At 66.1% G+C, this 53,494-nt stretch carries 46 protein-coding genes and 1 tRNA gene; 28 read left to right on the forward strand and 19 right to left on the reverse strand.

Annotated features, from left to right (window positions below; genetic code table 11):
• The first annotated feature begins 13 nt into the window (after positions 1–13).
• From DES52_RS07090 to DES52_RS07100, 3 genes are all read left to right on the forward strand, one after another.
• Positions 14–1,312 (forward strand): polysaccharide deacetylase family protein, encoded by a 1,299-nt coding sequence (locus DES52_RS07090; protein ID WP_110886090.1) that lies wholly within the window; start codon positions 14–16, stop codon positions 1,310–1,312.
• A 118-nt stretch (positions 1,313–1,430) separates the two neighbouring features.
• The gene (locus DES52_RS07095; RefSeq protein ID WP_245900778.1) at positions 1,431–2,816 is read left to right on the forward strand and encodes a class-III pyridoxal-phosphate-dependent aminotransferase; all 1,386 of its coding nucleotides are present in this window, start codon (positions 1,431–1,433) and stop codon (positions 2,814–2,816) included.
• 229 nt (positions 2,817–3,045) lie between these two features.
• Positions 3,046–4,179 (forward strand): citrate/2-methylcitrate synthase, encoded by a 1,134-nt coding sequence (locus tag DES52_RS07100; protein ID WP_110886092.1) that lies wholly within the window; start codon positions 3,046–3,048, stop codon positions 4,177–4,179.
• A gap of 68 nt (positions 4,180–4,247) precedes the next feature.
• Here the strand turns inward: DES52_RS07100 and DES52_RS07105 are convergent, their stop codons facing one another.
• Genes DES52_RS07105 through DES52_RS07115 form a run of 3 tightly spaced genes read right to left on the reverse strand, consistent with a single transcriptional unit; the run spans position 4,248 to position 6,170 of the window.
• The gene (locus tag DES52_RS07105) at positions 4,248–4,820 is read right to left on the reverse strand and encodes a cupin domain-containing protein (RefSeq protein WP_110886093.1); all 573 of its coding nucleotides are present in this window, start codon (positions 4,818–4,820) and stop codon (positions 4,248–4,250) included.
• A 47-nt stretch (positions 4,821–4,867) separates the two neighbouring features.
• Positions 4,868–5,659 carry an AfsR/SARP family transcriptional regulator gene (locus DES52_RS07110; protein ID WP_170130933.1) on the reverse strand — a complete coding sequence of 264 codons (792 nt, stop codon included), beginning with the start codon at positions 5,657–5,659 and terminating at the stop codon, positions 4,868–4,870.
• Between the two features lies 1 nt (position 5,660).
• Positions 5,661–6,170 (reverse strand): cupin domain-containing protein, encoded by a 510-nt coding sequence (locus DES52_RS07115; RefSeq protein WP_170130934.1) that lies wholly within the window; start codon positions 6,168–6,170, stop codon positions 5,661–5,663.
• Between the two features lie 115 nt (positions 6,171–6,285).
• Here DES52_RS07115 and DES52_RS07120 point away from each other — a divergent pair, with 115 nt between their 5' ends.
• Entirely contained in the window at positions 6,286–8,559 is a 2,274-nt protein-coding gene (locus DES52_RS07120; protein ID WP_170130935.1) for an ATP-binding protein, read from the forward strand.
• A 66-nt stretch (positions 8,560–8,625) separates the two neighbouring features.
• On the forward strand, positions 8,626–8,838 hold the full coding sequence (locus DES52_RS07125) for a hypothetical protein (protein ID WP_110886096.1): 213 nt from the start codon (positions 8,626–8,628) through the stop codon (positions 8,836–8,838).
• Here DES52_RS07125 and DES52_RS07130 read toward each other — a convergent pair.
• A complete protein-coding gene (locus tag DES52_RS07130) occupies positions 8,835–11,084 on the reverse strand; it encodes a VWA domain-containing protein (RefSeq protein WP_110886097.1) in 2,250 nt (749 codons plus the stop codon). The two genes, DES52_RS07125 and DES52_RS07130, sit on opposite strands and share 4 nt — an antisense overlap.
• Before the next feature lie 163 nt (positions 11,085–11,247).
• On the opposite strand from DES52_RS07130, the gene DES52_RS07135 reads away from it, so the two are divergent.
• The gene (locus DES52_RS07135; protein WP_110886098.1) at positions 11,248–12,024 is read left to right on the forward strand and encodes a peptidoglycan-binding domain-containing protein; all 777 of its coding nucleotides are present in this window, start codon (positions 11,248–11,250) and stop codon (positions 12,022–12,024) included.
• A gap of 178 nt (positions 12,025–12,202) precedes the next feature.
• Positions 12,203–13,723, forward strand: coding sequence for a B12-binding domain-containing radical SAM protein (locus DES52_RS07140; RefSeq protein ID WP_110886099.1), 1,521 nt, complete (start codon positions 12,203–12,205; stop codon positions 13,721–13,723).
• Positions 13,724–13,802: 79 nt separating this feature from the next.
• Here DES52_RS07140 and DES52_RS07145 read toward each other — a convergent pair whose 3' ends face one another.
• The 4 genes from DES52_RS07145 to DES52_RS07160 are packed head-to-tail and all read right to left on the reverse strand — an operon-like array spanning position 13,803 to position 16,328.
• On the reverse strand, positions 13,803–14,243 hold the full coding sequence (locus tag DES52_RS07145) for an iron chaperone (protein ID WP_110886100.1): 441 nt from the start codon (positions 14,241–14,243) through the stop codon (positions 13,803–13,805).
• A gap of 34 nt (positions 14,244–14,277) precedes the next feature.
• Positions 14,278–14,712 carry a VOC family protein gene (locus tag DES52_RS07150; RefSeq protein ID WP_110886157.1) on the reverse strand — a complete coding sequence of 145 codons (435 nt, stop codon included), beginning with the start codon at positions 14,710–14,712 and terminating at the stop codon, positions 14,278–14,280.
• A 10-nt stretch (positions 14,713–14,722) separates the two neighbouring features.
• Positions 14,723–15,163 carry a helix-turn-helix transcriptional regulator gene (locus DES52_RS07155; protein WP_245900780.1) on the reverse strand — a complete coding sequence of 147 codons (441 nt, stop codon included), beginning with the start codon at positions 15,161–15,163 and terminating at the stop codon, positions 14,723–14,725.
• A 58-nt stretch (positions 15,164–15,221) separates the two neighbouring features.
• The gene (locus DES52_RS07160) at positions 15,222–16,328 is read right to left on the reverse strand and encodes a DNA glycosylase AlkZ-like family protein (RefSeq protein WP_110886102.1); all 1,107 of its coding nucleotides are present in this window, start codon (positions 16,326–16,328) and stop codon (positions 15,222–15,224) included.
• Between the two features lie 12 nt (positions 16,329–16,340).
• Here DES52_RS07160 and DES52_RS07165 point away from each other — a divergent pair, with 12 nt between their 5' ends.
• The 6 genes from DES52_RS07165 to DES52_RS07190 all read left to right on the forward strand — a co-directional run bounded on the left by DES52_RS07165 (position 16,341) and on the right by DES52_RS07190 (position 22,622).
• On the forward strand, positions 16,341–16,856 hold the full coding sequence (locus tag DES52_RS07165; RefSeq protein ID WP_110886103.1) for a mycothiol transferase: 516 nt from the start codon (positions 16,341–16,343) through the stop codon (positions 16,854–16,856).
• Position 16,857: 1 nt separating this feature from the next.
• Entirely contained in the window at positions 16,858–17,337 is a 480-nt protein-coding gene (locus DES52_RS07170; RefSeq protein WP_245900782.1) for an MgtC/SapB family protein, read from the forward strand.
• Between the two features lie 159 nt (positions 17,338–17,496).
• Positions 17,497–17,700: a hypothetical protein gene (locus DES52_RS07175; RefSeq protein WP_146237211.1), complete on the forward strand. Its 204-nt coding sequence runs from the start codon at positions 17,497–17,499 to the stop codon at positions 17,698–17,700.
• Positions 17,701–17,783: 83 nt separating this feature from the next.
• Positions 17,784–18,992, forward strand: a complete 1,209-nt coding sequence (locus DES52_RS07180) for a cysteine desulfurase-like protein (RefSeq protein WP_110886105.1) — start codon at positions 17,784–17,786, stop codon at positions 18,990–18,992.
• A gap of 142 nt (positions 18,993–19,134) precedes the next feature.
• Complete coding sequence (locus DES52_RS07185; RefSeq protein ID WP_110886106.1) at positions 19,135–20,484, forward strand: S8 family peptidase; 1,350 nt, start codon at positions 19,135–19,137, stop codon at positions 20,482–20,484.
• Between the two features lie 107 nt (positions 20,485–20,591).
• A complete protein-coding gene (locus DES52_RS07190) occupies positions 20,592–22,622 on the forward strand; it encodes a thioredoxin domain-containing protein (protein ID WP_110886107.1) in 2,031 nt (676 codons plus the stop codon).
• Between the two features lie 4 nt (positions 22,623–22,626).
• Here the strand turns inward: DES52_RS07190 and DES52_RS07195 are convergent, their stop codons facing one another.
• From DES52_RS07195 to DES52_RS07205, 3 genes are all read right to left on the reverse strand, one after another.
• Positions 22,627–23,385 (reverse strand): sugar nucleotide-binding protein, encoded by a 759-nt coding sequence (locus DES52_RS07195; protein ID WP_110886108.1) that lies wholly within the window; start codon positions 23,383–23,385, stop codon positions 22,627–22,629.
• 35 nt (positions 23,386–23,420) lie between these two features.
• A complete protein-coding gene (locus tag DES52_RS07200; protein WP_245900783.1) occupies positions 23,421–23,822 on the reverse strand; it encodes a GNAT family N-acetyltransferase in 402 nt (133 codons plus the stop codon).
• A 174-nt stretch (positions 23,823–23,996) separates the two neighbouring features.
• Positions 23,997–24,599 (reverse strand): LysE/ArgO family amino acid transporter, encoded by a 603-nt coding sequence (locus DES52_RS07205; RefSeq protein WP_110886109.1) that lies wholly within the window; start codon positions 24,597–24,599, stop codon positions 23,997–23,999.
• Between the two features lie 74 nt (positions 24,600–24,673).
• Between DES52_RS07205 and DES52_RS07210 the strand changes: the two genes are divergently transcribed.
• From DES52_RS07210 to DES52_RS07230, 5 genes are all read left to right on the forward strand, one after another.
• Positions 24,674–25,252: a cob(I)yrinic acid a,c-diamide adenosyltransferase gene (locus DES52_RS07210; RefSeq protein WP_110886160.1), complete on the forward strand. Its 579-nt coding sequence runs from the start codon at positions 24,674–24,676 to the stop codon at positions 25,250–25,252.
• Between the two features lies 1 nt (position 25,253).
• A complete protein-coding gene (locus tag DES52_RS07215; RefSeq protein ID WP_110886110.1) occupies positions 25,254–26,654 on the forward strand; it encodes a sensor histidine kinase in 1,401 nt (466 codons plus the stop codon).
• Positions 26,651–28,318 (forward strand): FAD-dependent oxidoreductase, encoded by a 1,668-nt coding sequence (locus DES52_RS07220; protein ID WP_110886111.1) that lies wholly within the window; start codon positions 26,651–26,653, stop codon positions 28,316–28,318. The genes DES52_RS07215 and DES52_RS07220 overlap by 4 nt, the downstream gene beginning before the upstream one ends.
• Before the next feature lie 71 nt (positions 28,319–28,389).
• Positions 28,390–29,724, forward strand: coding sequence for an MATE family efflux transporter (locus DES52_RS07225; RefSeq protein ID WP_245900785.1), 1,335 nt, complete (start codon positions 28,390–28,392; stop codon positions 29,722–29,724).
• A gap of 91 nt (positions 29,725–29,815) precedes the next feature.
• Positions 29,816–31,006: a sugar ABC transporter substrate-binding protein gene (locus tag DES52_RS07230; RefSeq protein ID WP_110886112.1), complete on the forward strand. Its 1,191-nt coding sequence runs from the start codon at positions 29,816–29,818 to the stop codon at positions 31,004–31,006.
• A gap of 77 nt (positions 31,007–31,083) precedes the next feature.
• Here DES52_RS07230 and DES52_RS07235 read toward each other — a convergent pair whose 3' ends face one another.
• From DES52_RS07235 to pheA, 3 genes are all read right to left on the reverse strand, one after another.
• Positions 31,084–31,959, reverse strand: coding sequence for an alpha/beta fold hydrolase (locus tag DES52_RS07235; RefSeq protein WP_110886113.1), 876 nt, complete (start codon positions 31,957–31,959; stop codon positions 31,084–31,086).
• Positions 31,960–32,063: 104 nt separating this feature from the next.
• A complete protein-coding gene (locus DES52_RS07240) occupies positions 32,064–33,134 on the reverse strand; it encodes a DHH family phosphoesterase (RefSeq protein WP_110886114.1) in 1,071 nt (356 codons plus the stop codon).
• 66 nt (positions 33,135–33,200) lie between these two features.
• Complete coding sequence (gene pheA / locus DES52_RS07245) at positions 33,201–34,049, reverse strand: prephenate dehydratase (protein ID WP_110886115.1); 849 nt, start codon at positions 34,047–34,049, stop codon at positions 33,201–33,203.
• Positions 34,050–34,135: 86 nt separating this feature from the next.
• Here pheA and DES52_RS07250 point away from each other — a divergent pair, with 86 nt between their 5' ends.
• Complete coding sequence (locus DES52_RS07250) at positions 34,136–35,521, forward strand: amidase family protein (RefSeq protein WP_245900787.1); 1,386 nt, start codon at positions 34,136–34,138, stop codon at positions 35,519–35,521.
• Here DES52_RS07250 and DES52_RS07255 read toward each other — a convergent pair.
• Positions 35,518–36,231, reverse strand: a complete 714-nt coding sequence (locus DES52_RS07255; protein ID WP_110886117.1) for a hypothetical protein — start codon at positions 36,229–36,231, stop codon at positions 35,518–35,520. The two genes, DES52_RS07250 and DES52_RS07255, sit on opposite strands and share 4 nt — an antisense overlap.
• Before the next feature lie 118 nt (positions 36,232–36,349).
• On the opposite strand from DES52_RS07255, the gene uvsE reads away from it, so the two are divergent.
• Positions 36,350–37,336, forward strand: a complete 987-nt coding sequence (gene uvsE, locus DES52_RS07260; RefSeq protein ID WP_110886118.1) for a UV DNA damage repair endonuclease UvsE — start codon at positions 36,350–36,352, stop codon at positions 37,334–37,336.
• Here the strand turns inward: uvsE and DES52_RS07265 are convergent.
• Positions 37,312–37,995 carry a Nif3-like dinuclear metal center hexameric protein gene (locus DES52_RS07265; RefSeq protein WP_110886119.1) on the reverse strand — a complete coding sequence of 228 codons (684 nt, stop codon included), beginning with the start codon at positions 37,993–37,995 and terminating at the stop codon, positions 37,312–37,314. The genes uvsE and DES52_RS07265 overlap by 25 nt on opposite strands.
• Positions 37,996–38,071: 76 nt before the next feature.
• Here DES52_RS07265 and DES52_RS07270 point away from each other — a divergent pair.
• From DES52_RS07270 to DES52_RS07285, 4 genes are all read left to right on the forward strand, one after another.
• A tRNA-Val gene (locus tag DES52_RS07270) sits at positions 38,072–38,146 on the forward strand.
• Between the two features lie 292 nt (positions 38,147–38,438).
• Positions 38,439–40,643 carry a hypothetical protein gene (locus tag DES52_RS07275; protein WP_110886120.1) on the forward strand — a complete coding sequence of 735 codons (2,205 nt, stop codon included), beginning with the start codon at positions 38,439–38,441 and terminating at the stop codon, positions 40,641–40,643.
• Positions 40,644–40,770: 127 nt separating this feature from the next.
• On the forward strand, positions 40,771–41,178 hold the full coding sequence (locus tag DES52_RS07280) for a globin family protein (RefSeq protein WP_170130936.1): 408 nt from the start codon (positions 40,771–40,773) through the stop codon (positions 41,176–41,178).
• 167 nt (positions 41,179–41,345) lie between these two features.
• Entirely contained in the window at positions 41,346–44,468 is a 3,123-nt protein-coding gene (locus DES52_RS07285; protein WP_110886122.1) for an ATP-binding protein, read from the forward strand.
• Between the two features lie 352 nt (positions 44,469–44,820).
• On the opposite strand, the gene DES52_RS07290 is transcribed toward DES52_RS07285, so the two are convergent.
• Positions 44,821–46,773 carry a S9 family peptidase gene (locus tag DES52_RS07290; protein WP_110886123.1) on the reverse strand — a complete coding sequence of 651 codons (1,953 nt, stop codon included), beginning with the start codon at positions 46,771–46,773 and terminating at the stop codon, positions 44,821–44,823.
• Positions 46,774–47,110: 337 nt separating this feature from the next.
• On the reverse strand, positions 47,111–47,815 hold the full coding sequence (locus DES52_RS07295; protein WP_110886124.1) for an N-acyl homoserine lactonase family protein: 705 nt from the start codon (positions 47,813–47,815) through the stop codon (positions 47,111–47,113).
• 517 nt (positions 47,816–48,332) lie between these two features.
• Between DES52_RS07295 and DES52_RS07300 the strand changes: the two genes are divergently transcribed.
• The 3 genes from DES52_RS07300 to DES52_RS07315 all read left to right on the forward strand — a co-directional run bounded on the left by DES52_RS07300 (position 48,333) and on the right by DES52_RS07315 (position 51,477).
• Entirely contained in the window at positions 48,333–49,001 is a 669-nt protein-coding gene (locus DES52_RS07300) for an AAA family ATPase (RefSeq protein WP_146237212.1), read from the forward strand.
• A gap of 288 nt (positions 49,002–49,289) precedes the next feature.
• Positions 49,290–50,369 (forward strand): Gfo/Idh/MocA family protein, encoded by a 1,080-nt coding sequence (locus DES52_RS07305; protein WP_170130937.1) that lies wholly within the window; start codon positions 49,290–49,292, stop codon positions 50,367–50,369.
• A gap of 205 nt (positions 50,370–50,574) precedes the next feature.
• Positions 50,575–51,477, forward strand: coding sequence for a hypothetical protein (locus DES52_RS07315; RefSeq protein WP_146237213.1), 903 nt, complete (start codon positions 50,575–50,577; stop codon positions 51,475–51,477).
• Positions 51,478–51,595: 118 nt separating this feature from the next.
• Here DES52_RS07315 and DES52_RS07320 read toward each other — a convergent pair whose 3' ends face one another.
• Positions 51,596–51,928 (reverse strand): hypothetical protein, encoded by a 333-nt coding sequence (locus tag DES52_RS07320; protein WP_110886129.1) that lies wholly within the window; start codon positions 51,926–51,928, stop codon positions 51,596–51,598.
• A 329-nt stretch (positions 51,929–52,257) separates the two neighbouring features.
• Here DES52_RS07320 and DES52_RS07325 point away from each other — a divergent pair, with 329 nt between their 5' ends.
• On the forward strand, positions 52,258–53,238 hold the full coding sequence (locus DES52_RS07325) for a magnesium transporter CorA family protein (protein ID WP_110886130.1): 981 nt from the start codon (positions 52,258–52,260) through the stop codon (positions 53,236–53,238).
• Positions 53,239–53,494: the final 256 nt, after the last annotated feature.

Here is a 53,494-nt window from a genome sequence, read left to right on the forward strand (position 1 = left end):
CTAGGCTTTCGCGATGCGCGCCCTTCTTCCTTTGCTCGCCGCCCTCGCGGTCGCTTCGCCCGCCGCCGCGAGCAACCTCACCGTCACGTTTCACCGCGTGGGCGTTTCAGGCGGCCTCACGCTCGCGCTCGACGGTCCGACGCTGCGCCGCGAAGTGCAGTCGCTTCGCGGCGCGGGACGGCGCTTCGTCACCGCGAGCGAGGTGGCGCGCGCGTCGGGCGACACGGCGGCGATCACGTTCGACGACGGGTACGTGGACGTGTACGACGTCGCCTTTCCGGTGTTGCGCGAACTCGGCGTGAAAGCGACCTTCTTCGTGATCACGGACAAGGTCGGGCACCCCGGCTACGTGTCGTGGACGCAACTGCGCGAGTTGCAAGCGGCCGGGTGGGAAATCGGGTCGCACACACGCAGCCACGCCGCCCTGCCCGACCTCACGCCCGATTCGTTGGAACGCGAGCTGGGCGGAAGCCGCGACGAGCTCGCACGTCGCGGCTTCGACGCGGCGTGCGTGGCGTACCCGTTCGGTCTGCACGACGCGCGCGTTCGAGAAGTCGCCGCGCGGTTCTACTCGTGCGCTTTCACGACGAGCTTCGGCGTGAACGACGCGGCGACCGACCCGCTCGCCGCGAGGCGACCGCTCGGCACGCCGCTCGACGCGAATCTCGGCCTCGCGTGGCGCGCGAATTCGGGCGTCGATACCCGCGCGCCCGTCCTCGCGCTCGGCTTGCTCTCGACCTTGGAGCCGAGCGGCGAGGCGGGCGGCGCGCCTCGCTTCGGCAACGCCGCGCGCTTCGAGCTGCTCGGAGACGGCGCGTGGTCCTTCTCGGCGAGTCGGGAGGCGCGCGTTCAATCGTTCGTCGCGCGAGACGGCGCGTTCGTCCTCGGGGCGCGCACGGCACGCGGCGTTTCGCGCTTCGACGAAGTGACGCTCGGCGTGCGCGCGCTCGGAGCGGCGTTCGCGGTGGGGTTGTCGAGCGAGGGCCCGCTCGTCGGGGCGGCCGTGCCGCTCGGCGGCTTCGGAGAAGCGTGGGGCCGCTTCTCGTTCGGAGCGCGCTCGGCGACGCTCGGCGCGAGCGTGCTGCCCTTCGACTACGCGCGTCTCGACGTCGAGTGGAACGATCGCCGGGGCTTCGCGGTCGAGGGCACGTACGCCTTGCCGATCCAAGAAGGAGAAGGACGGCCGTTTCGCGTGCTGGCGGGCTTCGACGAAGGCGCGTACGGCGGCGTGACGGCGCGCCTCGGCAGTTTCGACGTCACCGGCACCGTGGGCGCGCGCGGCGTGTCGATCGGCGTGAACGCGAAGTGGTAATGCCGACGGATATGAAGGCGGGGCGGCGAGAGTACAATGACACCTCGCGGCACGTCCGCCTATTCTTATGACGATACCTAAAGGCTTTATTCGCGCTGACGACGTGCTCCAAGATCGCATGACGGCCGACGAGGCCGTCCGCTTGGAAGTCACGCACGGCAATGGAAAACTCATGCGCGGCCTCGACATCCTGGGAATGAGCGGTCCCTTGCGGCCCATCACGCCTTGGGAGCTCGAAGATCCTCATGGTCGCCACGTCATCAACGCGAGCGGTTACGCCGCCTTGCCCTTCGGCGACAATCCGCCCGAACTCGTGGGTTTCCTGCGCGACATGCTCGCCGTCGGCGGTCAAATCGCGATCGCTCAACAATCGGTCACGACGTGGCGAGCGGCGTTGGAAGCGAACTTGGTGCGCTTGCTTTCCCATCAAGCGCCGAGCCATGCCGATTCTCGCGTCTTCTTCTCGAACTCCGGCACGGAAGCGGTCGAGGCCGCCATCAAGTTCGCCGTCGCCGCGCGGCCCAAAGCCAAGTACCTCATCAACTTCCAGCGTGCCTACCACGGCAAAACGTTCATGAGCCTCTCGCTCACGCCGAACCCGACCTTGCAAGGCCCGTTTCGGAACTTGCTGTCGTCGAGCGTCGTGACTTTGCCGTTCGGCGACATCGAAGCCCTCGCTCGAACCGTGAAGCGGCTCGGGCCCGACAAGATCGTGGCGGTGGTGCTCGAACCGATTCTCGGTGAAGCGGGCGTTCGGCTTCCCCCGCCCGATTTCTTGCGGGCCGTGCACGACTTATGCCGTCCGAAAGGCGTGCTGCTCGTCGTCGACGAGATCCAAACGGGCCTCGGTCGGTCCGGGCACTGGTTCCAAAGCCTCGCCGCAGGCCTCGAACCCGACATCATCACCCTCGCCAAACCGCTCGGCGGAGGCTTGGTGCCCGTGGGCGCCACGATCGTACGCAACTCCATCTACCGCGAGTTGCTCGGCGACGTGAACAAACTCAAGCGGCACAGCAACACCTTCGGGGGAAACTCGATCGCCATGGCGGTCGGTTTGAAGTCGCTGGAGATGCTGATCGACATGGACGCGCCCGCGCGCTCGCGCGCCCTGGGAGAGCGCGGCCTCACGCGTCTCAAGGCCGTGCAGCAACGTTTTCCGAATTTGCTGGAGGATGTCCGAGGAGCGGGGACGTTGTTCGCCATGAACTTCCGTCCGGTCATCGATCCCAAGTTTCTTCCCGGGCAAGCGGATTTCGTGAGCGAAGTCAGCGGCTTCCTGGCGCTTCTGGCGTTCTACCGAGCGGGTGTGCAGCTCAATTTCAGCTTGAATGCCGCGCGGACCATGCGCATCACGCCCGCCATGAACATGCCCGACGACGTGTTCGACGAGTTGTTCGACCGAGTCGGGCGCGCCGCCGAACAGCACCCGACGAGCTTCTCGTTGGTGCGGGGCACGGGCTTGGGGAAGCTCTTGCAATTGGCGAAGTTCGCCTTCTTCGAGTAGAGGCAGAGCCGCGTGGTGCGCGGCGAGCGTCGCCGAAGCGCCGACCTTTCCTCGAACGCCGCCTCGTCACTCATGAAGGGACAGACTGAGCGTTCATGGACGTCACGCCACGCCTCCACAAAACTCGCAACGGTGCTAAGCTGAGCCGAAACAATCCAACAAGGGGCGCGCACGAGCCGCGAACTGTGCGTCGCGTGAGCCGCGTCCGCCTTGACGAACCGGAGGAGTTATGACCGCCACGATCGCCAAAGGACTCGAAGGAGTCCTGTTCACAGAAAGCAAGCTCACGTTCATCAACGGCACCGAGGGCATCCTCACGCACCTCGGCATTCCCATTCAGGAGTGGGCCGAGAAGAGCACGTTCGAAGAACTGAGCTTCGCGCTGTTGCACGGCAAGCTCCCGACGAGCGAGGAACTCGCGAAGTTCGACGCCGAGCTTCGCGCCAACCGTGAAGTGCCCGCCGAGCTTTTGCGCGCCATCGCCTCTTACCCGAAGGGCGCGCACCCCATGCAAGCGCTTCGCACGGCCGTGTCGCACCTCGGGCTGCTCGACAGCCAAGCGGAAGACACGAGCGCCGAAGGCCGTTACGCAATCGGCGTGCGGATGATCGCGCAGTTCTCCACGATCATCGCCGCGATCGCGCGCGCGCAAGACGGTCAGGACGTGGTCGCGCCCCGCGCGGATCTCACGCACGCCGGGAACTTCCTTTACATGCTCAAGGGCCACGAGCCCACGCCCGAGGAAGCGCGACTGTTCGACATCGCCCTCATCCTGCACGCCGACCACGGCATGAACGCCTCCACGTTCACCGCCATCGCCACGGCGTCCACGCTGAGCGACATGTACTCCTCCATCACGTCCGCCATCGGCGCCCTCAAGGGCCCGCTGCACGGAGGCGCGAACGAAGCGGTGATGGACATGCTCGACGAGATCGGCACCGTCGAGAACGCCGTGTCGTACATCACGCACAAGCTCGACAACAAAGAAAAGATCATGGGCGTCGGGCACCGCGTGTACAAGTACTTCGACCCGCGCTCGCGCGTGCTGCGCGAGTACGCGGCGTTCGTCTCGGAAAAGCAGGGCAAGAGCCACTACTACCAGATCCTCGAGACGATCGAGAAGGAAATCGTGGAGCGCCTCGGCGGCAAGGGCATTTACCCCAACGTCGACTTCTACAGCGGCGTCGTGTACTCGGACCTCGGCATCAAGAAGTCGTACTTCACGCCGATTTTCGGCCTCGCGCGCATCAGCGGTTGGGTCGCCTCGGTGATCGAGTACACCGACAACAACCGCCTGCTGCGCCCGGACGCCGTGTACACCGGCGCCAAGGATCAGCATTACGTCGAGATCGCTCAGCGCTGAGCCCTCGCCGTTTCGAGGAGGGCGGGTCTCGGACCCGCCCTCCTCGACGTTGTTCGTTCGGCGGCGCGTCAGGCGCCGTAGCGAGCGAGCAATTCGCGGTCCACTCCGCGCCGTTTCGCCCAATTCGCGACGGCGCGAAGCACGGGGTTGAGCACCCCGAGCAAACCGGGTACCCGGGAGTTCGTGAGGTCGGTCAGAACCGCGAGATGCACGAGCGACTTCGGCGTGCCGTCGGGGCTCAGCAATCCGTCGCGCGCGAGGCCGTACAGCACGATCAAGCCCGCTTCCAAGCCGGGATTTCCAGGAGCGACCGTGACTCGCGCGACGGCCGTTTCGTCGCCGTCGTTGAACCAGCGGTGCGCCGAACCGATGTCGGCCGTCGCGGACTCGCCAGGACGAAGGCGCACGACGCGCGCGCCGACCTGAACGCCGAACACGCCCGAAACGCACGTGAACGACTCGCTGTACGCGTCGTGGAAGTGCAAGCCCAGACCGCCTCCCGGCGCGACTTCCAAGTCGAGGAGGGTGTCGCACGTTCCGTCGGTTCGGCGCACGAACGTCACGGTGTCGCGCGACACCGGATTGCTGATGCGAAGCGGGGACTGCTCGGTGGACTCGGGGGCAAAGTTCGTAACGGTCATGATGGTCTCCTTGACTCGCGCGCAAAGGCGCGGGAAAGAACGTCGTGTCAAGCGCTGGAGCGCAGCGAGAAGGCGGCGGGGCGAGCGTCGGCGGTGAATCGTTCTCCTCCGAGGAGTGCGCGCGCCAGCCCTTGGGTCTCGCCGAGAGGCTCGACGCCGAGTTCGCGGCGAAGACGCGTCCTCAACTGCTCGAAGCACGTCCAGGCGCGGTGCCGATTGCCCGTCGAGGCGTGCAGACGCATCAAACGAACGTGCGCGTCCTCGGAAAGCGGGTCGAGGTACAGCAGACGCTGCACGACCCGCAGCGCCTCGCTCGATTGGCCCGTGCGTTCGAAGCGGTCGGCGTGGTCGCGCAGCCTCAGCAAGGTGCGCTCGAACAAGCGTTCACGCGCGAAGATCACCCACTCCTCCAAGTCCGGGCAATCGTCGAATTCGCACGCGGCCAAGAGCCGCGGGTCGCCGTGCAGCAGCGAGGCGTCCGAGCCGCTCGGAGACGCGTCGAGGCCGAGCACGTCTGCCGTGACGTCCGCGCAAAGCGCCAAGCAAACGCGCCCCTCGATCAACGAGGTTCCTGCCAGGGCGTGCAGTTTGCGCAGAAGTTGCACGAGGTTGTTGCGGGCGGTCTCCTCGCGGCTTTCGGGCCACAGGAGGTGCAGCAGGCGCGCGCGAGGCGTCGGACCTTCCAGCGCCAGAATGGCGAGCAAAGCGGCGGTTTTGCGTTCCAGCGCGACGCGTCGCTTCGCGGCGTTCAAGACGGTCGGAGCGCCGAGCAACTGCAACGTGGTCGCAGCGGCTCCGCCGCGCGAAGAGGGCGAGTCGAGCAAGGTGAAAGTCGGCATGTCAACGCTCCTGTGCATCGCGGGCGGGGAAAGGTTCGGGGAAGTACCGAAGGCCGAAGGTCTCGCCCAAGCGGACGAGGGCGGGCACGTTCGGCGGCTCGACGATTCCAGATTCGACGGACTCGTCGACGGTCGGGCCCGCTTCGGCGATCGCTTGCAAGTACCGCTCGAAGCCGGCGGGCGTGTACGTCGCGGTCAGCCGCGCCGTCTCCGTGAGCAGGCGCAGGGCATGCGGCACGCCCCGGCGCAGGAGCAGGGTGTCGAACGGACCGAGCAGGACGTCGTCCCCGGCGAGGTGCACGCAGACTTGCCCTTCGAGCACGGTGAGAATTTCGTCTTCCGCGTCGTGCACGTGGACGGGCAACTCGAAGCCTCGGCGCGCTCGAACGTCGAGCACGGACAAGCGTTCGTCGGTGTCGCCGCCCGAGACCAGGACTCGGAAGCGGTCGGCGCGCACACGAAACGTGCGCGGCGAGAGGGCGGATCGAACGGGTGGGGTCGTGTCTGTCATGAATAGCCTCGACGTCAGCGTAGTTCGGGCCGTCCGCCGCGCCATCCTCAATTCAGGGGAAACGAGCGACCTTCAAATGAGGGGGAGCCCTGCTCGGCGTAGCATGGGCACGACCATGCCCCGAGCGATTTCTCCCCTGCCAGCGCAAGCCACGTCCCTCGTCGGTCGAGAGCGTGAACTTGAGCAAGTCCACCAAATCCTGAATTGGCCCGACGTCACGCTCCTGACCCTCACGGGACCGGGCGGTGTCGGAAAGACGCGGCTCGCCCTCGAATTGGCGGGTCGCCTGCAAGACCGCTTTCCCGACGGAGTCGTGTTCGTACCGCTCGCGGCGTTGGAGCGCCCCGCCCAAGTGCTGCCCGCGATCGCCGAGGCGGTGAACCTGCACGAGGCGGGCCGTGATCTCGTCGAAGCGCTCGGAGACGTTCTCGCGCCGCGTCAACTGTTGTTGGTGCTCGACAATTTCGAACACGTTCTCGCCGCCGCCCCCGACGTCTCTCGTTTGACGGCCGTAGCGCCGGGTCTCACGGTGCTCGCGACGAGCCGCGAGCGGCTCAAGCTGTACGGCGAACACGAGTTTCCGGTGTCTCCGCTCGGCTTGCCGAGCGCCGAGGACCCGGTCGGCGAGGCGGTTCGATTGTTCTTCGAACGCGCGCGCGCCGTACGGCCCGACTTCACGCTCACAGACGCGGTGCGGCCCGCCGTCGAAGAGTTGTGTCGCCGCCTCGACGGTCTGCCCTTGGCGATCGAGTTGGCGGCGGCGCGCATCCGAATGTGGAGCGTTCCCGCGTTGCTCGCCCGCATGGACCAGCGCTTGACGCTGCTGACCGAGGGGCCGAGCGATCTTCCGTCACGGCAGCGGACGCTCCGAGCGGCGATCGAGTGGAGTCACGCGCTTCTCGCCGAGGACGAACAGCGGCTGTTCGCTCGTCTGGGCGTGTTCGTCGGTGACTTCACCTTGGAGGCGGCGGAAGCGGTGGGGGGAGGCGACGTAAACGTCTTGTCCGCCCTCACGTCCCTGGTGGACAAAAGCCTCGTGCAAAGCGTGCACGACCCGCTCGAAAGCCGCTTCTTGCTGCTGGAGTCCCTGCGCGCCTTCGCGCTGGAGCGATTGGACGCCTCAGCGGACGCGCACCGTGTTCGCGCCGCGCACCGAGCTTTCTACCAAGCTCGGACGCGGGCGATCGACGCGACCTTGCGCGGCGATCACAGCGGCGGCGTGGCGCACGGCGTGGCGCGAGAGTTGCCGAACATCTTGGCGGCGCTCGCGTTCTCGACGCGAACGCGAGACGAAGCTGCCCTCGCCGACTTCGCCGAGCACTTGCCGTTCGTCTTGACGGCGCGCTTCGACGAATCTGCCGCGCCGTACGTGCGCGAGGCTTTGAACGCCGCCCCGGCGGGCAGTCAAGCGGTCGGATGGTGGCAGCACGCCCTCGCCTTCACGGCGTTTCGGCAAGGCGACGCGCTTCGCAGCGAGCAGTTGGCGAGAAAGTGCGTCGAGACGTTCGAAGCGATCGGGGAAGCGCGCGGCCTCGCGTACGGATTGCAAGCGCGCGGTTACGCTCGGTTCGCGACCGATCCGCTCGGCGCACGCGCCGACCTCGAGCGTTGCCTGGAGTGGGCGCGACCTCAGCGAGACGCGTTTTTGGTGGCGGTGTGCCTCAACGGACTGGGGCTGCTCGCCGGTTTCATGGGCGCGACGGCCGAGGCGCGCGCCGCGTTGCAAGAGTCCGCCGAGTGGTCGCGAACGGCGCACCACTCGCTGTGGGGCTGGGCCGTGCTGTGCCTCGCGCCCCTCGACTTGGCGGAGGGCGACGTGGCGGCGGCCCGCGCGAAATTGCACGACGTGCTCGATCTCGCTCGGCGCGTGGACGAACCCGTCTTGACGATGGGAGGCTTGTACGGTGCGGCGGCGATCGCGATGCTCGAAGGACGTGAGCGCGACGCCGCGTTTTTGTGGGGCGCGACGGACGCCATTCGCACGGCCCTCGGCATTCGGCCGAACGTCGAGCGCGAGATGTTCATGCCGTGGCTGGCGTCCTTACCCGACTCCTCGAACGCGCCGCGTCTCGCCGACGCCGTGCAAGCCGGTCAGAATGCTTCCCTGGACGCCTTGCTGACCACGCTGACGGCGGCGAACTTGCGCCCCGACATGCTCCTCGCTTCCGCCGACTCGGCTCCGAGCGAAGCGAGCGCTCATACCTTGACGCCGCGCGAACGGGACGTGCTGCGGCTTTTGGCGGAAGGCTTGTCGAACAAGCAAATCGCGGCGAAGTTGGGCAGCGGCGTGTACACCGTGAACGACCAAGTGGCGGCGGTCTTCTCGAAGCTCGGGGTGCGCAACCGCGCGGCGGCCACGCGCTACGCGTTGCAGCACGGGCTCGCGTGACGCACCCGGACGGCGCCCTCGCTTGACGAACCGCGCCCGGCGCGTCTTTACGGTACATTAACGGCCATGACCCGCCTCGTGAGTTCCGCCCTCGCCGTCTTGCTGATCGCCGCCTTCGGCTTGTTCGCGGTGTGGCTCGCGGGGCAGGTGCTGCAATTTCTCGGGGTACTCTTGACGAGCCTCGCCGTGGTGTTGGCGAGGCTCGCGTGGTTCTTGCTGCTGGCGGCGGTGCTGGGCGGACTCGCGTACTTCCTCGCGAGCGTGTACCGCAAAAGTTAGCGCTTGACCGTGATGGGAGCGGAGAACAACGTCGGGTTGGGGCTGGCGGCTTCGGTGGAGTAGCGAAGTTCGTACTCGCCCGGCTCGTTGGGAACCGTGATTTGCACCGTGGCGCCTTCACGGGTGTAGGCGTAGTCGAGGTACGACCCGACGGGCGCGCCCTTCTTCACGATGGTGATGTAGTCGCCAGCGTTGCCGGGACCGGTCCAACGAACGCTGATCGTCTCGCCGACTTTGGCTTCCCTGGGACCGCTGAGGTTGTACGTCGCGCCTTTGAGCGTGATGGAGCGGCTTGCGAGGGTCGGATTGGGGCTGGCGGCCTCCGTGGAGTAGCGAAGCTCGTACTCGCCGGGTTCGACGGGCAGCTTGAGGCGAACGGGGTTGGCGTTGCGCGTGTAACCGTAGTCGAGGTAGCTTCCCACGGGTGCGCCCTTCTTCACGATGGTGATGTAGTCACGCTCGTTGTTGGGGCCCGTCCAGCGCACATCGACCGTGCCGCCCGCCACCGCTTCGCTCGGAGCCTCCAAGGCGTACGACGAGCCTTTGAGCGTGATGGGACGGCTCGCGAGGATCGGGTTGGGACTGGACGCCTCGGTGGAGTAACGCAGTTCGTACTCGCCGGGTTCGACGGGCAGCTTGAGCTGGACGGGATTGGCGTTGCGCGTGTAGCCGTAGCTGAGGTAGCTTCCGGCGGGCGCGCCCTTCTTCACGATGGTGACGTAGTCGCGCGCGTTGTTCGGACCCGTCCAGCGCACGCTCACCGTGCCGCCCGCGAGCGCTTCGCTCGGCGCGTCGAGAGCGTACTCGGCGGCCTTGAGCGTGATGGCCTTGGACGCCATGGTCTTGTTGGAGTCGTCGCTGGAGTAGCGCAGTTCGTACTCGCCCGGCTCCGTCGGAAGGTTGAGCGTGACGGGGTTGGCCGAACGGGTGTACTGATACGAGAGGTAGCTGCCTTCGGGCGCGCCCTTCTTCACGATGGTGACGTAATCGCGCTCGTTGTTCGGTCCGGTCCAGCGCACGCTGACCGTGCCGCCCGCGAGCGCTTCGCTCGGTCCGTCCACGCTCGTGGTGACGCGCCGCGCCGTGAAAGGCACGCTTCGGCCGATCACGCGCTCGGTGCCGTCGGGGTTCTTGAGAACGTAACGCGCTTCGAGCTCACCTTCCACGTCGGGCAAGGTGAGTTCGACGTTGCCGCTCGCTCCTTTCGCGTACGTCCAATCGGAGTACACCGCGTCGGGGTCGCCTTTGCGCGTCACGGTCACCCAGTTGCGGTCGCCCGCAGGCGCGCCGGAGAAGGCGACTTGCACCTTGCTGCCCGCCACGGGATTCGCCGGAGTCACCGTCACGTTGACGTTCGCGACCTTGCCGATCTCGAAGGTGAAGCGGTTGGCGGCGCCCGGCGCGACCGTGAGGCCCGAGAAGGACTGCGCGCCGTTCGCGGCGCTCGTGACGGTCGCCGTGTACGTTCCGGCGAGCAGCGAGCCCGTGTAGCCGTTCGTGCCGGCGGCGAGGTCCGTCTTGTTGCTCGCGTCGACGCTGCCCACGAACGAGACGGTCGCGCCGCTCGTGACGGGCCGCCCGTTCTCCGTGAGGTCGACGGTGACGGGCAAGCGCGTCTCGACCGGCTTGGCGACGTCTTGCGTGGCCCGTCCGAGCGCGGCGGCGAGCGCGGCGCTCGAGTCGACGTTCTCGAACTTGAGGCCCGAGAAGGCCCGTTGGGCGTTCGCGCCGAGGTCGATGCCAATCACGCGAATGTCCACTTCGATGCCGCGCGCCTTGAACGCTTCGAGGGCCGCTTGAAGGTTGCCGCCGCACGACTCCAACCCGTCCGTCACGAGGACGACGAGCTTGCGGCTCGCGTCTTGCGGGAAATCCGCCGCGGCTTGCGTCAGCGAGTACACAATGGGCGTCGCGCCGCGCGGACGCGTGGCCGTGACGGTGCTCGTGAGGGCGGCGCGGTCGAGGCCCCGCATCGGCAACACGAGCTTGCTGTCTTGGCAAGCGGAGGGATCGCCCGCCGAGGTGTTCGCGCCGTAGATGCGCAGACCGACGTTGAGATTGGCGCCTTCGGGCAGGCTCGACACGAAGTTTGTCAAGACGTCTTTGGCAGCGGCGATGCGCGTCGTGTCGGCGAACCGAGAGAACATGCTGCCCGACGCGTCGAGGATGAGTTGCACGTTCGTCGTGGTGCTTTGTGCCGAGGCGAGGGTGGCCGTCAAAAACAAGGCGAGGGAAAGGGATCGCATACAAGAACCTCCAAAGGGCGGAATCGGCCTGAAATCGAAGAGTGGCGTGCCATCATTGTGACCGTTCTCGCGAAGTTGGCAAGCGAGGGTGCGAGGAGAAATCGGGGCGCCTTCACGTGGCGGTCACGCGAAGTCAGCTTGCCTGACCGAGGATGATTCCACGATGACTCGACTCGGTTCGCACTCCAAGACCTTCGTGCTCGGCGTCGGACTCGCCGCCTCGGCGGCGTTCGCGCAAAGCCCGGCGGACACGCGCGTCGTGGACAAGGCCGCCGTCGCCGTCGCCCGTACCGTCGACGGCACCATCACGCCTTGTCCGGCAAGTTACACCAATTTCACGGCGGCCAAGGCGTGCGTGCGCGTTCCCTACTCGGCGGAACGAACGAAGATGTTGCTCAACCGCTCCGAAGCGACGCCGCTCGTGACCGCGTGGCGCTCTCAGCGCAATCCGATCTTCTCGTACAACTACGTGCGTCAAGGCGGCGCGGTCGTGGCCGTGATCGCCGGGCCCGCGCCGGGTGACGCCAAGGCGACGCTCTTGGTGCTCGACACCGTGCCGACGCGGGCGGAAGCGGACCTGCAACGCCGCGAAGACATTCGAATCACGCCGAAGGTCAGTCCGCCCGCCGCGCCCAACCGCGCGTCCGAAACCGTGAACGTTCCGCCGTTTCGCCGCTCGCTCGCCCTGGCGTCGCCGCACCTCAACGGCGAGGACGTGCGCTTGCTGCAAGAGCGCCTCATCGAGGTCGCGCGTATTCCGCGCGGCACGGGCGGCGACGGATGGTACGGTCCCGTCACGGCGGCGACCGTGAAGGCGTTTCAAGCCGCGAACGGCCTCAGGGTCACGGGCGTCGTGGATCAAGGCACGTGGAGCCGATTGTTCTCCGATCGTGCCCAGCCGTTCGAGGCGCGAAGCGTGGACACGTACCTGGGCCGTTGAGCGCGCGCTCGTGCGAGCGGGAATGCTGCCCTAAGCGCCAAATCCGAGCATCAAGATCAAGTAAACTCCATTCAAAGCGGCTCGCCCGCTTTGTTTTGCTGTAAGAGCGAAGCGAAGCGGGCGCACGACTCGCACGACCGAACTTTCCGCCTCTCCCGCCGCGTTTCTTGGAGATCATTTGAATTACTGGCGTTCCACCCTCAAACCCTTGTTGGACGAAGAAATCGGCACGATCTTCAAGCACGCGCCGATTCGGGTCACGCTCGCCTTTCCCAATCGCTACTCGGTCGGGATGGCGAGCCTCGGGTTCCAAGTCATCTACCGCATGTTCAATCAAGAGGAAGGCGTCGCGTGCGAACGCGCCTTCCTGCCCGAGGAGCCCGAAAGCTTCCGAGGCCACCTGCCGACCGTCGAAACGGGCCGTGACGCCGGAGACTGCGAGCTCTTCGCGATTTCCGTGTCCTTCGAGCTCGACCTCACGAACATCATCCGCACCCTCGACGTGGCGGGCCTCGCTCCCCTGCGCGAGGAACGTGACGACAGCGATCCCATCGTGATGATCGGCGGGCCGTTCACGTCCTCCAATCCGTACCCCCTGACGCCCTTCGCGGACATCATCGCGATCGGCGACGGCGAGCAACTCGTGCCCGTCATCGCCGAGGCGCTTCGCGAAGCCTCGTCGCGCGAGGACTTCTACGACCTCATCGACGGTGTGCCCGGCGTGTTTCTGCCCGCGCGTCACGTGCACGAGCCGAAGTGGGCGACGGCGCCTAAGGAACTGCTGCCCGCGTACAGCCAGATCGTCACGCCGCACTCGGAGCTGTCGAACATGTTTCTCGTGGAGGCGCAGCGCGGCTGCCCGCGTCCGTGCACCTTCTGCTTGGCGCGCACGATGTACGGCCCGAACCGCAACAATCAAGGTGACGAGCTGCTCGACAAGATCCCCGATTGGGCGACGAAGGTCGGCCTCGTCGGCGCGGCCCTCAGCGACTTTCCGCACACGAAGTACGTGGGCCGCAAGCTCACCGAGCGTGGCGTCAAGCTCGGCGTGTCGTCGATTCGCGCGGACACGGTGGACACGGAACTCGCCGAGATCCTCAAGGCGGGCGGGCTGCGGACCTTCACGGTGGCGTCGGACGCGCCGTCGGAACGCCTGCGCCGCTGGCTGAAGAAGGGCATCACCACCGAGGACTTGCTGAAGACGGCGCACATCAGCCGCGACCTCGGCTTCTCGGGCCTCAAGGTGTACATGATGATCGGCCTCGGCCCCGAGAACGACGACGACATCACCGAGCTGATCGAGTTCACGAAGGAGCTCGCGAAGATCAACCGCATCGCCCTCGGCGTCTCGCCGTTCGTGCCCAAGCGGCACACGCCGCACTTCGCCGATCCGTTCGCCGGGGTGCAGACGATCGAGAAGCGCCTCAAGCGCATCCAAAAGGAGTTGCGCACGACGGCCGAACTGCGAAACGTCAGCGCCAAGTGGGCGTGGGTGGAGAGCATTGTCGCGCGTGGCGGCGCCGAGATCGGCATGGCGGCATACTCGATCTACAAGAACGAGAGCATCGCCACGTGGAAGAAGGCGCTCGACGAGATCGGTTGGCACGACGAGTTCGAGTCGAACCAGGCCGTGATCGACCTTCCGCCCGGTCAGCTCATTCGCGGCGTCAGCAGCCACGCCGAAGGCCTCGCGGTGTAACCACTCGACGAGATTCGAAGAGGGGCGCCGACTTCATGCCGGCGCCCCTCTTCGCGCTTTCGACGCTTCAGCGCCGTCCTCACCCCACCGCTTTTCTCACGAGCAAGGCGACCGCCGCTTCGACGTCGACCGTCCACTCGGTCAGCGCGAAGGCGGTAGGCCACAAGGCTCCGTCATCGAGCTTCGCCTCGTCGCTGAAGCCCAGCGTCGCGTACCGCGTCTTGAATTTGTGCGCGCTTTGAAAGAAGCAGACGACCTTGCCGTCCTTGGCGTACGCGGGCATTCCGTACCAAAGTTTCGGCGACAAGGTGGGCGCGCTCGCCTTGATCAGCGCGTGCAGGCGCTCGGCCATGGCGCGGTCGGAGGGCGTCATCTCGGCGATCTTCGCGAGCACGTCGCTTTCCGCGTCTGCCTTGGCCGAGCGGGCGCCGCGGCGGCCTTCGGCTTTCTGCTCGGCGGCGCGCTCCTTCATCGCCGCCCGCTCTTCGTCCGTGAATACCTGAGGTGTTCGTTCACTCATGAGACTTCCTCCCGTGGGCATCGAGGTCGGCAGGTCAAGTTGCCGACGGCCGAGCGACGCCGCGCCGCTCTTGAACGCGAATCAAGTTTCCGGCGGGATCGCGAACGGCGCAGTCGCGAACGCCGTAAGGCTGCTCGGTCGGTTCCTGAACGATCTCGGCGTTCCTGCTCTGCAAGCGCTCGAACGTGCCGTCGAGGTCGGCCGTGGCCAAGACGAGGGCCGCGTAAGTGCCTTTGGCCATCATCTCCGCGATGACGCGGCGCTCGTCGTCGGTCACGCCGGGTGTCGCCGCGGGCGGGTACAACACGATGGACGTGTGAGGCTGATCGGCGGGACCGACCGTGATCCAGTGCAATCCGCCGTATTCGACGTCGCCCCTCACCTCGAAGCCGAGGGTGTCACGGTAAAACGCCAGGGAGTCGGCCGGATCGTCGTGCGGCAGGAACGTCTGATGAATCGTGAGGTCCACGGAATTCACTCTAAGCGTCTTCGGGAGTCGGCGCTTCTCGATTCCTGATCGGTCGGATCACCTGCTTCGCCAAGCACGGCGGCATGCCCGCCGTCGCGCGGTCCGCGCGCGCTCGGTACACGCTGGGCGGAACGCCGACGAGTTCCGTGAAGCGGGTGCTGAACGTGCCCAGCGAAGAGCACCCCACCGCGAAGCAGACTTCGGTGACGCTGAGGTCGCCGCGTTGCAACAGCGCCATCGCGCGCTCGATGCGCCGCGTCATGAGGTAAGCGTACGGCGACTCGCCGTAGGCACGTTTGAATTGACGGCTGAGGTGCCCGCCCGACATGTTCACGCTGCGGGCGAGGGCTTCGACGTCCAGCGGACGATCGTACTCCCGGTCGATTCGGTCCCGAACGCGGCGCAGCCGAGCGAGATCGCGAAGGTGCGACGAGCCGAGCTCTTTGGTCACGGCTGCCATTGTCGCACTTGCCGGTCACCCGCGAAGCCGTTCGGGATGGAACGTACCGTCAGCGCCGAGGCGCTTCGTCTCGTTCCCGCCTCGACCCCAAGAACGCGCGGTACCGATCCAGCTCCGCGTCCAGTTCCCGCTCGAACGCCTTCGAAGCGGGCCGAGCGTTCACGAAGCCGACCTCGGCCTTCAACTCGCCGCCTTCCACCTTGAGGTTCGCCCACCCGATCGCCTCGCCGCGCCACACGAGGGGCAGGGCGTAGTAGCCGAGCTTGCGCTTCGCCGCCGGGGTGTACGCCTCGAAGCGGTACGCCCAGCCATGAAGGTGCTCGAACCTTCGGCGGTCCCACACGAGCGGATCGAACGGCGCGAGCAGGTGAACTTTGGCGGGTGCGTCCCCGTCGGGCGTCTCGCCGCCGGGCCAAAGGTACGTCACGCCGTCCACCTTCGCGCGTTCGGTCTGCGCGCTTCGCACGGCTTGCCGCAACTCGGGCGCGAGGTGACGAGCGCCGTAGCCCAGCATCGACACCGTCGCCTTGAAGCTGGCTTCGGGAATCGGGGCGAGTTGCCGCAGCACGAGGTCCACGAGGCCGCGCGCCTGCTCCGCCTTCGAAGGCGGATCGGCGTGAAGCTCGTGAAGGTGAAGGGCGGGACCGTACACGCGCACGCCTGCCTCACGCCGCACGACGCGCAGGTGGCCTCGGAAGTGCAAGCCTTCCAGGACGCGCGTCGTCGCGCTGCTCGTGCCGCCCCAGTAGTTTCCGACACGCTCGCGCCCGAAGTGCGCCTCGACGTCCCTGGGATGCGCGACGCCTCGCTCGCGCACGAACGCCAGCACGCCGTCGAGCAGGTGCGGCGCTTCACGCTCGATGCGCAGCGCGGACGTTTCGCGAGGGTGAACGAGACGTTGCACGCGCCTCGGAACGAAGCCGTAGTTTTGCAGCACCTCCTCTTCCACGTCGAGGTCCGCGTAACGCCGCTCGAGGTCGCCCGCACGGTAGCCGCGCACCCGCTGGAAGAGGATGAGGTCCTGAGCGCGCGCCGGAGCGCGAATCGGGTCGGCCTGCACGTATCCGAGGGCGTCGATGACGTCCTGCAAGCCCGCCTTGCCCGGCAGGGAGCGGCGAAGGGCGAACGTCCGCAGTGCGGCGAGGGAAAGCGGCATACACTGGATTCTATGCGTGAACTCGTCGTGTCCCATCGACACCCCGTTCCCGAGATCGGCGCGGCCCTTTGGACGTTGGAGGAAGCGCGGCGGCGCACGCACGAGAGCGTCACGGGCCTCTTCGATCCCGACGTCGCGCCCGCTGGACTCAACGCCATCGGTACGCTCCTGTACCACATCGCCGCGATCGAACTCGACTGGCTGTTCACCGAAGTCCGCCAGGAGGACTTCCCGGACGAGGCGGCGCGTTGGTTTCCCGTCGACGTGCGCGACGAGGCCGGGCGCCTCTCGGCGGTCGTGGGCGAGACCGTGCAGCACCACCTCGACCGCCTCGGATGGGTTCGCGCGCTCCTGCTCGACACGTTCGAGCACATGACCGTCGACGACTTCGTCCGGCCGCGCTCGTTGCCTCGGTACGACGTGACGCCTCAGTGGGTCCTCGCGCACCTCGCCTTGCACGAGTCGAACCACAAAGGCCAGATTCTGACGCTCCGAACGCTGCAAGGCCGCGCCGTGAGGAGAGACTGAAGTGGTCGAGGCGAACGACACCCTCGCGCACGACCTCACCTTGTTCGGGCGCATGCTCGTCGCGTTCGTGCTGTCGGGCGCCATCGGCTTGGAGCGCGAGCTCACGCGCAAGGCCGCCGGGCTTCGCACGCACATCCTCGTGGGCACGTCGAGCGCGTTGTTCGTGATTCTCGCCGAACTTCTCGTCGAGAACTTCAAGGACCTCTCGACGAACATCCGCCTCGATCCGCTCGCGGTGCTCAGCGCGGTCGTGTCGGGCATCAGCTTTCTCGGGGCGGGCGCCATCTTCTCGTCGTGGCGGTCCGGCAAGACGAAAGGTCTCACGACCGCCGCGTCGATTCTCGGAACGGCGGGCGTCGGCATCACGTGCGGGCTCGACCACTTCCTCCTCGCGACGCTCGTCACGGGATTGTTCCTCGCAACGTTGCGCATGGTCGGGTGGATCGAAGCGCGCGGCTTGCGCGAACCCGACGACGAATGAGCCTTCCGGGCGTGCCCTGCGCCGTCGCTCCTCGCCGACCCACTCGGCCCGGCGAATCCAAGGCGAGCGTGACGAAGGTTCGGTCGGGGAAGACGCGAACACCGCGAGGATCTCACGCGGCGAGAACAACCGAGGTCCGTGTTCTTGCACAATGTGGTCATGAACAACGCGGTCGTCGGGAAGGCCTTGCGAATCACCGGAATCATCTTCTTGGTGGCCGTAGGGATCGCGATGCTGTGGACCCTCATCCAATTCGGCCAGGCGCTCGGCCAACTGCTCATGCTGTACGTCGTGCTTCGCATCTTCATGTGGATCGTCGAGATTTTCGTGGAACTGTTCAAATCCCTCTTCGGCTTCGCCTGATTCCGCGCAGAAGCGCGACTTGGGAAAGTCGACGTCATCTGGTCGTCACCCGTGATTGAACCGTGAGCTCGTAGACTTCCTCAATGACGACCCAGCTTCGTGATCTTCGCGCCTCCTTTCCCGCCCTCTCCTCCGACGTCGCCTACCTCGACAACGCGGCGGGCGCCATGCTGCCGCGGCAGACCATCGAGGCGATCACGCGGTTCATGTCGACCCTCGGCGGCGCGAACGTCGGAGGCGTCTTCGGCCTCAGCGAGGAGGTGACGGCGCTCAAGGCGCGGGCACGTGAAGCGTCGGCGACCTTCCTGAACTGCCTGCCGGGCGAAGTGCTGCTCGGGCCGAGCGCGACGGCGTTGACGTGGCAGTTGTCGCGGGCCTTTTCAAAATTGTGGGGACCGGGCGACGAGGTGATCGTGTCGGAGTTGGAGCACGAGGCGAACCACTCGCCGTGGCGGGCCTTGGAGCGTTTCGGAGTGACGGTGAAGGTGTGGCGCGCGAAGTGGCCCGAGGGCATCCTCGATCCGGCGGACTTGCAAGCCCTCTTGACGCGCGAGACACGGTTCGTGGCGATGACGGGCGCGGCGAACTCGATCGGGTCGATGACGCCGATTCGCGAAGCGGCGGCCTTGGCGCACTCGGTCGGCGCGTGGCTGCTCGTGGACGGCGTGCACGTCGCGCCGCACCACTTGCCCGACGTGGAGGCGCTCGACGTGGATTTCTTCGTGATGAGCCCGTACAAGGTGTTCGGGCCGCACCTCGGCTTGATGTTCGTACGCCGCGACCTCCTGCCGAGCCTGCCCGCCGACAAGCTGAGCTTCGTGGAGGACGACAACGTCACGAAGTTCGAGCCGGGAACGGCGCAGCACGAGCTGTGGGCGGGCTGGCTGGGAAGCTTGGCGTACTTGGCCGATCTCGGCGGAGGCGCGTTCTCGCGCGAAACGTTGCGGCGAGCGTACGCGCGCATCGAGGCGTTGGAGGCGCCGCTCGTGGAGCACTTGGTGACGGGCTTGGCGAGTACGGACGGCGTGGCGCTCTACGGACGGCGAAGCGTGGAGGGCCGCGTGGGTACGGCGTGCTTCAACGTGTCGGGATTGGCGCCGCGTGAAGCGGGGCGTGCCCTCGCCGCGCGCGGCGTGGCCGTCGCGACAGGACACTACTACGCGATCTTGCCGATGGAGGCGCTGGGATTGCTTCCGAACGGCGCGATGCGCGCGTCGATCGCGCATTACACGACGCACGAGGAGATCGAGCGGTTGTTGGAGGGCGTTCGCAGCCTGACGGGCGTTTCATGATGTCTTTAGAACTCGGCCGAAGAATTCGAAGTTCGGTTCTTCTCATCCCCTGGCGCCGGAACGTGTTAAAGTCGTGCCATTCATATCAGAGACAGGCACGTCCTCTCACGAGGTCGTCGTCGTTTCGTCGTACGGAGGGCTCATGAAGAATGCACGTCTGTTCGGCCTCATTACCTTGACCGCTTTGCTCGCCGCGTGCGGATCGACTTCGAACACGCCTTCGGCGCCCTCGGCACAAGCCGCCGAGTTCGTTCCCGGCGAAGTGCTCGTGCAACTCGACTCGAGCTTGCGCGCCCAGTCCTTGACGGCGCTCGCCGCGACCCTCGGCGTGCAAAGCGTCGAGGTCGTCGCCGCGTCGGACGGGGCGCCCCTCGTGCTCGCCAAACTGTCGAGCGGGCAAAGCGTGGAAAGCGCGGTCGCTTCGCTCGGCGCCCGCGGTGACGTGCGCTACGCCGAGCCGAACTTCATCTACCACCACGACGCGACGTCGACCGATCCGTACTTCACCAACGGCAGCTTGTGGGGAATGTACGGCCCGTCGACGACTCCGGCCAATCAATTCGGCTCGAACGCCGCCGCCGCGTGGGCGTCGGGCAGTGTCGGCAGCAGCACCGTCTACGTGGGCATCATCGACGAAGGCATTCAATACAATCACCCCGACCTCGCCGGAAACGTCGGAAATCCGAACGAAATCGAGGCCAACGGCAAAGACGACGACGGCAACGGCTTCGTGGACGACAAGTACGGCTGGGACTTCGCCAACAACGACAACACGGTGTACGACGGCGGAAACCGCGGCAGCCTCGACGCGCACGGCACGCACGTCTCGGGCACGATCGGCGCGCGCAGCAACAACGTTGGCGTCGTCGGCGTCAACCACAACGTCCGCCTCATCTCCGGCAAGTTCCTCGGGCGCAACGGGGGCACGTCGGCGAACGCCATCAAGGCCCTCGATTACTTCATCGGCCTCAAGAACAAGGGGCTCAACATCGTCGCGACGAACAACTCGTGGGGCGGCGGCAGCTTCTCGCAAGCGCTTCGCGACGCGATCGAGCGCTCGAACACGGCGGGCATCCTGTTCGTCGCGGCGGCCGGGAACGGCGGCAGCGACGGAGTCGGCGACAACAACGACGCGACGCCTCACTACCCCAGCACCTACGACAACTCCAACATCATCGCGGTCGCCGCGATCACGTCGTCGGGCGGTCGGTCGAGCTTCTCGAACTATGGCGCGAAGACCGTGGACATCGGCGCGCCCGGTTCGGGCATCAACAGCACCGTGCCGTACGACAAGTACGCGTCGTACAACGGCACGTCCATGGCAACGCCGCACGTGACGGGCGCCGTTGCCTTGTACGCTGCCGCCCACCCCGGCGCGAGCGCCGCGCAAATCAAGAACGCCATCTTGTCGAGCGCCGTGCCCACGCCGTCCCTCAGCGGCATCACGGTGACGGGCGGTCGCCTCGACGCGTTTGCCGCGTTGAGCAAGTAAGCGCGAACGAGAGGCGCCGAGCCACATTGGCTCGGCGCCTCTCGTTCGTTCACCCACCACAATGCTTCTCCCACTTGCGGCCAAAGCGTCTCCTCTACCCTGGCCGCATGAACCGACTCGCCTTGGAGACGTCTCCGTACCTGCGTCAACACCGTGACAATCCTGTCGATTGGTTTCCGTGGAGCGACGAGGCGTTCGAAAAGGCGCGCGTGGAAGACAAGCCGATTTTGCTGTCGGTCGGCTACTCCACGTGCCACTGGTGTCACGTGATGGCGCACGAAAGCTTCGAGGACGCGGCGACGGCGACGTTCATGAACGAGCACTTCGTGAACGTCAAGGTGGACCGCGAGGAGCGCCCCGACGTCGACGCCGTTTACATGGCGGCCGTGCAGGCGGCGACGGGGCAAGGCGGCTGGCCGATGACGGTCTTTCTCTTTCCCGACGGCAAGCCGTTCTACGCGGGCACGTACTTTCCGCCCGCCGATCGCTACGGCATGCCGTCCTTTCGGCGTGTGCTCGTCAGCGTCGCCAACGCGTGGCAAGAGCGGCGCGACGACCTCGCGCAGAACGCGGACAGCCTCACGGGGTTCTTGCGCGACCAGATGGCGCAAGAACGGCCCGAACGCGACCTGCCGCGCGACTTCGAGGCGCGCGGCTTCGCCAGCTTGCGGCGGGTGTTCGACGCCACGCACGGCGGCTTCGGCGGCGCTCCGAAGTTCCCCGCTCCGACGACCCTCGCGTACCTGCTTACGCAGCCCGGCGAGCGCGACATGGCCATGACGACCCTCGAGAAGATGGCGACGGGCGGCCTCTACGATCAACTGGGAGGCGGCTTTCACCGTTACAGCGTTGACGAGCGCTGGCTGGTGCCGCACTTCGAGAAGATGCTGTACGACAACGCGCAACTCACGCGCGTGTACCTCCAGGCGACGCAACTCAGCGACAACGTGTGGTTTCCGAGGACCGTGCGCGAAACGCTCGCGTACCTGGAGCGCGAGATGCTCTCGGGCGAAGGCGGCTTTTTCAGCGCGCAGGACGCCGATCAGGAAGGCATCGAGGGCAAGTTCTTCGTGTGGACGCCGCAGGAACTCGACGAAGTGCTCGGCGAGGACGCCGACCTCGCGCGGCGCTACTACGGCGTCACGGAGGGCGGCAACTTCACCGATCCGCACCACCCGGAGTTCGGGCGGCGCAACGTTCTGAGCGTCGTCTTGAAGCCCGCCGACCTTGCCCGCGAAGTCGGTGAGGACGAGGGCGCGGTGATCGAGCGCCTGCGAGAAGCGAAGTTGCGCCTCATGGAGGCGCGCGAGACCCGAGTCCACCCCGGCACGGACGACAAGATCCTGACGTCGTGGAACGGCCTGGCCCTCGCGGCGTTCGCTGACGCCGCCCGGATTTTCGGCGAGGAGCATTACCTGGCCGTCGCCGTGCGAAACGCCGAGTTCGTGTACGAGCACCTGCGCGCACCGGACGGAACGCTGTATCACACGTACAAGGACGGCGCGGCGAAGGTGACGGGACTGCTCGAAGATCACGCTTTGTACGGCCTCGGGCTCGTCAGCCTGTACGGAGCGAGCGGCGACTTGCGGTGGCTGACGTGGGCGCGCGAGTTGTGGAGCGTCGTGCGACGCGACTTCTGGGACGAAGCGTCGGGCGCCTTCTGGAGTACCGCCTCCGGTGCCGAGGCCCTCATCACGCGCACGCAAAGCGCCTTCGACTCGGCCATTCTCAGCGACAACGCCGCCGCCGCCCAGTTGGGGCTGTGGATGAGCCGCTACTTCGGCGACGAGGAGGGAGAGCGCATCGCTCGGCGAGTCGTCGCGTCCTTCTCGAACGAGATGCTGTCGGCGCCGAGCGGCTTCGGCGGCTTGTGGCAAGCACACGCGTTCTTGCAAGCGCCGCCCGTGGAAGTCGCGATTCTGGGCAGTTCGCGATCGCGCCGCGTCTTGGAGCGCGAGGTGGCGCGTCACTTCCTGCCCTTCGCGGTCCTCGCGCCGAGCGAGACGGGCGAAGGGCTGCCCGTGCTGGAAGGACGAAGTGGTGACGGCGTGGCGTACGTGTGCCGCAACTTCGCGTGCGACTTGCCGGCGAGGGACGTCGAGACGCTGGCGCGTCAACTGGCGAGTTTGAACGGTTGAAGCGTCACGCGCCTCGCAACGCCGTGAGGCGATCGGCGAGGTCGGGCATGAGGCGCTCGTTCCCGACGAGCCGCTGGTCGTGCGCGTACGCCTCGTTCACCTCGATCGTCCAAGCGCGGTCGAAGCGACGGGCGAGGGCGCGCGCCACCTCGTCGAACGTGTGGCCACCGCGCGCGTTGCTGTCGAGGTGAACGGCGCCCGCCCGCGGCGTCGTCACGAGGGTCCACAAGGCGCTCGCCGTGTCCGTCATGAACGAGCACGCGGGACGCCACGCGCGGCTCGCCTCGACTTTGCCGCGCTCTCGCTGCCACGCGTCGAGGTGAGCGAGCATGTTGTTGCCGGTCGCGTCCTCGTCGATCTGCCAGCCGATGCGCGCGATGGTCGCGCCCGGATGGCTCGCCGTGACGGCGTCCTCGCAGCGGATCTTGTAGCGCCCGTAGTCGTCCCGGGCCGTGCGCTCGTCGTCGCGATGGTGAGGACCGTCGGGCTCGTGGTGAAAGACCATCGCCGTGCTGGTGAACACGAAGGGAATGCCGCGCTCGTTCGCCCACGCGGCGAGCAGGGCCGCCCACCGTTCGCTGCCCATCGCGAGGTGCACGATGGCGTCGGGGCGCACCTCGTCCAAAAAGGTCAGCGAGGCGCGCTCGTCGTCGGGGGAAACGCGGTCGCGGTCCCAGCCGACGCAGGTCGCGCCGTCACGCGTGAACACCCGCGCGACTTTCGGACCGAGCGTGCCGTGAGAACCGGTGAGCAGGATTCGCATGACGTCAGCGTACCTGGCGAGGCGGGGCTTCGACTTTACTCGCCCGATTGGCGTTCGTAGTTGCGAAGCATCACGCCCGTCGCGCGCCGCAAGCCGAGACGCTCGTAGAACGGCACGACGTCCTCGTCGCACAACACGTCCACCATGTACAGGTGCGACAAGTCACGCGCCAAGCGGCGAACGATCTGCGAGCCGACCCCGCGCCCCTGGTATTCCGGCAGGACTTCCAACAAGGGAACGTAGGCGCTGAGGACGCCGTCGCTGACGGCGTTGGCGAAGCCGACAACGCGTTCGCCCTCGAGCGCCAGCACGACTCGGTAGCTTCCCTGGAGGAGGCGCAACAGAGTCTCGGGTCGCGGCGCGTTCGGCCAGCCGACGAAGAAACCCGTGAGATGCTCGGCGGTGACGGTCGACAAGTCGGAAGTGTACGTGATCACGCGTTCATGATGCACGCTCCGACTTTGGCGGACGACCTCTTTTGCAGGGAGGCCGTCCGAACGTCCGACGTCAAGGAGAAGCGAGCCGCTTGAAGTAGAAGTGTTGCTGCGCGCTACTCCCGCCTTCGGTCTAGTAGCCGACGAGTTCCTAGCCTTCTCCAGGCGAGCGATGCGTCACGCGGCGAGCAGCAGCCGAGCGGCGAGGGCGAACATCACGGTCGCCACGAAGAAGTCGAGGACTCGCCAAGCGGCGGGACGCGCGAAGAGGAACGCGAGGCGCGAGGCGACGAAGGCGAGCGCGAAGAACCACGTCACGGACGCCAGCATCGCTCCGACGGCGAACTCGGCGCGAGGAGGACCCTCGAAGCGCGCGGACACGGTGCCGAGCAGGACGACCGTGTCGAGGATGGCGTGAAAGTTGAGCAGGCTGAATCCGGCGGCGGCGAGGGCGACGTCGCGCGCCGACGTCGGGGCGTTGCCATCGAGGTCGACTCGGCCGGGCTGGAGCGCCGAGCGCAGGGCGCCGACGCCGTACCACGCGAGGAAGAGCGCCCCGCCGATCGTGGCGAGCCGCACGAGCAGAGGACTCGCGGCGAGGAGCGAACCGATTCCCAGCACCCCGACGGTGATGAGCGCGACGTCTCCGAGTGAGCTCACGAGCGCCGCGACGTACGCGTGACGACGGCGCAGGCCCGCGCGCAGCACGAAGGCGTTTTGCGGGCCGATCGCGACGATGAGGCCGAAGCCGAGCAGGAGTCCTTCGAGCAGGGCGCGCACGCGAGGCAGTGTAAATCATGAACTGTAAGACAGGACGGCAAGGTTCGTTCGTCGAGGCGACTATCGTGGACTTCATGAAGCTTTACACGAAGACCGGGGACCGGGGAGAGACGGGCCTTTACGGCGCGGACCGCGTCAGCAAGGCTCATCCCAGGGTGGAGGCGTACGGTACGGTGGACGAAGTCAACAGCCTTCTCGGCGTGGCGCGGGCACACTTGCACGCCCAGGCGACGCGTGACGAGGCGCTCGACGCGGACCTCGCGTACTTGCAAAACGCGTTGTTCGACCTTGGCGCGGACCTCGCGACGCGCGAGGAAAGTCCGTACGCGAAGAACATCAGCCGGATCGACGACGCGGACGTGACCTTCTTGGAGGAGATGATCGACCGCTACCAGGAAGGCGCGCCGAAGCTGACGCGGTTCATCCATCCGGGCGGCACGATCGTCGCGGCGACGCTGCAAGTCGCGCGGGCCGTCGCGCGGCGCGCGGAGCGTGACGTGGTGCACCTCAGTCACGAGGAGCCCGTCAACGACGCGGCGCGAATCTATCTCAACCGTCTCTCGGACTTGCTGTTCGTCATGGCGCGCGCGGTGAACGCGAGAGCGGGCTTGCGCGAAGACGAGTGGCACGTGAAGGGCCGCAAGGAGAGCTGACATGCAACCACCGACCGTGGACGAGTTGAGGCACGTGGACGTGCTCGCCGATCTTCCGACGTCCGCCCTCGAATGGCTCGCGCAGCGTTGCGACGTGCGCGACATGCAGGACGGCGAGGTGTTCGTGCGCGCCAAGGAGCCCGCCGAGCACATGCACTTCATCTTGTCGGGCTTGGTGGAATACGAGCGCGAGGAAGGCGGCGTCGTGCGCGGCCACTGGGTGGTGAACGCGGGCGAAGTCGGCGGGATGTTGCCGAGGTCGCGCATGACCGAGTTTCCGTCCACGGCGCGCGCAGTGGGACACACCCGCGTGGCCCTCTATCCCAAGGCGGGCTTCGACGAGCTCGCCGAGCAGGTGCCCGATCTCGACGGTCGGCTTTTGTCGGTGATGGCCCTGCGCATTCGCCAATCGGCGCTCGCCGAGGAGCAGCGCGAGCGCATGAGCGCGCTCGGCAAGCTCGCGGCGGGTCTCGCGCACGAATTGAACAACCCGGCGGCGGCGGTGCGCCGCGCGGCGTCGGATTTGCGCGGGCGCCTCGACGACTTTCCGGCGTTGCTGATCGACTGGTTGAGCGCGCAACCGTCGCCGGATCACGTGCGGGCGATCGAGGCGGTCTCGCAAGCGGCGGCCAAGCGCGCCGAGGAGCGCGTGACGACGCTGAAGCGCTCGGAGTTGGAAGACGAGCTCGCTGATTGGCTCGACGACGAGGACGTGCCGGGCGGCGCGGACCGAGCGGGAACGCTCGTGGAGGCGGGCGTGCGCGTCGCCGATCTCGACGCGCTTCGTGACGTGTGCGGCGAGCACCTCGCGGGGGCCGTGTCGTACTTGGAGTTCCGCCTCGCGAGTTCGGCCTTGCTGCGCGACGTGGAGCTCGCGTCGGGGAGAATCTCGGATCTCGTGGCGAGCGTCAAGACCTACTCGCACATGGACCGAGGCGCGGACCGCGTCGAGACGGATGTCCGCAAGGGCTTGGACTCGACCGTGACGATGCTGGCGTTCAAGTTGCGCACGAAGCACATCACGGTGGAGCGCGACTACGACGAGGACCTTCCGAGCGTCCTCGGCGACGTCGGCGCGCTGAACCAAGTCTGGACGAACCTCATCGTGAATGCCGTGGACGCCTTGCACGAGGGCGGCGGCATCACCCTCAAGGCGTGTCGACGTGGCGAGGACGTGGCCGTGTCGATCATCGACGACGGGCCGGGCATACCCGAGGACGTGCAAAAACGCGTTTTCGAGCCGTTCTTCACGACGAAGGGCGTCGGGGAGGGCACGGGGTTGGGACTCGACCTCGTGAACCGCGTCGTGACGCGTCAGCACGGCGGAACGGTGCGCGTCTTCTCGCGTCCGGGCCGCACGGAGTTCCTCGTGACGCTCCCGACGACTACAGTGAGAGCATGACTGCCTCTTCGAACGTGTCGGCTCCGAAGCCCGTGCTGCTTGTCGTGGACGACGACGCGGAAGTGCTGCGCGCCGTCGCTCGGGACCTCAGGCGACGCTACAGCGGCGAGTACCGCGTCTTGCGCGCCGAATCGGCCGAGGAAGCCTTGGCGGCCTTGCAGGAGGTGCGCGAACGCGGCGACCCCGTGGCGCTCTTGCTGTCGGATCAGCGCATGCCGACCATGGACGGCGTGGCCTTCCTCGGCCGCGCGAGCCTCTTGTTCCCGAGCGCGAAGCGCGCGCTCCTGACGGCGTACGCGGACACGGACGCGGCCATTCGCGCGATCAACGAGTCGCGCGTGCATTACTACCTCACGAAGCCGTGGGATCCGCCCGAAGAGAACCTCTTTCCGATCGTGGACGACCTTCTCGCCGATTGGCGCGGCGACTACAAGCCGGGATTCGGCGGCGTGAAGATCGTCGGGGATCGCTGGTCGCCGAAATCGCACGAGTTGCGTGACTTTTTGGCGCGAAACGGCGTCCCGTACACCTTCTACGACCTCGAAGGCGACGCGCAGGCCGCCGAGCTTCGTCAAGACGACGAGGGCCTTCCGGTCGTGATCTTGCCCGAAGGCGAGCGCCTCGCGAGCCCGAGCGTCTCGGACGTCGCGCACGCCATCGGCCTCAAGGGCACGGCGTCGCGGCCCTTCTACGATCTGGCGATCGTCGGAGGAGGACCCGCCGGACTCGCCGCAGCGGTGTACGGAGCTTCCGAGGGCTTGTCGACCGTCTTGATCGAACGCGAAGCGCCGGGCGGTCAGGCAGGCACGTCCAGCCGCATCGAGAATTACCTCGGCTTTCCCTCGGGCCTCTCGGGCGGCGACCTCGCGCGGCGCGCCGTCACGCAAGCGCAGCGGTTCGGCGTGGAGATCCTCACGCCGAGGGACGTCACGAGCATGCGGGCCGAAGGGCCGTACAAGTACCTCACGTTGGAGGACGGCTCGGAGATCGGCGCGCACGGCGTCGTCATCGCGACGGGCGTGAGTTGGCAAAAGATTCCGGCGCGCGGCGCGGACACCTTGACGGGACGCGGCGTGTACTACGGCGCGTCGCGCGTCGAAGCGATCGGATGCGGAGGGGAGGACGTGTTCATCGTCGGGGCGGGCAACTCGGCGGGGCAGGCGGCCTTGTACTTCTCACAGTTCGCCGCGAGCGTCGTGATGCTCGTGCGCGGCGAGAGCTTGGAGTCGAAGATGAGCATGTACCTCGTGGAGCGCATTCGCGAAGCGCCGAACATCGAGGTGCTGACGAAGCACGAGGTCGTCGCGTGCGAAGGCGAGGAGCGCCTCGAAGGATTGGAGATCAAGAACGCCGCGACGGGCGAGACGTTCCGGCGTCCCGCCAGCTATCTCTTCTCGTTCATCGGCGCCGCGCCGCGCACGGAGTGGCTCGGCGACGCCTTCGCGCGTGACAAGCGCGGTTACCTCCTCGTCGGAGACGCCCTCACGAGCGAGCACCTCGGAGCGTGGCCCTTGCCGAGGCGTCCGTTTCCGCTCGAGACGAACGTGCCCGGCGTGTTCGCCGTCGGCGACGTTCGCGCCGATTCCGTCAAGCGTGTGGCGTCGGCCGTGGGCGAGGGTTCCGTGACGGTGTCGTTCGTGCACCAGCATCTGGCGAGTTTGTGAATCGTTGACGCCACGCTCCCGGCTTCTTCCTCGCCGGGAGCGTGGCGTTTGCCCGTGCTAACCTCTCCCCCGTGGCCGACGTCTCTCCTTCCGATTCGGCGCCTTCGGGCCGCACGCGCGAACTGCTGACCTTGGCCGGGCCCTTGATGTTCTCGAATCTCGCGTACACCGCCGTCGGCTTCACGGACACCTTGATCGTGGGTCGCATCGGCGTCGCGGAAGTGGGCGCGGTGGGCTTCGCGGGCATCGTGCTTCTGACGATCCTGCTGTTGTTTCGGGGCAGCCTCAACACGGCGGCGACGTTCGTGGCGCGGGCGCTCGGATCGGGAGACCGCCCCGGGGTGCGCCGCTGGGCGGGCGTGTTCTTGACGTTGTCGCTGATCGGAGTTCCGCTGGCGTTCGCGGGACCGTGGATCGTGGACGTGGCCTTCGCGCTTTTGCAGCCCGACCCGGTCGTGGCGCGCATCGCGCGGGCGTACGCGCACGTCCGCATCTTCGAGACGCCGTTCGTGCTGATCGGAACGGTGAGCTTGTCGATCATGGTGGGGCTGGGCAATACGCGCACGCCGATGGTGCTCGCGTGGCTCGTGATGATCCTCAACGCGGTCCTGGCGTCGCTGTTCGTGTTCGTCTTCGGCTGGGGAGTGCGGGGCGCGGCGTGGGCGGCCCTCGTCGCGGTGATCGTGCAGCAGATTCTGGCGTTCGCGCTGCTGCATCGTCTGCACGGCGGGCTGTTCGGCGGCTTTCCCTTCTTGCGTCCGAGGCGCGCGGAGATGGCGAGTTTCGCTCGCGTAAGCTTGCCCGTCGGCGTGACGGAACTCGGCGAGGTGAGCGCCTTCACCGCCTTTCAAGGCGTCATCTCGCGCCTCGGGGCGACGGAGCTCGCCGCGTCCCAGATTGCCAATCAGCTCGCGAGCCTCGGTTTTCTGCCCGCGTTCGCTCTGTCGGCGGCGACGGGCAGTCTCGTGTCGCGCGCCCTCGGAGCGCGCCGGACGGACGTCGCGGCGAAGGTCGGCTGGCGCGGCGCGGGCATCGCGGCGGCCTTCATGAGCGTGCTCGGCGCGCTGTTCCTGCTTTTCCCGAGGCAACTGCTCGGCGTGTTCAACGGGGACGCGGGCGTGTTGCGCCTCGGCGTGCCGATTCTGGCGGTGATGGCGGCGTACCAAATTCTCGACGGCGTCGCGATCGTGCTCGGCGGAGCGTTGGGCGGGGCGGGCGACACTCGCTTCCGCCTCGTCGTGACGATGACGGGCAGTTGGATCGTGATGGTCCTCGGATCGGTGTTCCTCGCCGCGCGCTTCGGCGTGACGGGCGCGTGGGCGGCGGCGTTGCTGTACATGATCGTCGCGGCCCTGGCGTACGTGTGGCGCTTTCGCAGCGGACGTTGGCAAGGGCGGACGCTGTGATCCGGAAGTGCCCGGGTGTAAAAGAATTGTAAGAAAAGCGAAAGAACGGCGGGCGTACATTCTCACTCGAAGTCATCTTCTCGGAGGACGTATGCAACGCACATCCCTTCTTCTCGCCCTGACCCTCGGGGCGCTCGTTTCCTCTGCCTCGGCCGCCAAGCTCACCATTTGGACGCAGTACGAAGGTCCGGAGCTCGCGTGGCTGAAGTACCAAGCATCGAAGTACGCGTCGGAATCCGGCAAGACGGTGGACATCGTCAGCGTGAAGAACGACGATCTGCGCACGCGTCTGCTCGCCGAAGGCCCGAAGGGCAAAGGCCCCGACCTCATCGTGAGCCAACCGCACGACCGCATCGGCGAGTTCGCCGCCGCCGGCGTCATCGCGCCCGTCGATCAGTTCGTCCTGGCCAAGGCCGACCTTTCCGAAGTCGCCTTGGAGGCGATGACGTACCAAGGCAAACTGTACGGCCTGCCGATGTCCGCCGAGGCGGTCGCGGTCGTGTACAACAAAAAGCTCGTCGCGAGCGTTCCCACGCTGTGGAGCACGTTCGTCAGCACCGCCAAGCGCCTCACGAAGAACGGTTCGTACGGCTTCGCGTACGACGTCGCCAACGCTTACATGGGCTATGGACTCGTGAGCGCGTACGGCGGGTACATCTTCAAGAACAAGGCGGGCACGCTCGACACCAAGGACCTCGGAATCGGCAACGCGGGCGCCGTTCAAGCCGCGCGCCTCATCAACGACTTGCGCTTCAAGTACGGCCTCGTTCCGGCGAGCCTCAAGCCTGACGTCATGAAGAAGGCCTTCCTGGACGGCAAGCTCGCGATGTACCTCACGGGCCCGTGGGACATGGGCGACATCAAGAAGGCGGGCATCGACTACGGCATCGCGCCCATGCCGACCCCCCCGAGCGCCAAGAACCCCTGGCAGCCCTTCGTGGGCGTGCAAGGCGTGCTGCTCAGCGCGTACAGCAAGGACAAGGCGGGCGCCGTGCAACTCGCGTGGAAGCTCGTGTGGGGCGACGCGCAAGTGCAGTTCAACAAGGCAGGAGGGCGCATTCCCGTCTCGAAGTTCGCCCTCGCGCGCCTCAAGGACGACGCGGTCGTGAGCGGTTTCGGTGCGAGCATCGCGCGCGGCGTTCCCATGCCCAACGTGCGCGAGATGGGCGCCGTGTGGGGCCCTTGGACGACGGCCTTCACGGACAGCACCGCCAAGGCCAGCCCGAACTTCCAAGCGATCTTCGCCAAGGCCGTCTCGGACGTCAAGAAGAACATCAAGTAAGACCCGCACCTCGAGCGCCCTCTCTGCCCTCTCCCCTTTGGTCGAGAGGGCGCTTCACTTTCCGTGAGGCACGGCGCTCAGCGCAAGTTGACCGAGCGCGCCCAGTTCAGGACGGCCGCGTTGAAGGCCGCCGCCTGCTCGGAGTTCACGGCGTGCGCCGCGTTGGGAATGACCACGAGGCGCGAACCCTTGATTTGCTGCTGAAGCTTCACGGAAAGCACGACCGGGTACACGGTGTCTTCCTGTCCCACGACGATGAGGGTCGGGACGCTCACGGTGCGCGCCACGGGCAGGAGGTCACCCCGCCCGGCGAGGGCCTGCGCGCCTTGCTGCACGGCGGGCAGCGACGCCTGCTTGATGAGTCCCTCGACGAACAAGCGCTCCTGCTGGCGGTTCATGCGCGTGCGGCCCGTGATCATGTCCTTGACGAGTTCGGGCACGATGGAGTTCACGCCGTTGCGCGTCGCCTGCTCGCTCACGCCGCGCCACACGTATTGCTCGGTGATCGAGGCCGGATTGGCCGTCGTGGCGATCAGCAGCATCCCGAGGAAGCGCTGCGGCGCCGCGCGGTACATCTCCAAGGTGATCTGGCCGCCCATGCTCATCCCACCGATGACGGCCTTGTCGATGCCGAGCTTGTCCATGACGGCGAGCGCGTCGTTCGCGTACGTGCGGACGCTGCCCGGCTGTCCGGGAGTGGTGGTGCTGCGGCCGAAGCCGCGCAAGTCGATGGTGACGACGCGGTAGTACTTCGAAAGCGCGGCGACGTTGTCGTTGAAGTACATGCCGTTGAGGGGAAAGCCGTGAATGAGCAGCATCGGCGTGCCCGACCCTTGCACCTTGTAGTAAACCTGCGCGCCCCCCACGTCCACGAGGCCATCTTGAGGCGCGCTTTGCGCGGCGGCGAGGGAGGCGAGGGACGCGGTGACGACGACGGTGAGCTTTTTGAACATACGACCTCCGGGCAGAGAAACTGCCCTTCCCACTTCACTCGACGAAGTGAAGTCGTACGTGGGAACGTTCAACGTCAAACGTAGAGAATTGATGGAGCGCCACCCTATGAAGACTCGCTCACGAAGGCGCCCGCGCCGAAGCCGAGGGCGCGCAACAAGGCGTCGAACGCCCTCGGCGGCAGGTGGCCGCCCGACGCCGCGTCGTGCCCGTGCCCGAACGTGCCGTTGAACTCGCCGAGGTCCACGGCTTGAAACACTTCGGGCAAGTTCAAGTCCTTCCTCGCCGTGCGGGCGCTGAACGCCACCATGCCCGGCGCGTACCCCGTGTTCGCCGCGATCACCGCGTGCTGCGGCAAGCGGCCCCGCCACTGCTGCGCGATCAAGGGATGAAGTTGCGCCGCCGAGCGCAGCTTCACGAGGGCGAACGGGCGCGTCGCGCTGAAGATCGGCGCGGCCTTGCGAGCGACGGCAAGCTCCGCGTTCACCTCCTGGCGGTACGCGTGCAGCACGTCGTCGTCGGCCACCGCCCTCGGCGAATCCGCCGTCATGAGCAGGCGCAAGGGACGCTCGACGTCGAACGCGCTCGAGCGGCGCGCGGCATTCACGAGGGCGACCGCTTCCTTCAACCACTTCGCCGTGTACGCCTTCTTCACGCTCGCGAGACGCTCCCAAGGCGCCTTCTCCCCGAGGTCCCCGACCACCCCGACCGCCGCGATCCAAGCGAGGTCGTCGACGTCCGCGAGGGGCGCGAGCAATTCGAAGGCCAGCCACGCGCTCGTCGGAATCGGATCGAGGTCGTACCCGGAGATCACGACCGAACGCCCACCGGGAAAGCCGTCCGGTCGGTGATGATCCACGAACAAGGTCGGTACGTCCGTGAGGGGCCACCGCGCGTTGACGCCGAGATCCGTCACGATCAGGGCGCTCGGCGAACGCGCCAGCAGACGTTCGCCCGCCGAATCCGAAAAAGCGCTTTCTCCTCGCCCGCTCGGCACGACCTCGACGTTCTCGAAGCCCAACCGCTTCAGTCCCCGCCCGAACACGGCGCCCGCCGAGAGACCGTCCGCGTCGAAGTGGCAGAAGACGAGCAGGCGGGCGCGGCGGTCAAGCGAGTCGAGAAAGCTTCTCGTCGCTGATCGAAGCGACGGGAGGGCGGCGGACAGGGGAACGGCCATGAGGCATGGTCGCTTAAGGCACGGACCTCGAGGTGAGGTGAAGGGAAAGTCCGCCCCGGACGTCCTTTACTCCACCACGCCGACTGCCATCGGGTACGACCCGATCACCTTCACGAAACTCGCCTTGCGCAGCACGCCGACGAGCGACGCGGCGATGGCGGGATCGCGAGCGTCTCCCTCGAAATCCACGTAGATGAGGTAACTCCACGCCCGATCGCGCCGGGGCCTCGACTCGATCTTCGTCATGTTCAACCCGCGCAACTCGGCGAGGGTCTCGACGAGGAAGCCCGGCGTGTGCCGCACCGCGAACACGAGCGACGTCTTGTGCGGCACGTTCTCGCGCGGCGGTTCGTTGCGCGACAAGACGAGGAAGCGCGTGAAGTTGTACGGTTCGTCCTCGATGCCTTCGGCGAGGACGCTCAAGCCGTAAAGTTCGCCCGCGCGCGACGAAGCGATGGCCGCTTCGTCGCGCGCGCCCGACTCGGCGAGTTCACGCGCGGCGCCCGCCGTGTCGTACGCCGCGACGGGTTGCAGGTGGTGACGAGCGAGAAATCCGTCGCACTGCGCGAGGGCTTGCGGGTGAGAGCGAACGCGCCGCACGTCCTCAAGGTTCACGCCGGGCAGCGCGAGGAGGTTGTGCCGAACGCGCACGATGATTTCCCGTACGACGTGCAAGTCGGTTTCCAGCAGCAAGTCGACGTTTTGGTGAACGCTTCCGGCGAGGCTGTTCTCGACGGGAACGACGCCGATCTCGGCGTGTCCGGCGGTGACGGCGGCGAACACCTCGTGAAAGGTGTCGAAGCCGCGCGGCACCGCGCCCTCGATGCACGCGAGGGCGGCCTTTTCGCCGTACGCGCCCGACACGCCTTGAAACGCGACCGTCTTGGTGCCGACCGAACTGGAATGCTGCGTCATCGCGGGGCAGTCTACGAGGCGGCGGGCGGGCGGCGCAAGGAAGCGGGCTAGACTCCCGCGCGGGCGGGGGCTCTATGCTTTTGCTCGTGACGAACATCTTGGATTTGGACGTGACGGCCCTCTTGAGTTCTTTGCAGCGCGGCGAGGTGAGCGCCGTGGACGTGACGAGCGCGTACCTGGCGCGAATCGAGCAAGTCAATCCGCAGGTGAACGCCGTGCTGGAAGTGAATCCGGAGGCGCTGGACGTCGCGGCGCGGTTGGACGCGAGCGGCGAGCGGGGATCTCTCTTCGGCGTGCCGGTGCTTTTGAAAGACAACATCGACACGGCGGACGAGCTTCACACGTCGGCGGGCGCGTGGAACTTGCGCGAGCACCGCGCGAAGCGGGACGCGCCGCTCGTCGCGGCCCTTCGCGCGGCAGGCGCGGTGATTCTCGGCAAGGCGAACATGACCGAGTGGGCGAACTTCATGACCTTCGGCATGCCGAACGGCTTCTCGTCACGCGGCGGGAAGGTTCGCAATCCGTGGGGAGACGACTTCGACGTGGGCGGATCCTCGTCGGGCAGTGGCGCGGCGGTCGCGGCGCGCCTCGCGCCGATCGCGATCGGGACGGAGACGAGCGGGTCGATTCTGTCGCCGGGCAGCAGCAACGGCGTGCTGGGCGTCAAGCCGACCGTGGGACGCGTGTCGCGTTCGGGCATCATCCCGATCAGCGCGACCCAGGACACGGCGGGCCCCCTCGCGCGGTCGGTGCGCGACGCGGCCTTGCTGCTGAGCGTGATTTCAGGCAGTGACGAGCAGGACGCGGCGACGAGGGGCGCGCCGACGTTCGACGCGGCCCTGTCCGACGGCGCGTTGCGAGGCGCGCGGCTCGGCGTGGGGCGCAAAGTCTTCGAGTCGCTCGGCGACGAGCAGAAAGCCGACGTGGAAGCGGCGCTCGACTTGCTGCGAAGCGCGGGCGCGGAGGTGATCGATCCGTGCGACCTCGACACGCTGGGCGGCTTGTCGTTCGGCGGCGAGGAGGTGCTGGTGTACGACTTCAAGCGCGACTTGAACGCGTACTTGCGGACGGTGGAACGCGGCCCGACGTCGCTACGCGAGGTGATCGCGCAAAACGAGGCCCACCCGGAGCACACGCCGTACGGGCAGTTGCTGCTGCTCGCGGCGGAGGCGACGAGCGGAACGCTTTCGGAAGCGTCGTACCACGCCGCGCGGGCGCGGGACGTGCGCCTCGCGAAGGAAGGGTTCGACGCGATGATGGACCGCCATCGCTTGGACGCTTGGCTCACACCGGGCGCGCGGGCGGCGCACGTCGGGGCGAAGGCGCGCTACCCGAGCGTTACCGTGCCGATTTCACGCGGCGCGAAACCGATCGGCCTCACCTTCACGGGCCGCGCGTGGTCGGAAACGCGTCTGATGTCGCTCGCGGCGGCCCTCGAGGTTGCCCGCGGCGATTGGCGATTCGCTCTTTAAGGCTTCTTGACGGAAGCGCGCTTCATGGGCGCGACGTGCGCCGAATCGGGACCGTCGTACTGAAAGGTCAGGCGGTTGCTTCCCGACACCGTCCGAACATCGCTCGCGTTCCAGCGCGCGAGCGTCGTTCCTCCGTTCGTGAGCCGCAATTCGCCGCTCGGCAAGCTCTCACCGAAATCTTTGCTCCAAGCGATCTCCAAGATGTTTTTGCCGCGCCGCAGATACGAGGCGACGTCACGGCGCTCGATGCTGGCGACGTCGCCGAGCGGTTTGCCGTTGATGGTGACGCGGGCGATGCCTTTTTGCATGAACGCGCGCAGCAACACGCCGCCGGGCGGCTTGTCGTCTCGCACGACGGCCAAGTTGACCGCGCCCGTCTTGGGCTTCAGGACGCCGTCCACGCGGTAACGCAGCAGGACTTGCGCGTTTTTGCCGTCGATTCGGGCGATGACGACTTCGGCGGGTGCGTGCAGGGACGTCCAGCCGAGCCGCACGAAGTTCTCGCCCGACGCCATCAACGACGTGACGGTGCGAGTGCGGGTGGTCGCGCCTTGAAAGCGCAAGAGGGTCGAGCCGACGACGACGCGTACTTCCGCGCCGCCCGGAGTCACGGTGAGAACGTAACGAGGCGACTGAACCGCCGTGGCGGCGCAGCTCAGAAAACACAACAGCAGCGGCAGAACGCGGTTCAAGTTGATCCACTTCAACATGCACCTGCACGATGAGAAAAGAATTTCAAGATTACTTCAAGATTTCTTAAGAGGAGCGGCAAAGCGGGCGCGAGCCCAGCGTACACACCCTCACGGGCGCGTTCGCTAGGCTGCCGACATGAACGACGCGCCCCCCGCGCGCGCCGACGTTCCCGTCTTCGGTCTCGTGTGCGTGACCGCGTCGGACGCCGTGCGCTTCAAGACCGTCACCCGCACCAACTACCTCAAGCTCGACGAGGCGGCGCGGTACGAGAAACTCGACTTCCTGTACCGCGAGAACACGCGGCGTCTGCTGGGCGCGTTGGAGTTCTGCAACGCGCGCGGGATTCGCCTGTACCGCATGACGTCGCAACTCTTTCCAATGAGCGACCTCGAAGACGGCATCGGCGCGCGGGTGCTGGCCGAACTGGCGCCCGAACTGCCCGAAGTGGGACGGCGCGCCGCCGCCTACGGCATTCGCGTCGTCGTGCATCCCGACCAGTTCGTGGTGCTCAGCAGCGACTCGGAGACGGTGTACGAGAACTCCGTCCTGATCTTGGCGCAGCACGCCCGCAACCTCGACTTGATGGAGCTGCCGCGCAGTCCGTGGAGCATGCTGCTGCTCCACGGCGGAAAGGGCGGACGCGGCGAGGTGCTCGCGCGCCGAATCGCCACCTTGCCGCCTGAAATTCGCTCGCGCCTCGCGCTGGAGAACGACGAGCACGCCTACGGAGCGCAGGCGATCCTCGACGTGTGCCGAGCGGCGAGCGTTCCGATGGTGTTCGACGCGCATCACCACGTCATCAAGGAGAAGCTGCTGAACTACGAAGACGAGAGCGTGGAGCGCTTCACCCGCGCCGCGCGGGACACGTGGCCGAACCCCGACGATCAACTCGTGCATCTGTCCAACGGCAAGGAAGGCATCCTCGATCGTCGTCACTCGGACCTCATCGACACCTTCCCGACCGCCTTCTTGAAGGTGAAGTGGGTGGAAATCGAGGCGAAAGGCAAAGAGGACGCCATCGCCGATTTGCAAGCACGTTTCGCCGATCCGCACGCGCCGATTCTGACGGTGCGCCGCGTCCCGCCCCCCGAAGCCGCTTACCCGGACAAGGAAGAGGTGTAGACGACCGTTCGCAGGTCCGCGAACGCTTGCTCCAGTTCCCGGCCGAGCTGCCGCAAGCCCCACTCCTCGCTGCGGCGGTGCCCGAGCGCCACGATCCCCATCCCGACTTCCTTCGCGTGCCGCGCGCCGAGAACGCGCCCTTGCCCCGTCACGAGAGCGTCCACGCCCTGATCGTGCAGCGCCCTGACGAGTTCGGGCCGAAAGGCGTTCACGAGCGCCACGCGCCGAAGGGGGTCGCGGGCGGGCGCGGCGACGTCCTCGAAGGCTCCGAATTCCCCGAGGAGCGCCGTGAGAAACGCGCTCCAAGTCCGCTGGGGAGGCGAGGCGATCACCCCGAAGCGCCGCCTGTCCATGTCGAACGGCCGCACGTCACGCCACTCGAGCCGCTCGATCAGCGGTTCGTTCTCCCCTGTCGTGAGCTTCTCGTCGAAGCCGTGGTGAGACGTCAGAATCGCCCGTCGGGCGAACGCCGATCCCGCTCGGAACGGGCGGTGCAGAAACACGGCGTCCATGTTCGCCTCCTCGGGTACGTCCATCGGTTCGAGAGCGAGGGCCAAGACGCCCACGGTGTCCGTGTCGCCCTTTCGGTACAGTGTCGGTAGGTCGTCACGTCCCAAGCGGACTTCCAGCCACGCCGCCAACTCATGCACGCTCGTCATGCTTCAAGGTAGACGCGATCTGCAGCGGCATCCTTGACCCTTCCTCCACAGATCGCTAGGATATTGAAGCTCGCACGGGCGGTTAGCTCAGCGGTAGAGCGTTCGCCTTACAAGCGAAGGGTCGGGGGTTCGAATCCCTCACCGCCCACCACAAAACTTGCGCCGAGCGCGACTTTTCCCGCCTTCGAGTTTCGAGGGCGGGAATCGTCTTGAGGCTGGGCTGTAGCGAACAGTAGTGCGCGGTCCTTCGTCCGGACGTCCGGGAAATGAGGCGGGCCGTGTTCCCTGCGGAGAACTCGCCGCGCCCCGCTCGCTTGAGCCCCTTTCTACACGCCAACGCGGTGACTTCTCTACACGCCAACGCGGCGTGTAGAGAAAGTGCAGAGGGGGCGCCGGGCACACTGCTCTCGTCGCTCCGGCAAACCGGAGCCAAGGGAGAACACATGAAGAACTTGCCCCGCAATTTGGCCTTGTCCCTCGGTCTGCTCGCCTTCACCGCCTGCTCCTCCACGTCCCTGCCCAACCCCACGCCGCCGTCGCCCAACCCCTCCACGCCAGGCACGGACACGCCCAGCACGGGCACGCTGACGCCGATCATCAAGCCCTCCACCCGGGTGCTCGAAGCGGCCAGCCGCGAGGCGCTGACGCAACTGAAGGTCGTGGCCGCCCCCACCAACGGGCCCCGCGTGGTGGAGTTGCGCTACAAGACCGTCACGCCGTTCCTGGCCGCGCTGAAGACGGGCGACGTGCTCGTGAGCGAGCCGAGCGCTGCGGCACCCAGCGGGTTCTTGTTGCACGTCGAGTCCGTCCGCATGGACGGCGCCACGCTCGTCGTCACGGCCCGCGACGCCAAGTTGACCGAGGCGATCGAGCAAGGCGAAGTGAGCATCCAAGAAAGCCTCAAGCCCGAGCGTCTGCTCAACGTCGAGAACTTGACGAGCGGCGTGAGCCTCTCTACGTCGTCGCTGCGCCCTCAAGACCTGTCCACCGGCAAGAACTACAACTACCACCTTTCGCTCGACCACGTGTTCTACGACCAAAACGGTAAGAAGGTCAGCACGAAAGGCCACATCGACTTCAACCTCGACGCCGGCATCACCCTCAAGTTGACGTACGACTGGATCATCCCCACCGGGATTTTCTTCCGCGCCGGCGTGGGCGTCTATCAAGATGCGAAGGTGCAAGTGTCCGCACAGGCGGACGCTCCCATCAACGAAAGCATCGAACTGCAACGCCTGGTGTTCGAGCCGATCATCGTGAGCATCGGACCGGTGCCCTTGGTGTTCGTTCCGACTGTCGCGCTGTCCTTGGACGTCGACGGGCACATCAAGGGCGACCTCACCTACGAACTTATCGAGAGCGTCGGCGCGGGCGCGGCCGTACAGTTCGACGGTGAATTCAGCAAGGACTTCAAGGCGCCCGAACTGAAGTTCGAGCAAGGCTTCAAGAAAGTTCAAGCGAACGCCGACCTCAAGGCGGGGCCGAAAGTGAAGGTGGACTTCTTGCTGTACGGCTTGGCGGGCGCGACGGCCACCGCGCAGATCTACGGCCACGCGGTCGCCAACTACCCCACGGGCACCCCCCAGTTCGACCTCGACTTGTGCGCCAAGGTCACGGCGGGCGTGAACGCGCCCATGATCAGCGACGCCCTCTCGTGGAGCACCACTGTTTTCGACAAGTGCGCCGACGTCGTGACGTGGACGAACAAGCCTCCCGTCATCGAGAAGTTCACCGCCGTGTCCGAGGACTTGTTCGGCGGACCGGACATCACCACCGCGAGCAACGTGAAACTCTGCGCTGTCGCCAAAGACGAGGACGACGCCAAGGTCGCGTTGAACTTCACCTCCTCGAAGGAATCGCTGCCCGCCGCCGACACCAACGGCTGCACCGTGTACCGCTTCAAGACGACGGGGCCGCGCACCTTGACGGTGACCGCCACGGACAGCGGCGGCATGACGGCCGTCAGGTCCTTGACCTTGGACGTCAAGGCCGTCGACGAGCCCGTGCCGACCGTCAGCATCCAGGCGCCCACCGCCGGACAAGTGGTGTACCTCGACGGCGGCGTCGCCACCACCTACCTCAAAGGCACCTCGAGCCTCGACGACTGCAAGAAAGCGAAATGGACGAGCAGCAACCCGGCCGACGCCTTGTCACCCGACAACTGCGGCGCGCCCATCGTGACGTTCAACTCGCTGGGAACGCGCACCTTGACGCTCACGGCGACGAACGGCCAAGGTGAAAGCGGCAAGGCGAGCGTGACGGTCAACGTGCAAGCCAAGCCCGCGAGCAATCTGGCGGCGACCGCGTCCATCACGAAGCCGGCCACGACCAACGGTCAAGTCCCGGCGTTCCACGGGGACACGACCTTCACCGTCGAAGCGCTGCTCGGCGATCCGGAAAACGACAACGTGACGTACAAGCTCACGCTGTTCCGCACCTCCACGCCCGGCGACGCGAAGGTCATCGCGCAAGGCACCGCCACCGGCACGAAAAACGGCTTCTCGGTGGCCAAGGCCATCAAGGTGGACACGTTCTTCGGCCAATGCAGCTCCGGCGAATTCACCTTGCGCTTGGAAGCCTCGGACAATCACCAAGCCTCGCCCACCGTCAAGACGCAGGCGCTGAAAGTGGTGCAGTGCCCGCAGTAAGGCGTTGACGCGAGGAGGGCCGAGTGACACGGCCCTCCTCGCGCTGCTCGCCGATCGGCACGCGGTTCGATTCCGTCGCGTGCCGATCGGCGGTTCTCTGTTTCTCGCTTCCCCTTGGAGGTTGGTCATGTCCGAATTCACCCGTCGTCGCGTCGATGTTCCCGTTCCGCTCACCCCCGGTCAGCACGCGCAGATTCAAGCGAACCTCGACGTCCTCTTCCCCGCCGACGACCGAGCGTTGTGGGCCCTGTTCGAGGAGATCATGGACGCGCGACTGAGGCAGTCGAACGTCGCGCTCGCACCCCGAACCGCCGTTCCCGACGGCGCGTGCGTGCTGCACCTGCGGCGGTGGCTGCAAGGCGAGGTGCCGCTGCCGACGTCGCGGCCTCTCGGTCTCGGCGAAGCGTTGTTCTGGACGTTGGCCGAGGTGCTCGGCGAGGAGTTCACGCTCGACGCCCAAACGGCATGGCGCTCGGTCTGCACCGTCTTGGACGCGGTCGAGGCGAACGACGTCCACGGCGATCCGGCGCGATGATCCCGTTCCAGCGGACCCGACGTTTCGTTCGAGTGGCATGATAAAGGCCCTGAACGTGCCCTCCGTTCGCTTGCGGCGAGCGCGGGCCGCTGAAGCGAGTTGACCGGGAACCGGACGGCGAAGCCTCTTTGAACGCGGCCTTCCTGAAGGTATGCTGAGAGGCAGCCATGTCCGCGTTCCTGCACGTTCAGGTTCTGGGCCACTTCGCCCTGACCTTGGGAGGGGAGGTCGTACCGCCCGGGTCGGTTCGGCGCCGGAAAGTGCGCAGCTTGATCAAGGTGCTGGCTTTGGATCCCAGCCACGCGCTCGCACGCGACGCCGTCATCGACTTGTTGTGGTCGGAGTTGGATCCGGCGGCGGGCGCCGCGCAGTTGTACAACGCCTTGCTCGGGTTGCGCAAAACGCTGGGCGACGCCGCGCCTCGGCTGGCTCAAGGCGTGGTGCGGCTCGCGCCGCCGGGAGGCTTGAGCGTCGACGCCGTGCACTTCCGCGCGGCCGCCGAGGAGGCGCTCGCGTCACGCGAAGCGCCGCGTTTGGCGGCCGCCGCGGCCTTGTTCACGGGTCCCTTGCTGCCCGAAGACTTGTACGAGGACTGGTCGGCGGAGCACCGCGCCGCTCTCAACGACTTGTACTTGCGGGTGCTGGAAGTCCTCGTACAAGCGCAGCCGGAAACGGCCGAGGCCACCTTGCAGCGCATGCTGGCGCTGGACCCGGCCCACGAAGAAGCCCACCTCGCGTTGCTGCGGCTGCATCGGCAACGGCCCGCGAAATTGCAAGCGCAGTTCGAGCAGTACGTGCGCGTTCGGCGCGACGAACTGGGCGCCGAACCCAGCGACGAGGCGCGCGCCATCGTGCGCGAAGCCGAAGCGCAAAGCGCGTCCTCCCCTCACCCGCTCAACCTTCAAGGGCGCGGCGTCTCGCTGCGCCCGTCGCTGCCCGCGCCGCCCACGCCACTTGTCGGACGCGAAGAGGAAGTTCAAGCCGCCTTGGCGTGCCTGCTGGACCCGGCCGTCCGCCTGCTGACGTTGGTCGGGCCTGGTGGCAACGGCAAGACGCGTTTGGCGTTGGACGTCGCGTGGCGCGCGGCCGAGCGCGAGGACTCCCCTTTTCCGGACGGTGTGGTATGGGTGTCGGCGGGCGCGGCGACGGACGACACGCAGCTTCCCACGGCGGTCCTGACCGCGATGGGCCGCGCGGTCGGCCCCAACCCCGAGGCGCAACTGGCCGACGAGTTACGCGGCCGGCGAACGCTGCTGGCGCTCGACAATCTGGAGCACCTGCCCGGCGCGCCCGCCTGGGTGGCGCGAACGCTCGCCGCCGCGCCGACCCTCAAGGTGCTCGCCACGTCCCGCACCTTGCTGCGCCTGCAAGCCGAGCGACCGTTGGACGTGCGCGGGTTGAACCGCAGCGACGCGGCGCTTTTTTTCGAAACGGCGGCGCGCCGCGTGCAAGCCGACTACCGCGTGCCCGACGAGGACGCGACTCGCTTGGCGCGCCTGTGCGACTTGCTGGCCGGATCGCCGCTGGCCGTGGAACTCGCCGCGTCGTGGGTGCGAGCCATGACGCTCGCGGAGATGCTGGAGGAAGTGGAGCGCGACCTCGACGTGCTCGAACGCCCCGCGCCCGACCGCGACGCTCGGCACAGCGGCCTGCGCACGGTCTTCGAAGGCTCGTGGGCGCTCCTCGAAGGCGCGGAGCGTTCGGTGCTCAAGGCGTTGTCGGTGTTCACGGGTCGCTTCAGCGTCGCGGCGGCCCGCGCGGTGGCAAGTTGCGGCCGCGCGACCTTGAGCGCCCTCGCGGATCGGTCGCTCGTGCAGATGGACGAGGGACGGCTCGAACTTCACCCGCTCGTGCGGCAGTACGTACAAGAACAAGCCGAGGAGCAACCGCAGGAGCAGGCGCGATGGCGCGAGGCGCACGCGCGCTACCACCTGACGTGGGCGCAGGACGTGGCGAAGCGGCTCAAGACGCCGGACCCGCGCGCTTTTCGGGACGTGCGGTTGAGCTTGGCGGCCGAACTCGACAACACGCGAGAAGCGTGGCGGTACGCTCGGGCGTTGGATCAAGTCGCCTTGCTGGAGCAAGCGCTGCCCGCCGTGCACGAAGTTCACAGCCACGGCCAGGGCTTGCTCGACTTCGTGGAGTTGCTGACGGACGCGCACGACTTGCCGCCGCGTCTCGCGTCGCGGTGCGCGCTGTACCGAGGCGTGTCGCGCGCTTCGCTGGGCTCGGGTGAAGCGGTCACCGACATCGACGCGGCGGACGCGGGCGACTTGTCCGACGACGAACGCTTGATGGGCTGGACGTCGCGCGCCTACGCGTTGGGACGCATTGGCCGAGGCGAAGAGGCGCTTCGGGACGTGGAGCGGGCGTTGAACTTGAGTCGACGCCTCGCGACGCCGCAAGCGCGGTACTTGGCGTTGAACACCCAAGCGCAAGTCTTGATGTACCTTCACCGCTTGGCGGAAGCCGAAGTCGTGCTGTCCGAAGTCGTGGCGCTGCCAAGCTTGTCGCCGGTGCAGCAAGCCACCACCTTGGCCGAACGGGCCACGTTGATCGGGCGGCAAGGGCACTTCGCACGGGCCGAAGCGGACTTGGGGCGAGCCCTGGAGTTGCTCGACGCGTTGGGAGACTCGCACAACGCTCAGACGGTGCGCCTCAACTTGGGGATGGCGCTTCAGTCACGCGGGGCGTACGCGGAATCGGCGGCGCTGCTGCAAGAAGCCGAGCGTCAAAGCCGTGAGCAAGGCAATCAGCGAACGTTGGCCAGCACTCGCCTCGCCTTGATGACGTGGCACTTCGTGTCCGGGCGCGCTCGAACCGCCTTGGAGTTGGGCGAGGAGAACGTGCGATTGTGCGAAGCGAGCGGGAACTTGAGTACGGGCCGACTGACCCTCATTCGAATGAGCGAAGTCCACTTGGGATTGAACGAGTACGACGAAGCCGAACGCTTGCTGCACCGAGCATTGGACGCGCCCACGCCCGTGCTGATCCAAAACGCCCAGGTGGGCTTGGCGCTGCTGGCATGGCGGCGGGGACGCCATGCCGATGCACGAGCGTGGCTGGAAACGGCCGGACCGGGACGCACGCCGGCGTTGGCGCTGCGGCGGCACACGCTCGAGGCGCTGCTCGCCGAAGAAGCGGGTGACGCCGCGCTCATGCGGGCGTCCTTGGACGCCTTCCACGCCTCCTTGCCGCTGACGCCCGAGCCGTACGCTTCGTGGTGCCGAGCGCTGGTCGCGCCGCTGTTGACGCCTGACGCGGCGCACCACCCCGAAAGCGCCCGGTAATCCCACCTTGACGGGCCGCATCGCCGAGGACCCGTCTTCGACAAGCTTGTTCGGTATGGCGTCGACAAAGATACGCAGGCGTTCGAGTCAACGTTGGCCGCCGCAATGTAAGTCGTCATCTGCACCGTCTTCAAGCAGGGGGGCAAGTGTCCCTCGTGAATTCCGAGGGCATTTTCAGCAGCACGATGACGGTCCGCCGAAAAGAAGAAGCCACGGAGTACCTGACCGTTCGCGAAACAGCCTCCTTCCGCTAAAAAGCGCTTGAAGACGAACAAGGCACCTACATTCAGGGCTCAAGGCAGCTTGCTTCGAATTCGCGGCGTCGTGGCCTGCCCCTGACGCCAAAGTCGCTTCAGGCCACGCCGACGTTCTCGATGGGCAGCGTCACGGACAGGTCAGGGGGAGTGAAGCCGAACACCTGTCCGTAGAACAGTAATTCTCCCTCCAACGCCCGCCGGATATTCTCCGCTCGCCGGAATCCGTGTCCTTCCCCCTCGAATTCCACGAGGGCGGTGGGAAGCCCGCGTGAGCGCACCGCCTCGAACATCCGCCGAGCTTGGTCAGGGGGCACGACCTTGTCCTCCAGTCCCTGGAAGAACACCACCGGGCGCGAAAGCCGTTCGGTGAAGTGAATCGGGGAGCGTGCTCGGTACAGCTCTTTCATCTCGGGGTAGGGGCCGATCAAGCTATCCAGGTAGCGGCTCTCGAATTTGTGGGTGTCCTGCGCGAGCGTCTCGGCGTCACTCACGCCGAAATGACTGGCGCCGGCGGTGAACACGTCGTGGAAGGTCAGGGCGCACAGCACGGTGTACCCTCCTGCGCTTGCGCCCGTGATCGCCATCCGCCGGGCGTCCACATCACCGCGTTGCGCCACGAATCGCGCGGCGTTCACGCAGTCCTGCACGTCCACCACGCCCCACTGTCCCCGTAGACGTTCCCGGTATTCCCGGCCGAACCCCGTCGAGCCCCCGTAGTTCACGTCCAGGACCGCGAACCCACGGGTCGTCCAGAACTGCACGAAGGGGCTGAGGACGGCGAAGGTGGCGCCCGTCGGCCCACCGTGGCCGATCACCAGCAGGGGCGGCCGTTCCCCCTCGGGGCCGCGCGCCAAGGCGTTTCTGGGCGGGTAGAAAAACGCGTGGGCGATCCGGCCGCCTTCAGTGGGGAACGCGATGGCTTCGGGCACGCTCAGGTCCCTCGGATCTACCCTGAACCCAGCGGGCTCGTGCACAACCTCCACGTCGCCCTCCTGGGAGAGTCGCACGACGCACGGCTGACGATCCGGGGCTCCCGCCAGGCAGACCACCCGCGAACCCTGAACTTGCAAGTCCCACGCGAGGCTGAACGCCGTGTCCAAGTCGCGGAGTCGCCCGTGCTCCCCGGCACGCTCCAGCACGGCCAGGTGGCTCTGCCCTCCCTGGTCGTACGCGCACATCAGGCTGTCCTCGCTCAAGAACGCGGAGCGCGCCGGGCTGAACACCCACTGTGGCTCGCCGAACTCGGCCTCCATCGGGCAGAGCGCCTCGACCCGTGCGCCAAGGCGATAGAGGTTCCACCACCCCGTGCGGTCGGACACGAAGTGCAACATCCCGGCGGGAGACCACCGTGGCTCCAGGGCCGATTCCCCCGGTCCACCCGCTATCTGCCGTGCACTCCGCAACGCACCGTCCTCGGCGACGTCGGCGAGCATCAGACGGGTGTCGTCCCACGGCATGTTCGGATGGTCCCATTCGGTCCACGCGAGCCGAGTTCCGTCGGGGCTGAGGCGAGGGGACGCGTAGAAGTCTGCGCCGGTGGCGATCACCACGCCGCCGTCCGTGTTTTCCCCGGCGAGCTCGACGGTCACCAGTTCGTTGCGTGGCTCATGCCCACCGTCCCGGTGATCCTCGCGTACCGCGATGATCCGTTCACGAGGCAGGTCGAGGACCGGGTCGGCGAAGCGCACGTTCAACTTCGGCGTGATGGGCTCGGGCGTCCCACCTGGCGTTTGCCGGTAGAGGCGGCCGTCGGCGAAATGGCTGAAGTAGACCGTGCCGGCATGCACGGCGTAGCAGCGGCCACCGTACTCGTGGACCCGGGTACGGACGTCGAAAGGAGCGGGGGTGACGTCGCTGACGGTGCCGTCTTCCCCACGCTTGACCAGTACGCTGCGACCACCCTCGAAAGGGCGCATCTCGACCCAGTACACGTCAACGCCATCGACGGCGAGGTCGCTCAGGCCGACCGTTCCGGCGGTGATCGCTTCGCTGGTGATGGGGGAAGGCCAAGCGCCGTACGGGTACACCGTCTGATCCTGGTCAGGCATGTTTTGTCTCCTTGGGCCACAGCCTACACGGAAGGCATGTCGAAGGTCGTGCAAACGGTCTTCCCCGCGCGAAGAACTCCTGCCGCCGGGCCGTACCAAGCGAGGGAGGACGACGGCCATTTCGAGAGCGGTCGAGGCCGCGAGAACGTGTTCAGCGACGAAGTGAGCGTGGTAGATGTGAGAACTCTGAGTGAGACATGACACCCCCGCCTGGAGAACGAAGGTAGTCGGAAGCACGACGACTCCCCCATCCGCTTGCAACCTGATATTTCGCGGGGGCTTGGCGACATCGGCCGAGCGTCTACAGCAGCGGACAAGGATGGGGCGTATCACGGCCTTACTCGTAATACTCAGGCAGCTTTTTCAGCTCTTCCCACTGCGCATTTTCATGCCCGAAGACGACCATCGCGACCTGCTCGCGTTCCGTCAGGTCAAGCAGCTTGATCGTGCTGGCGCGGGTCGCCGCCGCGTCTGGGCTGCTGGCGTCGTCCTGCTCGTCACGAGTGAAGCCCTGGGCGAAGGGGACAGCGTCGACCGTCAATAAGACCGCTCCCGTTTTGGGCAGTCGTACCAGCACCGATTGATGTCCCGGCACATGCCCGCTCGTTTCGATCAGTTCCAGCCCCGGCAGCAGTTCCGTGTCTCCGTCCACCAACCGAATTCGGTCCATGGGTTGATCCCATTGAGATCGAAGGGCAGCAAAACGCGGGTTGCTCGCCGCGTCCGAATGATGGACACGCTGAACGACATACTCGGCCCGAATGAAGGCGGCGTGTCTTCCGGCGTGATCGATATCGTAATGCGTCGAAACGACGGTATGAACATCCTCGGGTTTCAAGCCGATGCTTGCCAACTGCTCGATGACATCTCGTCCATTCTCGAAATCCGATTCCCCTTCCGGCATGATTTCCGGGAGTCCGCTGTCGATCAGAATATTTTTTCCGTCATTCGTCTGCACGAGATAACAAACGATCGGAATTTGATATTCCGGCATGGACCCGACCTGCATGAGGTAAAGACGCTTCACGCCATTGTGATTCATAAGCTCCTTTGTGAAATCAACTGTACGGCCTTGGTCATGGAAATGCTAGGCCCGAAATTCGGTCGAACTTTATGGTCAGGTCGGAATGACTCTCCCAGACATTTCGTTCGGCACCCCGCCCGACCGTGGCCACATGAGCGACGTCACGCCGCGCATCATCGCCCTACTGTAAGCACAAGGAGAGGCGTCCCTGGGAAAAACTACTGAGAGCTTGTTCCACGAGACATCGCTCGACGTCTTCCGTGTGGCGTTCGTGCTCGTGAGCGTCCCTTGAAAGCGAGGCGGCACCCGGAACACGCGGGCGGCGGTAAGCACTTCCCTCCTTCGTGTTGGTCATCGATGCCACCGGAAAGGTGAGGATGAAGCGCGGTCACGCTCCACCCACTTGCCAGAAGGGTTGGGACGGCGCACTCGACGCATAGAGTTGACTCATGGCGCATAGCACGCTATCTTTTTGTTATCAGCGTCCGAAAGGGCGCTTTTTTCGTTTCCCGATCGCCTCTCGCATGGCAGCCTCGTGACCGACCGTCGACCCACAAGACATCGCCACCCGGAACGCCGTGCGTTCGGTCTTGGCGGTGCGGCAGTACGACGTCGAATCCAGGATCGTGGTGGTATTCGTTTCTCCACAGGGCGATACTTACCCATGGCGCCTCTCTACCTCGTCATCGGACCTCCAGCCGTTGGGAAAAGCACCACGAGTCGAGCCTTGGCAGCCCGATTCGACAAGAGTATCCACGTTCCAGTCGACGACTTGCGTCACATGGTGGTGTCCGGCCTGGCGCTTCCCGCCGCCGAATGGTCCGACGCCCTGACGGAACAGGTCGCCTTGGCTCGAGACAGCGCCATCGCCATGGCCGTTCGGTACAACGACGCCGGCTTCACCGTCGTGCTCGACGACTTCGTCGATTTCCACAAGGACGAGGAATACCGAGCTCTGGTCGATCGTCCTGAATTTCACCGAATCTTGCTGTGGCCGGAGAAGAACGAGGCGCACCACCGGAACCTTCGACGAGCGGGCGCCAGTTCGGTGCGGCACTACATCGATGAAGGAATTTCCTTGGTCTACGAGAACGTCACGCAGTATCTCGGGGAACTCGGGCAGGAGGGTTGGATAATCATCGATAACACCGACCTTTCCGTCGAACTGACGGTCGCTCGAATCATGGAGGCCACGCTTACGTGACGTCGTCGTTCGAGGCGAGCGAAGCGAATTCGCTCGACTTGATGGGCTCTCATCCCCAGTGAAGTGGTGGACGATGAGCAACGGTGGGACGTTGCGCTTCCCCTCCCAGCACGTCACGTGACCGCGAAAAGGTGCCACGCGAAGAATCGCAACTCCGAACAAGCGAAGGCCGTTGGGCCCCATCGACGCATTCCGCGAGTGCGAACCACTGGATGCACACGCCGGGGCAAGGCCCGCCGTATGCTGGCTTCACTCCCAACTCTTTCGATTCGAAAGGACCAAGAACGCATGTCGAGAATCCGTGTTGGTGTGATCGGCACCAGTTGGTGGTCTGAGAACATGTACCTCGCCAGCCTGGCACGACACCCGGCGGCGCAGCTCGTCGCGCTCTGCGGCCGCAATCAGCAGCATGCCCGTGAAGTCGCTCGAACATACGGTATCCCGCGTGTTTTCGCCGATCATCAGGAGTTGATGCGTGACGGCACGTTGGACGCGGCCATCATCTGCACGCCCGACGATCTGCACTTTCCGATGACCATGTGCGCCTTGGACGCCGGCGTGCACGTCTTGTGCGAGAAGCCGCTCGCTTCGAATTCCACCGAGGCCGCGCAGATGTACCTGAAGGCCCAGGAACGCCAGGTGCGACACATGGTGCTGTTCACGTGGCGCTGGCTGCCCCACATCCGCTACCTGAACGACCTCGTCCGCGGTGGCTACATCGGACGGCCGCTTCAGGCGCAGTTCGCGTTTCAAGGAGATTACGCCGCGTCCGATCAATACATGTGGCGGTTCGATGCCCGGCGGGCCAACGGAATCGTGGGCGACTTGGGTTCGCACATGATCGACCTTGCCTTGCTGCTGATGGGTGACGTGCGGGAGGTCGACGCTCGACTCGACGCGGTGATGCCTCGCAACGACCCCGACGGCAAGCCCGTGCCGCCCGCCAACGACACGGCCTCCTTGATTTTGGGGATGGAGGGAGGCGCCCAGGCCACCGTGCAAGTCAGCGCGATCACGGCGATGGGAGGCGGAATGCGCTTGCAGACGACGCTGGCCGGAAGCGAAGGCACCATCGAAGCCACCTATACCTTCAACGGGCAAGGAAGCGTGCTGATGTTCCGGGGAGTCCGGCAAGGAGATCCGGCCTTGAGGACGCTGGAGGTGCCGAAGTCCTACGGTGATCCGCAGGCGAGCATCTTCGAGTTGTTCGCCGAGCAATCGGTGGGCCCTCGAGCGTTTATCGACGCGATTCTTCAGTATCAAAAGGCAGAGCCGGGCTTCGATGTGGGTCTCAAGGTGCAGAGAATCATAGACGCGGCCCTGAAGTCCCAGGCGACGGGCCGCCGAGTGCGACCGAGCGAAGTCTGAGGCGGCGGGGTCGTTCCCGCGGTGCTCCGCGCTCGTGCTCACCCGACGACGAAGGAGGGATGCCCCATCCGAGGAGGCACGCGTTCGGGAAGTCAACCTTCGACAAATAGCTTGGGCCTCCCGAGCGCGCGACCGCCCGAGACTTCACCAACCGGAGATACTGTCTCATCTCGCCAGTACCTCCGCACCTTCTTCCCTAGAGTTCGTGTCATCCTCCAGCGACCCTCGCGCCGCCGCCGAGCGCCTCTCGTTCAGCACGGCCCGCGAGCACGTCGGAGCCGCGGGCTTCGCTCAGCGCGACGCGCTCGAACGTCTCATCAGCGCCGGACGCGAGCAGATTCGGTTCACGCAAGCCCTCCGTGAAGTCATAGCGAACACGTTGGCCGAACGGCACGCCCTTCCGCTCGCGGACCTCCATCAAGCCGCCGAGCCGCATGTCACCGCGCTGGAGAGCATGGTGCAGTCCTCGCAAGCCCAGCTCGAAACGGCGGAGAGCTTACGAGGGGCCGTTCAGAACGCTCTGGCCGATGTGCGGGGAACCCCGATCGAGCATTTCAGCGCACAGCTGCTGACGAACCTGAGCCAAGTAGTGCATCAGCAAGCCGCCGACCTGCAAGGACTCGTCGCCTTGGCACTCAACGAAGCCAGCACCATTCAGCACATCACGGCCCTTCAGCAAATGAGCGTCAAAGCGCAAGCGCAATTTCTGAGGGCAGAGCGGGAGCGCTCTGAACACGAGTTGGTGCGACTTCAGCACCTTGGAGAGTTTGCGCTGGACCGCATTCGCGTCTTGGAAGACGGCGGCGTGACCCACAAGGCGCAAAAGGCACACCTGGAGCGCGAAGGCGCCGCCTCGCAAGCCCACATCACCGAGTTAGAGGAGGGCGCGGCGCGCGATGATCGAGAGCTCGTGCGAATGGAGGAGCAGGCACAGGTGCTTCGGGCGTGCACGGCGAGCTTGGAGGAGGCGGCCCTCCAGACGCAAGAGAAGGTCGCGCGCCTTCGCCACCAACTGGAGGGGCAGCGGGCAAATGAACTTGGAAACCAAGACCACGAGCCTTCGACGGCCTCGCCACCAGAAAACAGAGCAGATTCACGTGCACACTGACCAACGGTGAGCACACGTGCGCTGTCCCTTCCTCAGGAGTTCGCCCCGGTTTCATAGACACTCGGACGGCACTTGTCATGACCTGCTGCGACTCGACGCGTCCCAGTCCACCTCGGCGTCAATTCTCGAAGCGCACGGTGTACACGAGGTCGCCCGAGCGAGCGGTGTAATGCCCCCAGTCGACTTCCTGCCATGCGAGCAGGCCGCCATGCGCGACTTCACACGCTTTCATGGCGGCCTCCAGGGACGTCGCCTGTCCGAAGAAGCGTGGAACGGGGCGAGGGTCGAGTGAGCTGCGCCAGTAGGCGAGGCGTGGCGTCAGTGGGTCGACGTGCTCCACGGCAGCTTCGGAAGCGGTCGGGGTGCGGCGTTTCGCCCTCGACGGCCACGGCGTTTGCCAAAGGTGCAGAAGCCAGGAGGGAACGAACTTGAAGCGGTGGGCTCGAATCATGCGTACGTCCTTCCCTTCCTGAATTCAGGGTGAAGTCGAAGACAAGTCAACGATAATTCGTCATCGGAGAAACATCGGAGAGGGCGTCTTCTCCGATGTTTCCCGCACGCGCACCTCCTAACGCCGAGCACGCGTTCCACCCTTCGAGAAAACAGGGCTTTTCACGCGTCACCGCTCGGCGAGCCGTCCTCCCATCGAACGCTCGATGTCATTCGGGCGAGAGATCCTTCTTGCGCTCAGCCCACGCTTCGGGCCACGCGTTTTCTTGGCGCTGACGATGCACGCGGCGACCGCACCGTCAGGGGCCGCGCAAACGACATACTAACGGCATGATCCGCGCCATGTCCCTCCTCGACACGGAACCCGTCCACTGGCAAGGCGGGCAGCCCAGCATTTGGGTGGATGTCGAGGCCCCGACTCCAGAGGAACTTCAGCAGCTCACCCGTTCCTTCGCTCTCAACCACCTCGCGATGGAGGACGCCCTCACGCACGGCCAGTGGAGTCGTTTCGAGGTGTACCCCGAGCACATCTTCCTGGTGTTCCGCACCCTCGACCAACCCGAAGCGTGCACCGACGAGACCGAGCGCGTCAGTCTCTTCTGGTATCCCAAGACCGACACGCTCTTGACGATTCGTCTGCAGGACGTGGATTACCTCGACAAGACTTGGCGGGAGTTCGACGGGCTGTCGCACGGCAGCGAGGAACGCTTGATCTACACGCTGCTCGCACGGGGAAGCGACACCTTCTTCGAGTTCACGGACGCGCTGCAGGACCAAACGCTCACCTTGGAAGAGGCGATGTTCACGGAGCGTCGCACGCAGGACTTCGCGCAGCAGATCTTCACGTACCAGCACTTGATCATGAACGTCCGTCGCCTCGTCAGCAACGCCCGTGAGGCCGTCGCGGCCTTCTCTCGGCACGCGTTGCTCGTGGCGGGCAGCAACGGTCGCGGAGCCGCGCCGAGTCCGGCCGTGGAGGTGCAGGCGCAAGAAATCGCGCTGTACTTCCGAGACGTGGTCGACAACCTCAGCCGCGTGCACGACAGCCTCGACTCCTCGCGAGAAGTCCTGTCGAACGTGCTGAACGTCAACTTGAGCGTGCAGCAGGCACGCGTCAACGACGTGGTGAAGACGTTGACGGTGGTGTCGGCGATCTTCCTTCCCTTGACGTTCCTCGCGGGCGTGTGGGGGATGAACTTCGAGTTCATGCCCGAATTGCACTGGCGCTACGGGTACCTCGTCGCGTGGACGAGTTTCATCGGGGTCGCCGTCGGGCTCGGCTGGTACTTCAAACGCCGCAACTGGTGGTAGGCCGAAGACGAGGCGGCCCGCCCGAGGACTTGCGAGGCGCCGCCGTCTTCCGAGGACGCCCATTCGCCCTGAAGTCTCCCAAGGCTCGCTTCAGGCTGTACGAAACTCGTGTAAAGGATTCTTGGCTCGAGTTACACGGCGCCATGTTCGAGACCTCGCAGACTATGCCAAGCAGCCGAAGGAAGGCTGGAGAGGAGCGACATGGCCAGATTGGTAACGTTATATGACTTGCAGCGAGACGGCGGTTACGACCTGC

It is taken from the genome of Deinococcus yavapaiensis KR-236, assembly GCF_003217515.1.
Classification (GTDB): domain Bacteria; phylum Deinococcota; class Deinococci; order Deinococcales; family Deinococcaceae; genus Deinococcus_A; species Deinococcus_A yavapaiensis.

What these genes read in the sequence shown, in the direction of transcription:
- DES52_RS07175 (WP_146237211.1), top strand. Translation starts at nt 17,497, where the DNA reads ATGAACAACGCGGTCGTCGGGAAGGCCTTGCGAATCACCGGAATCATC.
- DES52_RS07185 (WP_110886106.1), top strand. Translation starts at nt 19,135, where the DNA reads ATGAAGAATGCACGTCTGTTCGGCCTCATTACCTTGACCGCTTTGCTC.
- DES52_RS07090 (WP_110886090.1), top strand. Translation starts at nt 14, where the DNA reads ATGCGCGCCCTTCTTCCTTTGCTCGCCGCCCTCGCGGTCGCTTCGCCC.
- DES52_RS07165 (WP_110886103.1), top strand. Translation starts at nt 16,341, where the DNA reads ATGCGTGAACTCGTCGTGTCCCATCGACACCCCGTTCCCGAGATCGGC.
- DES52_RS07210 (WP_110886160.1), top strand. Translation starts at nt 24,674, where the DNA reads ATGAAGCTTTACACGAAGACCGGGGACCGGGGAGAGACGGGCCTTTAC.
- DES52_RS07325 (WP_110886130.1), top strand. Translation starts at nt 52,258, where the DNA reads ATGATCCGCGCCATGTCCCTCCTCGACACGGAACCCGTCCACTGGCAA.
- DES52_RS07265 (WP_110886119.1), bottom strand. Translation starts at nt 37,995, where the DNA reads ATGACGAGCGTGCATGAGTTGGCGGCGTGGCTGGAAGTCCGCTTGGGA.
- DES52_RS07145 (WP_110886100.1), bottom strand. Translation starts at nt 14,243, where the DNA reads ATGAGTGAACGAACACCTCAGGTATTCACGGACGAAGAGCGGGCGGCG.
- DES52_RS07195 (WP_110886108.1), bottom strand. Translation starts at nt 23,385, where the DNA reads ATGCGAATCCTGCTCACCGGTTCTCACGGCACGCTCGGTCCGAAAGTC.
- DES52_RS07230 (WP_110886112.1), top strand. Translation starts at nt 29,816, where the DNA reads ATGCAACGCACATCCCTTCTTCTCGCCCTGACCCTCGGGGCGCTCGTT.
- uvsE (WP_110886118.1), top strand. Translation starts at nt 36,350, where the DNA reads ATGAACGACGCGCCCCCCGCGCGCGCCGACGTTCCCGTCTTCGGTCTC.
- DES52_RS07095 (WP_245900778.1), top strand. Translation starts at nt 1,431, where the DNA reads ATGACGGCCGACGAGGCCGTCCGCTTGGAAGTCACGCACGGCAATGGA.
- DES52_RS07215 (WP_110886110.1), top strand. Translation starts at nt 25,254, where the DNA reads ATGCAACCACCGACCGTGGACGAGTTGAGGCACGTGGACGTGCTCGCC.
- DES52_RS07220 (WP_110886111.1), top strand. Translation starts at nt 26,651, where the DNA reads ATGACTGCCTCTTCGAACGTGTCGGCTCCGAAGCCCGTGCTGCTTGTC.
- DES52_RS07290 (WP_110886123.1), bottom strand. Translation starts at nt 46,773, where the DNA reads ATGCCTGACCAGGATCAGACGGTGTACCCGTACGGCGCTTGGCCTTCC.
- DES52_RS07275 (WP_110886120.1), top strand. Translation starts at nt 38,439, where the DNA reads ATGAAGAACTTGCCCCGCAATTTGGCCTTGTCCCTCGGTCTGCTCGCC.
- DES52_RS07240 (WP_110886114.1), bottom strand. Translation starts at nt 33,134, where the DNA reads ATGGCCGTTCCCCTGTCCGCCGCCCTCCCGTCGCTTCGATCAGCGACG.
- pheA (WP_110886115.1), bottom strand. Translation starts at nt 34,049, where the DNA reads ATGACGCAGCATTCCAGTTCGGTCGGCACCAAGACGGTCGCGTTTCAA.
- DES52_RS07295 (WP_110886124.1), bottom strand. Translation starts at nt 47,815, where the DNA reads ATGAATCACAATGGCGTGAAGCGTCTTTACCTCATGCAGGTCGGGTCC.
- DES52_RS07100 (WP_110886092.1), top strand. Translation starts at nt 3,046, where the DNA reads ATGACCGCCACGATCGCCAAAGGACTCGAAGGAGTCCTGTTCACAGAA.
- DES52_RS07190 (WP_110886107.1), top strand. Translation starts at nt 20,592, where the DNA reads ATGAACCGACTCGCCTTGGAGACGTCTCCGTACCTGCGTCAACACCGT.
- DES52_RS07130 (WP_110886097.1), bottom strand. Translation starts at nt 11,084, where the DNA reads ATGCGATCCCTTTCCCTCGCCTTGTTTTTGACGGCCACCCTCGCCTCG.
- DES52_RS07180 (WP_110886105.1), top strand. Translation starts at nt 17,784, where the DNA reads ATGACGACCCAGCTTCGTGATCTTCGCGCCTCCTTTCCCGCCCTCTCC.
- DES52_RS07105 (WP_110886093.1), bottom strand. Translation starts at nt 4,820, where the DNA reads ATGACCGTTACGAACTTTGCCCCCGAGTCCACCGAGCAGTCCCCGCTT.
- DES52_RS07125 (WP_110886096.1), top strand. Translation starts at nt 8,626, where the DNA reads ATGACCCGCCTCGTGAGTTCCGCCCTCGCCGTCTTGCTGATCGCCGCC.
- DES52_RS07235 (WP_110886113.1), bottom strand. Translation starts at nt 31,959, where the DNA reads ATGTTCAAAAAGCTCACCGTCGTCGTCACCGCGTCCCTCGCCTCCCTC.
- DES52_RS07280 (WP_170130936.1), top strand. Translation starts at nt 40,771, where the DNA reads ATGTCCGAATTCACCCGTCGTCGCGTCGATGTTCCCGTTCCGCTCACC.
- DES52_RS07285 (WP_110886122.1), top strand. Translation starts at nt 41,346, where the DNA reads ATGTCCGCGTTCCTGCACGTTCAGGTTCTGGGCCACTTCGCCCTGACC.
- DES52_RS07305 (WP_170130937.1), top strand. Translation starts at nt 49,290, where the DNA reads ATGTCGAGAATCCGTGTTGGTGTGATCGGCACCAGTTGGTGGTCTGAG.
- DES52_RS07120 (WP_170130935.1), top strand. Translation starts at nt 6,286, where the DNA reads ATGCCCCGAGCGATTTCTCCCCTGCCAGCGCAAGCCACGTCCCTCGTC.
- DES52_RS07160 (WP_110886102.1), bottom strand. Translation starts at nt 16,328, where the DNA reads ATGCCGCTTTCCCTCGCCGCACTGCGGACGTTCGCCCTTCGCCGCTCC.
- DES52_RS07255 (WP_110886117.1), bottom strand. Translation starts at nt 36,231, where the DNA reads ATGTTGAAGTGGATCAACTTGAACCGCGTTCTGCCGCTGCTGTTGTGT.
- DES52_RS07115 (WP_170130934.1), bottom strand. Translation starts at nt 6,170, where the DNA reads ATGACAGACACGACCCCACCCGTTCGATCCGCCCTCTCGCCGCGCACG.
- DES52_RS07135 (WP_110886098.1), top strand. Translation starts at nt 11,248, where the DNA reads ATGACTCGACTCGGTTCGCACTCCAAGACCTTCGTGCTCGGCGTCGGA.
- DES52_RS07320 (WP_110886129.1), bottom strand. Translation starts at nt 51,928, where the DNA reads ATGATTCGAGCCCACCGCTTCAAGTTCGTTCCCTCCTGGCTTCTGCAC.
- DES52_RS07110 (WP_170130933.1), bottom strand. Translation starts at nt 5,659, where the DNA reads ATGCCGACTTTCACCTTGCTCGACTCGCCCTCTTCGCGCGGCGGAGCC.